This is a genomic window from Collinsella aerofaciens ATCC 25986 (assembly GCF_010509075.1).
GTDB classification, from domain to species: domain Bacteria; phylum Actinomycetota; class Coriobacteriia; order Coriobacteriales; family Coriobacteriaceae; genus Collinsella; species Collinsella aerofaciens.
The window spans coordinates 57,672-115,342 of sequence record NZ_CP048433.1 but is presented as its reverse complement, the minus strand read 5'-3'; the positions used below and the strand labels follow the sequence as shown (position 1 = coordinate 115,342).

Genomic DNA, 57,671 nt, shown 5'->3' with positions numbered 1-57,671 from the left:
CAATGGTCACTCACGCGAAACGTACCCAACGAAAGGAACCATGTGAAGGTCATCATCTATACCGACGGCTCGGCCCGATCAAATCCGGGACGTGGCGGCTACGGCGCCGTGCTCAAATACACCAACCCCGCCGGCAAGACCTTCACCTCTGAGCTTTCGCGCGGCTACGCCAAGACCACCAACAACCGCATGGAGCTCATGGCGGTCATCGTGGCACTCGAGGCGCTCAACCGCCCCTGCGACGTCGAAGTCCATTCCGATTCGCAGTACGTCGTCAACGCCTTCAACAAGCACTGGATTGACGGATGGAAAAAACGCGGCTGGAAGACCGCCAACAAGCAGCCTGTCAAGAACCGCGACCTGTGGGAGCGTCTGCTTGCCGCAAAGAGCAAGCATAAGGTGGAGTTCATCTGGGTTAAGGGTCACGCCGGCCATGAGCTCAACGAGCGCTGCGACGAGCTTGCCACCACGGCGGCCGACGGAGCCAACCTCGATATCGACGCCGGCTTTAACGAGAGCGACCTGTAATAGCGTTTTCGCGCAGCTTTATATCCCCACGCGCTACACTCATCCTGTAGACCAAACAACGCAAGGGGGACGTATGCTGCGTATAGCGACCATCGGCACATCCATGATCACCGACGACTTTATCCAGGTCGTCAATGCCAACGACCAAGCCGCGTTTGTGGGCACGCTTTCACGCGATGCCAATCGCGGTGCCGCCTTTACCGCCGAGCACGGCGGCGAGCGTAACTTCACCGCACTTGACGAGCTTGCGTCCGCTGCCGACGTCGACGCCGTCTATATCGGCAGCCCCAACGCACTTCACTACGAGCAGGCCCTTGCCTGCATCGCCGGTGGCAAGCACGTCATCGTCGAGAAGCCCTTCTGCGCCACCGAGGCGCAGGCGCTGGAAGTCTTCCGCGCTGCCGAGGCAGCAGGTGTCGTGGCCCTCGAGGCCATGCGCCCGCTCCATGACCCCGCTTTCCACGCCATCGAGGACGCCCTGGGCGAGATTGCGCCCATTCGTCGTGCCTCATTGCGCTTTGGCAAGTATTCCTCGCGCTACAACGAGATTCTCGCGGGACGCTCCACCAATATCTTCGACTGCAATATGGCATCGGGTTCCCTCATGGACATTGGCGTCTACACCGTCGAGCCCATGGTCGAGATTTTCGGCATGCCCTCCGGCCTTACGAGCATGGCTACTCTGCTCGACCCCACCACGCGACAGCTCACGCACGGCCCCATCGACGGCTGCGGTTCTATCCTCGCCAGCTACGGCGGTGGCCGCATCTCCGTCGAGCTCGCGCACTCCAAAATTACGAATGACCTGCTGCCCTCGCAGATCGAAGGCGAGCGTGGCACTATCCAGATCGACCATCTGTCCACGCCCCGCAACGTCCGCATCGACTATCGCGGCGATGTCGTACGCGGCTCGGCGACCGAGGCACCGCGCGAACAGGGCGACAACGGCCGCGTGCTCGACCTGCCCAAATCGAGCAACACCATGGAATACGAACTCACAGACTTTATCACCGCCATCGGCGGCATCGATAACGTTAAGGAAGAGATTTGGGAGACCCCGGCGGGACGCCATGAGCTCGGCCACTACCGCGATGTCACGCTCGTCTCGCTGCGCATCATGGATGCCGTGCGTCAGCAGGCCGGCATTACCTTCCCCGCCGATTCAGTCAAGCAGGCATAGCGATGGGCCTCTTCGATACGTTCTTCTCCAGCGTCACCGGCGGCAGTCGAGAGCCTCAAAAACCATCAAACATCGAGCTCGAGCTGCGCCGCAGGCTTACTGTGCTCGCAAGCGACGAGGCCACTCAAGACACTCCCCTGCGCTACTTCCTGCACTGGACGGGGCAAGTCCAAGGCGTTGGTTTTCGCTTTACCAACACCAACCTCGCACAGGCACGCGCACTCACCGGCTGGGTGCGTAACATGGAAGACGGCTCAGTCGAGATGGAGATACAGGGAGCTCCGGCAAATATCCTATCTCATCTCGAGGCGCTTCATGCCTCCTACGAGCGCATGGGAACGCGCTTTCGCCTCGTAGACGCCCAGGCCCGAGCCCCACTTACCAATGAAGACGGTTTCAGTCCTCGTTATTAGTATTGTGTGCTAAATACGGTATCATTTACCTACGACCGTTGATAGAAAAGAGGCGAGGCGCATGGCGGTGCAAAGAAGAAACACCAAGCAGCGGAAGCTGGTTCTTGACGCCGTGCGCCAAAGCTATAACCACCCCACCGCCGATGAGATCTACAACGCCGTGCGCGCGCAGGATGACAAAATCAGCCGCGGTACGGTCTACCGCAATCTCAATCTCTTGGCCGACGCCGGCGAGATCCTCTCCATCAAGACGCCGGGCGGCAGCCGCTTCGATCGCACGATCGAGCCGCATGCGCATATCATCTGCACCTCGTGCAGCCGCGTCATCGACGTACCGCTCCCCTTCGATGCCCAGCTCGACGCCAAGGCGTCCGAGCAAATCGGCTGGAACGTCACCTCGCACTACACCATCTTCGAGGGTCTCTGCCCCAACTGTAGGTAGATTTTGGGACATGCCTACTCAGCAAGTAGACGACGCAGCTCTTCTTCGACCGTGCGCACGTAGCGGACACGGTCATTGACACCGCGCATGCTGGGATTGCAGCTCTCCATCAGATAGGGATGGCCCACCACGTTGAGCATGTCGCGATCGTTTTCGTTATCGCCAAACGCCATCATTTCGTTAGGTGAGATCCCCAGTGCGCGACCATAATCGGCAAGCGCGGACCCTTTGCCCGAATCAAAGCCGATAAAGTCGGTCCATTCGGTTCCCGACGTCATCACATCGACCCGGTCGCTAAAGCGACGCGCAAAATACTCCAACGCCGCCGGCTGCTCTGTCTCGGGCGTTTGAAACGCAATCTTAATGACATCCTCGTCAATGTCCTCGGGACGGTCGACCACCGTCACATCGCAGTGGACCTCGTAACGCAAATGGTCGATGAATGCATCGTTACCGCTTATGGTGTAGAGGTGCCCCTCGCAGGAAAGGGTTACGTCGGCATGGGGGTAGGCGACCACGGCATTCGCGATATCCATAGCAAGGCTACGTTCCATGGAACGTTTGACAACGGCGCGCCCCTCGCTCATCACCAGGGCTCCGTTTTCGCATACATAGGCGAGCTCATCGGCCACCGGGGCAAACAGATAGCGCAAGCTCGCATATTGACGGCCGCTCGCCGGCATAAACACAATACCGCGACGATGCAGCTCATTAATGAGCTCAAAGGCCTCGGGACGCGGCTCGCGCTCCCCCGGATGCAGCAACGTGCCATCCAAATCGCAGGCGATCAGCTTGATTCCCTCAAGACCCATATGCTTCCCCCAAAGCCTCTCATCAACAGCAAGACGGACTTTGAATGGCAATCCCTCAAAGCCCGTCTTGCGCATACGCGCGCTTAGCCGCGCGTCTTTTTTACGATCGTAAAGTCTGAAGCCATGCTCACAACAACATCCGCCGCGCTCGATGCAAAGCGTCGACTGGCATCGAGCTCGCGTGCGACCACCGAGAGCCGAACGCCCCCAATGCCCCGGAGCATACGACCCAAAACCGGTTGCACCGGCGTATACATGCGCACGGTATGCTCGTCCGAGTCACCCCGGAAGAGCGGCGCATGCATGTTGCCGATCTCCCAGCACGCATGTGCGAGCACAATCGGATCCATGCGGTCGACTTCGACCAAATAGACCTCGGCGCTGCGCAGGCGTACGACAACCGCTACGGGCACCGTGCCCGTGCGGTCGACAGCGAGCACGTCACCGTCGGCAAGACGCTCGCCATCAGTGGCATCCAGCCGGGCATTCACCGTGCGCCCCAGCTCCGTCACGCCCACAAACAGGCGCGCATCAGCCTGGTCCCAATCGAGTAGCAGCTCGTCAACCTCAAAGACGCCACCCAGCTCCCGACGAAGCAGGAGTTCATAGGACGGGTCGTTGAGATTTCCCAAGCGCTCCGTAGCTACCAGGTCCACGGACATCAACTAGTCCTCGACCTCAACGAGCTCGATATCAAAGTTGAGATCCTTGCCGGCAAGCTCGTGGTTGGCATCGAGCGTCACGGCCTCGGACGTCACATCGATGACGACAGCGGGGACAGGCATGCCGCTCGGCGTGGACAGGAAGAGCTTCATGCCCTTCTCGATCTGCTCGATGTTGGGAACCTGCTCGGCCGGGAAGGTCAGGACCATCTCGGGGTTGTGCTCGCCGTAGGCATCGGCAGCAGGAATGTGCACGGACTTCTTCTCGCCCACCTGCATATCGATAACGGCGGCGTCGAAGCCCTTGATCATCTGACCGGCACCGCAGGTGAACTCCAGCGGCTCACCGCGATCGTAGGAGCTATCGAACTGCGTGCCGTCATCGAGCGTGCCACGATAATGGGTCTTGACCTTCTTGCCCTGGTTGGACATGGTAACCTCCGTGATAAGGGCGGCGCACAACGCGGGCCGCCGTGAACATATGGCGCTAACTATACCCTAGTCATACAATTCATTGACAGTTTGCAAAGAAACGCTGCAACCGGAGGAACCATGGCATATCCCGTATTTGACCTACACTGCGACACCGCCGACCGTATCGGCTGGGCCACACTCGATCTTGACCTGCGCTTTACCGCCGGCACCGACGGTTATTTCCCCGGCGACGAAACGCATCCGCAGGATTTCGACCTTATCGAGGGCAACGCCTGCGCCATCTCGCTCGCAAAGATCGGCAACACGCCGTGGGCGCAGTGCTTCGCTACGTTTGTCCCCGACGAGATTCCCACCGCCCACGCCGCGCGCTTCCAGGCGCAGATCATGGCGCATATGAGCGGCCAGGCAATGCTCAACCACGACCGCATGGTCAACGTGCGCAGCGCCGCTGATATTCGCCCTGCGCTCAAAGACGGCAAGGTCGCCTGCATCCACACCATCGAAAACGCCACGTTCTTTGCCGAGGACCCCGCGCTGATCGAGGTGCTCAAGAGCTTGGGCGTGCTTATGTCGTCACTCAGCTGGAACGCGCAGGGACCGCTCGCGAGCGGCCACGACACCCACGCCGGCCTCACCGCCGCCGGCATCGAGGCACTTACGCAGATGGAGCACGCCGGCATGATACTCGACGTCTCCCACCTCAACGATGAGTGCTTTGACGAGGTTGTCGCCCACGCCACGCGCCCCTTCGTCGCCAGCCACTCCAACTCCCGTGCGGTTTGCGGCGTCAAGCGCAACCTCACCGACGACCAGTTCCGCACCATTCGCGACATGGGCGGCATCGTCGGCCTCAACTACTGCAGCGAGTTCCTATCCAACGATGCGACCGACAAGACCACCGCAGACGTCACCTTCGACCAGCTAGCGGCACATATCGAGCACTGGCTCGACCTGGGCGGCGAAGATGTCATCGCACTCGGCGGCGACTGGGACGGCGCCAAGGTGCCCGCTTTCCTCTCCGATGCCAGCAAGATGCCCGAATTCCAGAACATGCTCTCCAAGCACTTTGGCAAGACCGTGATGCAGAAGCTCTGCAGCGATAACGCCCTTGCCTTCTTCGAGCGTTATTAATTTCACATCCCTTGAGCGGGCCGGCATACCGAACGGTCGAAATGCCGGCCCGTCCCCAATCTGAAGGACCGCTTTTGACGCAGCAGTTTACGATTTTCCTACCCCGACCGGATGGGATGCCCATCCCCGTCGTCGTTACCAAAAAGCGCGTCAAGAACTTCAACCTACGCGTCACATCGAGCGGTGAGGTCCACGCCAGCGCACCGCTCGGCGCCAGCCGCGAGCGTATCGAAGCGTTTGTGAAGCGCAACAGCGCCTGGATTATCAGCCGACTTGCCCAGCGCGAGCAACGTCAGACGACGGCACAGGAGCCGCTCAGCCCCTCGTCCATCATTGCGCTTTGGGGCAAGCCCATCACGGTACAGGACGCACTCGATCACAACTTTGTATCACCCGCACCGCGACCCCAGCAGGCCACCTTCGCAAGTTTTATGGGTGCCGACAAGTCGAACGAACGCCCACAGGCCAAGCGGCTCGCAATCCTCGACGGTCTAACGTCCGACGAGCTCCAAGCCCACATCGACCAGCTCTATACGTCCGAGGTCACATCGGCGCTGCGCGATATTTTGCACGCGTACGAAATCGCAATGGGCGTCTCCGTTTCCCGCGTTTCCATACGCAGCATGAAAACGCGTTGGGGCTCGTGCACGCCCAAATCCGGCGCCATTCGCATCGCACGAGAACTTGCCGGCTACCCCGTCGAATGCCTCGACATGGTTGTCGCCCACGAGCTCGTCCACTTGCTCGAGCCAAGCCACAATCAGCGGTTTCACGCCCTGCTCGACACGTACTGCCCCAACAATAGAGCTCTGTCGCAGCGACTCAAAAAACCGCCCGCCAACGAGCTTTAGCGTCAGCTAGCGCACGCGCTCGATCTCGACGCCACAGCTTGCCAGGGGAAGACCGACGGGCGCCCAAGGCTTATCGAGCTTAACACGCACGCCAAGCAGCAAGGGATAACGACGTAGCAGCATCTGGGCCACACCCTCGGCTGCAGCCTCGATGAGCTTAAACGTATGCTCGCGCAGATAGCCATCGACATCGTGGCACACCGAGCCGTAATCAATAGAGGCATCCAGGTTATCGTGCTCCCCCGCCGCGCGCAGGTCGGCATAGAGCACCAAGGACACGACAAACTTCTGCCCCAGGGCGTTTTCCTCGGGATACACGCCGTGGTTGGCAAAGACCTCGAGACCATCGATAGTAATGCGGTCGGCATGGCGCAGGTCGTCATAGCTCACATGGGGCACCGCCGTTGCGGCGGAAATCTCGCCCCTGCCACGACGGGCAAGCTCGGCACCCTCGGTCTTGGTTGCATTCTCGGGCAGCTTTTTGTTAGTCATCGCGATCGTCTCCTTCGTTCAGAACCCCGACCGCGCATACCGACTACACGCGAATCGACAGGTTCTTTTTATCATCGCTCCAGTTGCAGGCATTGCGCGCAGGGCATGCAAAGCAGGCGCGCGACGCTTTGTCGGCTGCATAGAGCAGACGCTCAAGCGGCTGGCTGTTCACGCGCAGCTTTCGATGGCCCAGAATGGCCGTCTTAATGGCTGCGGCATCTGCCGGCTCAAACGCCACGTCTTCGGGCATGCCGCCGAGAATCGCATCGGCGACGCGTTCGCTTGCAACATCATGGGATATACCCGATTCATACTGTTCATCTTTGCCGATATCGTGAAGAAGTGCCGTGGCATAGATGACCTCGCGGTCAAATTTGAGCTCTTCCTCGAGATTCTTGATCCACATAATACGGGCGACATCCAGCAGATGGTCGATACCGTGGCGGCAAAAGATGCGCCCCGATTCCAACTGCGCAATGTTTCCCAGATGCCGCCGGAACAGTCCGTTGGCACAGATGTAATCAATGCGAGGCATGGCACCAAAGGGAGTCAGGCCCGAAGCCATAAAGCCGCGACGCGACGTTCCTTCATCGGTCTTCGATGCAAAGTCGTTGACGACTCTCATGGTTAGCGGCCCAGCATCCTAAAGAATCGCTCCTCGAGCGACGGATCGGTCTCAAAGACACCGCGACGAGCAAGCGTTACGGTCTTGGTACCGGGCTTTTGCACGCCGCGCATGGTCATGCACATATGCTCGGCTTCCATCAGCACGATTGCCCCTTGGGGGGCAAGATATTCCATGAGGGCATCGGCAACCTGTGTACACAGCTGCTCCTGCAGCTGCAGACGACGGGCATAGACCTCAACCGTGCGAGCAAGCTTAGACAGACCCGCCACGCGGCCGTTAGGGATATAGCCGATCGCAGCCTTGCCATAAAACGGCAGCAGATGGTGCTCGCACAGCGAGTAAAACGTGATGTCGCGCTCGATAACTAAATCGTTCGAAGCGACGGCAAAAGTTTTGGACAGGTGCTCCTCAGCGCTCTGGTCCATGCCGCCGGCAATCTCGCCATACATACGGGCGACGCGTGCCGGCGTCTCCAGCAGGCCCTCACGAGTTGGGTCCTCGCCTATGCCCTCAAGCAACAGCTTTATGGCGGTCTCAACTTTTTCCTGATCGACCATCTAGGCCTCACTCTTCCGATTTTGCGTTCGCGCTATGGTACCACGCCCTCCGGCATCGGCCACAAGCTACATAGTATGGGTCGAATAGACCGGATCGTCCCGCCAAAGTTCCACAGCGTCGCAAAGCGAAACGCCCTCGCGCGCGGCACGAGTGCGCGTGGCGTTCATGTCGATCACCCGCTGATTACTCGAACCCCTAAAACGCAAGGAGATATCGTACAGGTCTTGAACGAACGGGCCGTCCACCAACATATCGAGGCAGGCAAGGATACGGTCCGTCACCTCGGTATGGTGACGACCGCCCGGCATAAGCTCCTCGAGCACGTCGCCGGTAAAGCACCAAATAGTCTTCCCCGACTCCACGGGATAAGTCGCACGAACACGCTCGACAAACTCAACGAGCCCTGCCTGGTTCTCGGGTTCCATGGGCTCCCCGCCCAGAATCGTCAGACCATCGATAAAGGGATGGTCGAGACTCTCGATAATCTTGTCCTCGACGGCACGGTCGAACGGTTCACCCGCGGCAAAGTCCCACGCGACGGAGTTAAAGCAATTCTTGCACCCACGACGGCACCCACTCACAAACAGAGAAGTACGAACACCTTCCCCATCAGCAATGTCGAAATACTTAATGTTCGCGTAGTTCATAGGTAACTCTCCTGGGAGGCCGGGACATATCGTCCCGTCCTCAAACATTCTCGGCCTTCGGCCTGCGAAACTGCGGGCGGGACGATATGTCCCGGCCTCATGCAAAAGGTAACTCAATGAACGAAGCGAACATCGAGTATAGGGTTCGAGGTCCAATAAATACTTTGTTGCAGCTCAACCGACTCCGCAAGCAAACCGTTGTTGCAAGTCAACTCATTTCCGCTAAGAACTTCGAGGGGTGAGCAGACCGCGTGCTGCATCTCAGCTACATCAACTTGGCTGAACCGAGAGGGCCGCTTGGGCTTTTGCTCGATATGAGTTCCGCACGCAAAGAAGGCCACTTAATGTGGCCTTCGTCTTGCGCAGGACTGTCCGAAATAGCGAGCAAATGCCCAAGCGGCCCTCTCGGCTCAGCCCCGGAGCGGTATTAGAGATGCAGCACGCGGTCGCGGATCTCCTCGGTTCGACCCTGGTTCCAGAATTGAGTACCGATGTAGCCGCACGTACGACGGGCGACATTCATCTTCTCCTGATCGCGGTTGCCGCAATTGGGGCACTCCCACACCAGCTTGCCGTCATCCTCGACAATCTTGATCTCGCCATCGTAGCCGCACACCTGGCAGTAATCGCTCTTGGTGTTGAGCTCGGCGTACATGATGTTGTCGTAGATGTACTGCATCACGCGAATGACAGCCTTAAGGTTGTCCTGCATGTTAGGAACCTCGACGTAGGAGATGGCACCGCCCGGCGAAAGCTGCTGGAACATGCCCTCAAACTTGAGCTTATCGAAAGCATCAATCTCCTCGGACACATGGACGTGGTAGCTGTTGGTAATGTAGCCCTTGTCCGTCACACCCGGAATAATGCCAAAACGACGCTGCAGGCACTTGGCGAACTTGTAGGTCGTCGACTCAAGCGGGGTGCCGTACAGCGAGAAGTCGATATCGCTTTCGGCCTTCCACTCGGCGCATTTGTCGTTCATGTGCTGCATGACGGCCATGGCAAACGGCGTGCCTTCCTTCTCGGTGTGGCTGTGGCCCGTCATGTACTTGACGCACTCATACAGACCGGCATACCCCAGGCTGATGGTGGAATAGCCGCCCACGAGCAGTTTGTCGATCGTCTCGCCCTTCTTAAGGCGCGCCAGGGCGCCGTACTGCCACAGAATCGGTGCGGCATCCGAAAGCGTGCCCATCAGGCGCTCATGACGGCACAGCAGGGCACGATGGCACAGCTCAAGGCGCTCGTCGAAGATCTTCCAGAACTTGTCCATGTCCTGATGCGAGCTCAGTGCGACATCGGGCAGGTTGATGGTCACAACACCCTGGTTAAAGCGGCCATAGTACTTAGGTTTGGTCGGGTCATAGTTCAGCGCGTTGGCAACATTGTTAAAGCCGTTGCCCGAACGGTCGGGCGTCAGGAAGCTGCGGCAACCCATGCAGGTGTAGCAATCGCCATTGCCGGCGGTCTCACCCTTAGACAGCTTGAGCTCACGCATCTTTTTCTCGGAGATGTAGTCGGGCACCATGCGCTTGGCGGTGCACTTCGCAGCCAGCTGAGTCAGGTAGAAGTACGGGGAATCCTCGTAAACGTTATCGTCCTCGAGCACATAGATAAGCTTGGGGAACGCCGGAGTGATCCACACGCCAGCCTCGTTCTTAACGCCCTCATAGCGCTGACGAAGCGTCTCCTCCACAATCATGGCAAGGTCGTGCTTCTCCTGGGGCGTACGGGCCTCATTGAGATACATAAAGACCGTCACGAACGGCGCCTGGCCATTCGTGGTCATAAGGGTCACGACCTGATACTGAATCGTCTGGACGCCGCGACGGATCTCGTCACGCAGACGATCCTCAACGACCTCACGGACCTTCTCGGCAGACGCAGAGACGCCAAGCTCCTCGAGCTCGCGGGCAACCTCGCCGCGAATCTTCTGACGGCTCACCTCGACAAACGGAGCCAGGTGGGTCAGCGAAATCGACTGACCGCCATACTGGGAAGAGGCGACCTGCGCGATGATCTGCGTCGCGATATTGCAAGCAGTCGAAAAGCTGTGCGGCTTCTCGATCAGCGTGCCCGAGATAACGGTGCCATTCTGGAGCATATCCTCCAGGTTCACCAGGTCACAGTTATGCATGTGCTGGGCGAAGTAGTCCGAATCGTGGAAGTGAATCAGGCCCTCGTTGTGGGCATCCACGATCTCCTGGGGCAGCAGCACGCGCTGCGTCAGGTCCTTGGAAATCTCGCCGGCCATGTAGTCGCGCTGAACGGAGTTGACAGTCGGGTTCTTGTTGGAGTTCTCCTGCTTGACCTCTTCGTTATTGCACTCAATCAGCGACAGAATCTTGTCATCGGTCGTGTTCTTTTGGCGCTTCAGGCTCTGAACATAGCGGTAGATGATGTAGTGACGAGCGACCTCGTAGCAGTCGAGACGCATAATCTCGTCCTCGACCAGATCCTGGATCTCCTCGACCGATACGGTGTGGCCGGCCTTCTCACATGCCTCGGCGACGTTTTGTGCCGCATAGATCACCTGGCGGTCGGTAAGGCGAGAGCCTTCCTCGACCTCCAAGTTTGCGGCGCGGATCGCATTGACGATCTTATCGATGTCAAAGGTAACCTCGGTGCCGCTGCGCTTGATGATCTTCATCCTCTTGCCTCTTTCGCATCGTAGCCTCATTGCGCTTCAGAGCCAAACGATGCCCGGCAGGGCTTACCCTGTCTTGCGGCGCCGTCGCGCAATCTGTGTTTTCGATAACCATAGGCCCTCATGCGGACAATCCTCGCAGCCAATCAAGGGGCTCAAAGATCCATCCAAATAATGGGGCGAATAAGGTTCTCGTTCTCTGTCCGCCATCTATCATACGACAAAGAGGCATCTATATCCTGTATTCTTTTTTTAGGTCAAACACAACATATAGTGTTTCAGCAGGTCAAAGCAATTGGTCAATTTGCAGACGCATTATAAATGAAGGCCTCTTGGCAGACTGCTAAAACGTTATCAACCCAACTACCTGCACAGCAGTTTTGAAACCCCCTCAACCGTGCCGCCGCCAAATAGCACCAAAACCAAGCTGCTCGCGCCAAAAGAATCCAAAAGATTGTCCTTGACCAACATGTTGCGGTCATGATGGGCCAGGACACATGCAATCTGCCGGCACCCCTACGGGATACAAAGACCATCGCGTACGGACCTTGGATCAATATTTGATGACTTATTTGGCGGCGCGCTTGGTGGCAAAAAACAAAACAGCCCAGAGGACATAGCCTCTGAGCTGCGAACATTTGGTGGGCGTTAGAAGATTTGAACTTCTGACCTCTTCCGTGTCAGGGAAGCGCTCTCCCCCTGAGCTAAACGCCCAAATGGAGCGGACAACGGGGCTCGAACCCGCGACCCCAACCTTGGCAAGGTTGTGCTCTACCAACTGAGCCATGTCCGCTTACGAGGATTAATCTTACGTGATGCCCGCATCCTATGCAAGAACTTTTTTTGAAAAGTTTTGCGACGCCCTCGCGAACCTCGCGAAGACATCAGCCACCACGGAAGGCGCAGGCAAACGCAAACTCGCCGCAAGAGGCCCTTACATCTCACCGAGCATGATCCAGGCAGAGCTGTCCTGCGCGAGTCTGCCGTCTGCAAGCGCTGATGAGGTGAGCAGGACCCTGCCCGCCGGCAGCTCCACGGGTGCTGCACCGAAGTTCGTCACGCACGCCCAGCCGTTATCGCGGCGATAGGCGATGACGCCGCCCTCAGCGCCCTCGGCACCATCCGCAAGACCGGTGCGCCCGTCAAGATCGAGCCACGCAAGATCGTTGGCGCACCCGCGCAGCTTGCGCCGCAGCCAGAGGGCGTCACGATAGAGCGCAAGCATCGATGTCGGGTCCGTTTCTTCCCTATCGGCAGCATAATCGAAAAACCATGCAGGCTGCGGCAGATGGGGCGCCGCATCAGCGTCCGCCGGCGAAAACCCAAACGATCCGCCCTGCGCGGGATCGTCCGCCGCTACCCACGGCAGGGGCACACGACAGCCGTCGCGCCCCTTCTCGCGCTTCGGTCCGCGCGTATTGGTTGCACTGGGATCTTCGAGTGCAGTCCACGGGATATCAGCCACCTCAAAAAGACCGAGCTCCTCACCCTGATACACGTATGCCGAGCCCGGAAGCGCCAGTTCAAGCAAAAGAGCCGCCCGCGCGCGGCGCTCGCCGAGTTCACGGTCCTCGTCATAAGACGACCCGTCGCGTAAGAGCCAGTCGAGCGCAATCTGGTGGTAGCGCGTCGCCTTGATTTGCGGCAGGGCATAGCGCGTCGCCACGCGCGGCACGTCGTGGTTGGAGAGTACCCAGGTCGAGGCGGAATCGGATTCGATAGCTGCCTTCAAGCCCTCCTCGATTGCAGCGTGCATGTCATCATAGGTCCAAGTGGCCTTGGCAAACTCAAAGTTGAATGTCTGGCCAAGCTCGCTGGGACGCGCATAGAGATACTGGCGCTCAGGCAGCACCCACGCCTCGGCAACGGCGCTGCGCGGCGGATTATAGCGGTCGAACACGCGGCGCCACTCGCGATAGATCTCGTGGACCTCGTTGCGGTCCCACAGCGGATGGGCGCCGTCGTCAACCATGTCATCGCCCTCGGCGAGATGCCACCGGTCGAGGTCATCGCGGTCGAGATCCTTGGCGAGACCGTGCGCCACATCGATGCGAAAGCCATCGACGCCTCGATCGCTCCAAAACGCCAGGACGTCGCAAAAGAACGCGTGAACCTCGGGGCATGACCAGTCAAAGTCCGGCTGCTCGGGCGTAAACATGTGCAGATACCATTGACCGTCCGCAACACGCGTCCAGGCGGGGCCGCCAAAGTTGGCATTCCAATTGGTGGGAGGCAGCTCGCCATGCTCGCCGCGACCATCGCGGAAGATATAACGGGCGCGCTCGGGCGATCCGGGGCCGGCGGCAAGAGCGGCTTTGAACCAGGGGTGCTGGTTGGATGAATGGTTGGGCACGATATCGACGATGACCTTGATGCCGCGCGCGTGAGCCGCAGCGATCATGTCATCGAAGTCGTCAAGCGAGCCGAGACGTGGGTCGACATCGCAGTAGTCCGCCACATCATAGCCGCCATCGACAAGAGGCGAAGGGTAAAACGGGCTCAGCCAGATGGCCTCGATGCCCAGCCGCTCAAGATAGTCCATCTGCTGGGTAATGCCCGCGATATCGCCCAGACCCGAACCGGTCGAATCCTTAAACGAACGCGGGTAGATCTGATAGATCGCGGCATCGGACATCCATGAGCGCGAAGAGGACTTTTCTGCAGCCATGGGGTGAGCCTCCCTTGCAACGAGGTTTTGCGAGATGCCCACGATGATACGCCCAAAGCTGTCATTCGAGGCAAACAACGCCACAGCCACACCCCAAAACGCTCGCTCCCTCTCGGGCTCGAGCCTCCTGGGACGAATCGATCGATTAGTGAAAAGAACGGAAGACTCACTCCCCCGGCCACAACAGCGAGCGGGCTCCGGGTGCCCCAGGTTGCCGCGAAAGAGGAGGGAAGCGTACTTTATGTACGCGACCGACGATTGAGGGGGCAAGATGGGGTGCCCGGGGCTCGCGCAGCGTCAACAAAAAACGCGGTTCGTTAGAACCGCGTAAGATAGTTGGAGCGGACAACGGGGCTCGAACCCGCGACCCCAACCTTGGCAAGGTTGTGCTCTACCAACTGAGCCATGTCCGCATATGTAAAACAAAACGGGCGCCGGAGCGCCCGGATGTTGCCTGGAGGCGAAGCCCGGATTCGAACCGGGGGTAAAGGCTTTGCAGGCCTCTGCCTTACCACTTGGCCACTTCGCCGAAAAAGGACCGCCTAAACGGTCCGGAAATGCAATGGAGCGGACAACGGGGCTCGAACCCGCGACCCCAACCTTGGCAAGGTTGTGCTCTACCAACTGAGCCATGTCCGCTTGCGGGTTATTAATTTACGCGAGTTATCCAAAAGACGCAAGTACTTTTTTCAAAAAAGTTGCCGGCCGCGTGTTCTTGGTGGCTAAACGCGCTAAAGCGATTGGCTAGGCACGCGATTCCAGTGCTCCGCTAAATAGCTTCACCATCTGCACGCGCGTGCCGGTGCCGTCTGTGCGACGAGCAACCTCCACGTTATCGACAAGCATACGCATAAGCTTGATACCACGGCCGCGTTCCTCAGATGCGACCGGTTCGCTCGCTCCATCGATAGAATAGCCGGCACCCCGATCAAGCACCTCAACCACGACGCGATCGCCATAGGCCTGAACCGTCAGGACGCACCCGATACCGCCCGCATGGTCATAGGCATTACCCAGCGCCTCCCCCGACGCCAACGCGACATCGTAGCGCTCGTCGCGGCGCAACGGAAGCGATTCAAGGAGTTCGGCGATGCGATGTCGATAGTATGGAAGATTCTCGATACCCTGTCGGACCTCGACGCTCTTGCTCCATCGTGGCAACTCTCCCACCGGAATAGCGGGAATCGACTCACGCGCCGGACCCGCAACATGAAGGATGTCGACAAGTCGGGCAATCTCCAAAAAGCGAATGACCTCATCGGAGGCGTTAACGAGCGAAAGCAGGCCCTCTCGCCTCATGAGCTCTCTGGCACGTGTAAGCAAAAACGCCAAACCCGTCGAGTCGATAAAGCCCACGGCCTGGCAATTGATGACAACGCGACGCACGCCCCGGTCGATCAGATTATCCAACCGTGGACGCAGCACGGACACCGAGGCGATGTCGACATCACCCGGTGGCGTCAAAACCGCTATGTCATTCCACTCATTCATACGACCATGGTTCCCCAAAAGAGCTCGCTCGATGCATACATATCTGCAGCTGCGCAGATTTTGCCCGTCAAGTATCGCGGTCTACGATCGACCCCGTAAAAACTCAAGGGAAACCAGCGCAATGTCATCGTCCAGCGCCGACTCGGTAAAGCGGTCAAGCTCTCCCAAGACCTTACCGCAGATTCCCGATACACCCTCACCCGAGACAGAGAGCAAAAGGTCACGAAGGCGCTGCTCGCCAAAGAAAGCACCCGAGCGATCACGTGCTTCGATTGCTCCGTCGGTATACATGAATAGCATGTCACCAGGAGCGAACGTAAACACGCCTGTCTCGTACACCATGCTCTCAAAGGCACCGATCACGCCCGATTGGCACCCAAGGAGCTCCACTTCTCCCCCTCGGGTTTCTCCGCCGCCAAGCGGCGTCGACGACGGTCTAATGACCATAGTGGGAGGATGTCCCGCAGAGCAGTAGGTAGCGCGACCCGCTTTAAGATCAATCTTGGCGATAAACGCCGTCACGAACGTCTCGACCCTCGAAAAGCCCATGAGCATGCTATTGAGCGAGCGGGCCATACGGGCGGGCCCAGCACCCTCCCAGGCATAGGCCGTCAGCGCCGTCTTGACGAGCGCTGACATCGACGCCGCCTCGATTCCTTTGCCGGATACATCGCCCAAAATCATAACGGCGCAATCGTCGGGAAGACGGACAAGAGTATAGAAGTCGCCGCCAACCAACGCCGAATTCGTTGCCGAAAGGTATACCGAATCGGTCGCGATACCCGGAACGTCACCAAGCGAATTTCTCATGCCAATCTGGAGGGTCTGAGCGATATGGCGCTCCTCGCGCTTTTGAGATTCGCCCTCGTAGATCAGTTCAAAGTCATGCGCCAAGTGCACCAAGTAGTCATATTCAAGGTCATCAATCGGCTCTTGACTACCGTCACGAAGCAGAAGCGCGCGCGTCGTCGGGCCTTTCGCAACAGAAGCAGGAACGATCGCGTCGTTGCTGTGTTTGCCATCACCCTCAGAGCGCGGGCGCCCCGCCTCGATGCCGGTGTCGACGTAGAGACCCTGGCAAGGCAGACCATGCGCCCTAAGCCAGCCTCCCATAGGCATCGATTCGTCAACGCGAGTTATACGGACGTGTTTAAGATCCTCGGCACTCGTGCCGCCCAAAACAGACGCCTCAAAGCCATCAGAGCCAACCCCCAAACGTGCCGCTGGCGCCGTCGTGGAAAAGAAAAGTTTCTCGGGATCGTCCGGCAAAGCAACGCGACTGCCGCCTTCAAAATCTATGACATAGGAGCCCAGACTGGCGTCATACTCAACAGGGCAAAAATGACAGTTGAGCATATTGCAAATCTCGGACGATATAGCCTGGGTAGCCGCGGCGGAATCGTCTAGAAAGGTAAACAACTCATCACGTAAGACATTGAGCGAGCGGCCAAGCTCGGCCGTGCGACGAGAGCGAAGGCTCGATGCCATGCCGACCAGCTGGATAGACAGGTAATCGCAAATGACCTCGAGTACATTAACGTCATAGGCGAGCGGTGCCTGAGGGCGCTTCCAACCAACTTCCAGCACGCCAAGGATCTGCGTACCGTAAAAAACGGGAAGACAGATCTCGCTGCGGTACGGAGGCATATCCTGCACGCGCAACAGGTGCTTAGAACGATTGTCCAGGTCCATGAACATACCGGAGGCAGCCCTATCACCCTCAAGGTCCTGTTGAATCGACAAGCGACAGGCACGCGACTCGCGAAGAACATACGTCGGAATGCCAGCGCCATACGGCAAAAACTCGGGCAGGTAGCTGTCGTGCAGCTCCTTGGAGACACCGCGAAGCTTAAAACCGCCGCTCTCAGAAAAATAGATAGCGGCACCCGAAGCATCGAGCGTTCCTACAAGCTGGTTCAAAACGATATCTAACAAACTGGGCAGCTCATCGGAGCCCACCGTGCTCATAATGACCGACAATGTACCCGAGAGACGCTTATTCGCCACTCTAAGCTCCGAAAGCGCACGCTTGAGCTGACGGTCGTGCGAATACTGTTCTTCGATGCTATGGAGTGCCACCAGAACGCGCGGCGCACGGCGGCCAAAGATTCGAGGCGGCGTAACCGAGCCGGCACAAACCAGGACGGGAATAAACGATCCGTCACTTAACTTGAGCATCAACTCGCTCTTTGTTCCATTGGTCTCAAAAGGAAGCCGATGCTCTGTCGCGCGTTCAAAAGCCGACGAGTACAAGAGGTCTTTAACGTCCCCGTTGATCACATCGGAACGCTCCTCGCACATCAAGTCGAGCAAGCGATTATTTACATGCAAAATGGTTCCGTCGAGCTCGCAGATAATGACAGCATCGCTCGTGATCTCGACCAATTGGGCAACGTCCGCCCACTCATTGCGCTCAAGCGTTTCCATCGTGAACCTCACCGTCTATCGGTAACAAAAAAGCCTCCGAAGAGGCTTCTCAAATGCGATGGTGTCGGAGGCGGGACTTGAACCCGCATGACCAAAAAGCGGTCACTAGCACCTCAAGCTAGCGCGTCTGCCAATTCCGCCACTCCGACATGCTATGTTGTTGATTCGCGGTTCGCTTTGTTGAACCCGCGCGTTCAACGAGGAAGATAATAACCTATGTTTCGAGAACTGCGCAAGCACTTTTTTGAAAAAAGTTTACGAATTTGTAAATGCGCAGGTAGATCCGTATGTCCGGTCCTGTATCGGTGTTGCCTCCCGGCGCATCCTCGGGCATGAGCGATATTTTGCTACGCATTTCGTGCTGCAAAATATCGCTCCCCCTGCGGAATGCGCCGGGAGGCAACACCGATACGGGACCTACGGCCACACACTCCATGCACCGTTCTCAAACATGTTCTGGGGCTGATGCAAATCAGAACCACCCTTAAAAAGGGTGGTTTGCTCTTAGGGTATAACCCACGGGCCCCGGGCTCGCGTCTAAAGGCGCGGGCCCGGACTTCGTCCAGGCCTAGTGCATCTTGACCCGCGGCGCGCCGGTCGAACCGGCGGGATCACCCCCTCTTGAAGGAGTCCTCGTACTCCTTCACGCTCAGCTTGTCCAGCGCGATGTCGTGGGACTCCTGCTCCCTGATGTACTTGGCGATCGTCGCCTCGTTCAGGCCGACGGTGGACACGTAGTAGCCCTCCGCCCAGAACTTCCTGTTGCCGAACTTGTACTTGAGGTTGGCGTGCCTGTCGAATATCATCAGCGAGCTCTTCCCCTTCAGGTAGCCCATGACGCTCGCGACGCTGTACTTCGGCGGGATCGCCAGCAGCACGTGCACGTGGTCTGGCATCAGGTGCCCCTCGATTATCTCGATCCCCTTGTACTCGCACAGCTTCCTGAGGATCTCCCCTATGTCGCTCCTGATTTGGTTGTAGATCACTTTGCGCCTATACTTCGGCGTGAACACGATGCGGTACTTGCACATCCACTTCGTGTGGGAAAGGCTGTAGGCCTTCTGGGCCATGGCGACCACCCCTTCGACTCGAATTCTTGACGGCCTGAACAATCGTCAATATCGGTCGGAGGGGTGGCTTTGTAAAGCCGTTTGTCTCCACCCGCGTAGCGGGTGGTTCAAAGCTGGCCGCTGCGCGGCCAGCAGACTAAAGTCTTGAATTTGGCGGCTCGGCTAAGCCGAGCCCTTATATACGGAGGCCGGAGCTAAAGCTCCGGCCTCACTAAATTTCATATTAGATAAAGTGAGCGATCAAGGAATCGAACCCCATTACAGTCTGAAGTGGGCCACCGATAAATTTCGATGGCGAGCATTCGGCGCATTGCCTACGATACGGGCAAGCCCCGAGGGGCCGCCGATCGGGCGCCTCCGGATGGCCGTCTGCCCCTGCCCCGTAGAGGGCCCGGGGGGTGTTGCCACCGGGGGCGCTCGCCGCTCCGGACGACTGATAGGAAACTGCCGGGCGCAAGCGCCACGGCCAGGTAATGTGGGTGTCGCAGGGAGGGGTTCCGATCGGCCTACCGATTGGAGGATAACACCGTGGCACCACCTAGAATGCCGGAAGCCGTCATCGGGCTCGATGTCGGGAAATTGTCCCATTGGGCATGCGTCGCGACCCGGGACGGCGAGATACTGCTGAGCGCCCCCGTCGCGAACAGGGAGGGCGATCTGGACTCGCTGTTCGGCCGCTTCCCCGACGCGCTCGTGGTCGTCGACCAGTCGCGCAACATAGGCGCCCTCGCGCTCGCCCGCGCCAAGGCGGCCGGGATGTCGGCGGCGTACCTGCCGGGACTCGCGGCACACGGGGCCGCCAGGCTCTTCGCCGGCGACGCCAAGACCGACGAGCGGGACGCAATGGTCATCGCGAAGACGGCGCTGGGCATCCCCGACGCACTCCTGCCGGTCGGGGATCCGGGCCCGACGGTCGCGGCGGCGAGGGCGCTGGCCGCCCAGAGAAACTTCCTGACCTGCGAAAACACCAGGAGCAAGAACCGGCTGCGCAGCATCCTGCTGGAATCGTGCCCCGCCTTCGAGGCGTTGGTCGACCTGTCCGACGGTCCCCAGCTGAGGCTCATGGCATCCCTCGGCGGGGCCTGGTCGGTGGCCGACGCCGGGCCCCGCAGGGCGGCGGCGCTCACGCGCGGGGCGGCGCGCGGCAAGATCGAGGCCCTCGTCCGCTCGACGGCCTCCTCGACAAGGCCGGACGCGGCGGCCATCGCCGCCGAGGACCGGGCGGTGAGGCTGCTCGCGCGCAGGATCTCCGAGAACTCGGCGGAGATCGATGTGATCACGGCGGAGATATCCGCCCTCCTCGAGGGCGACGATACCTACCGATGCCTCCTGACGGTGCCGGGGATCGGCCCCAAAACCGCTTCCGAGCTCGCGATCTCCATAGATATCGAAGACTTCCCAAGCCACGACAGGCTCGCGTCGTACTGCGGCCTGGCGCCGCGCAACCGCCAGTCGGGGACCTCGATCTCCTCGGTGACGGCATCGCGCCAAGGCAACAAGAGGCTGAAGAACCTGCTCATATTCTCGTGCAACTGCCTTACCCGGACAGAGGGAAGATGGGGCGATTACTACGCTAGGTGCCGAGAGCGGGGCATGCCGCACGGCAAGGCGCTCAAGGCGCTGGCACGAAAGAGGCTGAAGGTCATCTACGCGATCATGCGGGACAGGGTGCCCTACGCCGCCTAGTCGAAGCGCTCCGAACAGATTGGAGCCCATCGGCCGAAAGGCCTGGCGTTAGCATGTCGCGATTCAATCTCGAAAACAGCATTGCCCAGTTGACAAAACTATAGGAACACCCCCCTGCAGTGGCAACACAGGGCCCGTGCTGGATTTAGTTTTCAGAACATTCCGCACTGATATTTTCTGTATTGAAGACGTCGATGATGCACCCGTATACCATTGACGTCGACACCATCAGATGCGGACCGCGCGGTGACCCCACATTCCGCTGGCGCCCACAGGGCTGCCCTCGTTTCCTGACATGTCCCGCGCGGGCCGCGGCGAGCCGAGACCGCCGCATGACCTAATAGGAGCATGGAGCGATACCGCGGACCCGAACAACCGCATTCTATCGCGCCCCGTCAGTGTGCCGTCTGCCCGGTCCAGGCGAGCACGGAAAGAACGGAGCGAGACATGCAAAACGAATCGGCACCCGGCGCCCGCGGGCCGGTCTTCTGCGGGGTCGACACCCACGCCGACTCGCACTGGCTGTGCGTCCTGGACTGGAGGGGCCGCAAGGTCCTGTCCCGCCAGTTCCCCGCCGACGCGGCGGGCTACGAGGCGCTCGCCGGGGCGATCGCGGCGGCCGGGGAGCCGGCCTGCGTCGCGATGGAGGGGACGTCGTCCTACGGGGCGGGCCTCACCAGGCACCTCGCGTCGCTGGGGATGCCCGTGCGCGAGGCGCTCTCCCCGGCGAGGACGCAGAGGAGGCGCCCGGGGCAGGGGAAGTGCGACGAGGCGGACGCGGAGAGGGCCGCCCGCGCGGCGATATCCGGCTCAAGGCTCGGGACTGTTAGCGCTAATCTAAAATTAACCACTTTCGCAAACGCATCTCGCCGAATGCGCTAACGCGCTTTCGCCGACCCCGCTAACGTACTTTCACCAACTGCGCTAACGGAACTATGCTCCGATCGGGTATCCGACCCGGGAGGAGCGGGATATGGAGCGAAACGTAATGGGAGAGCTGAACGTCTACAGGGGGTCCGGCGCGAAGCCGAACTTCAGCGAGATCGCGAGGAGGCACGGCATGGACCGGCACACGGTCGCCAAGTACTGGCGGGAGGGCGAGGCCGCCGCCGACGGGAGGTCCGCGAGGGGCAGCGCCTTCGACCCGCTCGAGGAGGTGATCCGCGCGAAGGCCCAGCTGCCCGGGATGACCAAGATGGCCGTGTACGCGTTCCTGCGCGAGGGCCGCGGGGAGGGGCTGCCCGGGTACGGCGCCTTCACCGCATGGTGCCGGGGCCGCGACGTGCCCTTCGGGGGTGTGGGCGGCCGCGAGCCGCACCCGCGGTTCGAGACGCCCCCGGGCAGGCAGCTGCAGTTCGACTGGAAGGAGGGCATGAGGCTCGTCGACTCGGAGGGCGAGGTCTTCGAGTTCAGCGTGTTCACCGCGACGCTCGGCTATTCCCGGAAGCACCGCTTCATACCGGTCAGGAGCCGCACGCTCGACGACCTGCTGTCCTGCCTGCTCGCCACCTTCACCCGCCTCGGCGGCGTCCCGGAGGAGTGCATCACGGACAACATGTCGTGCCTGGTGACCGTCTCGGGCCGCAGGAGGACCAGGCAGGAGAGGGCGTGGCGGTTCGCGCGGGAGGCCGGCTTCGAGCTCAGGCTCTGCGCGCCGCGCTCGCCGCAGACCAAGGGCAAGGACGAGTCGGCCAACCGCTTCCTGAACCGCCTGCTCGCCTACGGCGGCGAGTTCACCGGGTGGAGCGGCCTCGCCGAGGCGGTGGCCCGGATCGAGGCCCAGGCAAACTCGGAGCCGAACCGCACCACCGGCCTGCCGCCTGACGCGCTGTTCATGCGGGAGAAGGAGAGCCTGCGACCCATCGGGAACCTCCGTCTCCTCGAGTCGATGGTGGGCGACGTGAGCGTCCAGACCGTCCCGCCGACCATGCTCGTCAGGGCCGCCGGCAGGGAGTGGTCCGTGCCCAGGCGCTGCATCGGCCGGCGCGTGAGCGTCATAGCGATGCCCGGCGGCCAGGTCGTGGTGAGGATGGCCGGCGAGGAGGTCGCCGTCCACGACGCCGCGTCCGGGCCGTCGAGGCCCATCAACTACGACCCCGACCACTATGGGCAGGCCCTCGAGGGGAAGCGCGGCCTGGCCGACGCGGACATCGCCGAGGCCGCGCGCGCCAACCTCGCGCTGCTCGACTCGCTCGGAGGGGCGTGATGGGCGCCGTCGCGGAGGGTAGCCCCTCGATCAGGGCGCAGGCGAACCTCTCCGCGCTCGGGCTGCACGAGATGGCGGCGTCCCTGCCCGACTACGTGAGGATGGTCGCCGCGGGCGAGCGGGGCTTCGCCTTGGATTGGCTACACTGATGTGGACAGTTCCGGGAGGGGCGCAGGAGACGGGAGGGCCGTATATGAGGGACCCCAGGCACCCGAGGCATTTCACCGACGAGTTCAAGAGGCAGATAGTCGACCTCTACAACGCCGGCAAGCCCAAGCGCGAGATCATGGACGAGTACGACCTCGGCAAGAGCACCGTGGAGAGGTGGATCAAGTCGATAAACGCGACCGGCTCGCCGCGCGCCGCGTGCAACCGCACGCCCGAGCAGAACCGGATCCTGGAGCTCGAGCGCGAGAACCGCAGGCTCCGGATGGAGGTCGACGTCTTAAAACAAGCGGCGCTGATATACGCTCGAAAGTGAGGGCCATAGCGGCCAACGAGGGCCGCTACCCCATATCAGCGCAGTGCAGGCTCCTCGGCGTCGCGAGGTCGACGTACTACTCCATGCGCTCGCGGGCCGACCGGCCCGCCGCGCCGGACCCCGCCGCGCCGGCCGTGGTCGCGGCCCACGCCGCCAGCAAGGGCCGGTACGGCTCGCGCAAGATAAAGGCGTCGCTCGAGAGGTCGGGCGTCACCGTCAGCCGGCGCCGGGTCTGCCGCATCATGAGGGAGAACGGCCTGGTCAGCGCATACGGCAGGAAGAGGTTCAAGGTGCACCCCGGGGCGGTCAACGAGGCCGACGTGCCCAACGTCGTCGCGCGCGGCTTCGGCGGCAGGGCGCCGCGCACCCATATATGCAGCGACCTGACCTACGTGCGCGTCGGGGCCTCGTGGAACTACGTCTGCCTGCTCGTCGACCTCTACAACAGGGAGATCGTCGGCCACTCCGCCGGGCCCAGGAAGGACGCCCGGCTGGTCAAGTCGGCGTTCGCGACGCTCTCCTTCCCCATCTCGGACATCGAGGTCTTCCACACGGACCGCGGCAGCGAGTTCGACAACGCCGAGATCGACCTGATGCTCGAGGCCTTCGGCATTGAGAGGTCGCTGTCGGCCAAGGGCTGCCCCTACGACAACGCCGTCGACGAGTCGACCAACAGGATACTGAAGGCCGAGCTCGTCCACCGCGAGACGTTCGGCACGACGCGCGAGCTCCGGGCCAAGCTCTCGGACTACGTGCACTGGTACAACAACTTCAGGATCCACTCGACGCTGGGCTACATGTCTCCGGTCGAGTTCAGGGAGGCGGGGCTGTCCCTCCCGGAATCGTCCAAATAGGTGTTGCCAATCCACCTCCGCCCTCGAGGAGATGACGCGCGTCGAGGTCGCCGCCCGGGAGGTCAGGATTACCAGCCAGCGCATACGGTCGTCGGGGTTCCCCTACGTCAAGGGGCTGGCGGACTTCGACTGGGACTTCCAGCCGTCGGTCCCGCGCGCCGAGATCGAGGAGCTCGCGACCCTGAGGTTCGTCGAGCGGGCCGAGAACGTCCTGTTCGTGGGGAGCCCCGGCGTGGGCAAGACGCACCTCGCCGTCGCGCTGGGCATCGAGGCGGTCAGGGCGGGGCGCGAGGTCAGGTTCGTGGACTGCGCCCGGCTCGTCGAGGACCTGGAGGACGCCTCGTCGCGCGGCATCCTCAAGAAGAGGCTCAAGTACTACGCCCACTCGAGGCTGCTGATCATCGACGAGCTCGGCTACCTCGACGTCGGTAGCGCGGGCGCGGACCTGCTGTTCCAGCTGATATCGACGCGCTACGAGCAGCGCTCGACGATCATCACCACCAACGTGGGGATCAGCGGCTGGGGCAGGGTGTTCGGGGACGACGTGGCGGCGAGCGCGATCGCGGACAGGGTGTGCCACCACTGCCACCTGGTCAAGATAACGGGCAGGTCCTACAGGCTGAAGGACCTGCCGAGGGACGGTCCCGTCAAGCCGTGACCGGAATCGGTGAAAATACGTTAGCGCAACCGGTGAAACCGCCTTTGCGCGAACGGCACGCCTGTTTAGCGAAACTGGTGAAAAATAGATTGACGCTAACAGGGACCCCCAAGAGCCAGGACGGGTGGGTCGACGGGGTGCGCTGCATGCTCGCGGCGCGCTCCGGGGCGGTGAAGGCGCGGACCTCGGCGATCAACACCGCGAGGTCGCTGCTCACCACCGCGCCGGAGGGGCTCAGGTCGAGGTTCCGCGGCATGGGAGGGCCGAGGCTGATGGAGGAGCTCCCCTCCGTGCGCGCCGAGGGCGCGCTGGGCGCCGCGCTCGGCGCGCTGGCGGACCTGTGGGCGGCGGCGCGCGACGCGGCGCTCGACATGGAGCGCGCGATCGAGGCGTCCCTGGAGGAGAACTGCCCCGCGCTGCTGGCGATGTACGGGTGCGGGCCCGTGAGCGCGGCCAAGCTCGCGGTCGCGGCCGGGGACAACCCGGGCAGGCTGCGCTCCGAGGCGTCGTTCGCGGCGATATGCGGCGCCTGCCCCATCCCCGCCTCGAGCGGCAAGACCGTGAGGCACAGGCTCAACAGGGGCGGCGACCGGCAGGCGAACAGCGCGCTGCACGAGATCGCGAGGCAGAGGGTCATGCGCGACCCCGAGACCGCCGAGTACGCCGAGAGGGCCAGGGGGCGGGGAAAGAGCGACAGGGAGGTCATGAGGTGCCTCAAGCGCTACGTGGATTGGCAACACCTATTTGGACGATTCCGGGAGGGACAGCCCCGCCTCCCTGAACTCGACCGGAGACATGTAGCCCAGCGTCGAGTGGATCCTGAAGTTGTTGTACCAGTGCACGTAGTCCGAGAGCTTGGCCCGGAGCTCGCGCGTCGTGCCGAACGTCTCGCGGTGGACGAGCTCGGCCTTCAGTATCCTGTTGGTCGACTCGTCGACGGCGTTGTCGTAGGGGCAGCCCTTGGCCGACAGCGACCTCTCAATGCCGAAGGCCTCGAGCATCAGGTCGATCTCGGCGTTGTCGAACTCGCTGCCGCGGTCCGTGTGGAAGACCTCGATGTCCGAGATGGGGAAGGAGAGCGTCGCGAACGCCGACTTGACCAGCCGGGCGTCCTTCCTGGGCCCGGCGGAGTGGCCGACGATCTCCCTGTTGTAGAGGTCGACGAGCAGGCAGACGTAGTTCCACGAGGCCCCGACGCGCACGTAGGTCAGGTCGCTGCATATATGGGTGCGCGGCGCCCTGCCGCCGAAGCCGCGCGCGACGACGTTGGGCACGTCGGCCTCGTTGACCGCCCCGGGGTGCACCTTGAACCTCTTCCTGCCGTATGCGCTGACCAGGCCGTTCTCCCTCATGATGCGGCAGACCCGGCGCCGGCTGACGGTGACGCCCGACCTCTCGAGCGACGCCTTTATCTTGCGCGAGCCGTACCGGCCCTTGCTGGCGGCGTGGGCCGCGACCACGGCCGGCGCGGCGGGGTCCGGCGCGGCGGGCCGGTCGGCCCGCGAGCGCATGGAGTAGTACGTCGACCTCGCGACGCCGAGGAGCCTGCACTGCGCTGATATGGGGTAGCGGCCCTCGTTGGCCGCTATGGCCCTCACTTTCGAGCGTATATCAGCGCCGCTTGTTTTAAGACGTCGACCTCCATCCGGAGCCTGCGGTTCTCGCGCTCGAGCTCCAGGATCCGGTTCTGCTCGGGCGTGCGGTTGCACGCGGCGCGCGGCGAGCCGGTCGCGTTTATCGACTTGATCCACCTCTCCACGGTGCTCTTGCCGAGGTCGTACTCGTCCATGATCTCGCGCTTGGGCTTGCCGGCGTTGTAGAGGTCGACTATCTGCCTCTTGAACTCGTCGGTGAAATGCCTCGGGTGCCTGGGGTCCCTCATATACGGCCCTCCCGTCTCCTGCGCCCCTCCCGGAACTGTCCACATCAGTGTAGCCAATCCAACGTGGCCAGGGAGGCGTACCGGGCGCTGATGCGCCCGCACGAGATCAGGAGGCCCGAGGACGCCTCGGAGCTCGTGGCGGCCAGGCGCGCGGCGAAGGTCAGCCAGGTGAGGGCGGCGTCCATACTGGGCACCAGCGAGAAGTACATCTCGATGCTGGAGAGGGGCCAAAGGGAGCTCAAGCCCATAAGGAGGGCCTACGAGGCATGGGTCGAGGCCGGACTTCCGCTCGATTGGGACAGGCAAGCCTTCGAGGCCGAGCGCAAAATGGATTCTAAAAAACACCTTGCCAAATAGGAGCGTCAGACCAGGAAACCCCCTTATCCGCAGCTCCGAAGGAGCAGGATAAGGGGGTTTCCATGGTCGAGGACGTTCTGAAAACTAAATCCAGCACGGGCCCGGACGAGAACAACCGACTAAAGGTCGATGTGCGATTCCTTGATCGGGAACGGCTCGGCGAAGTGGCAGGCGCAGCAGTGGCCCGGGGCAACTTCCTTAAACTCAGGAAGCTTCTCGGAACAGATGCCCTGCGCGATCGGGCAGCGCGTGTGGAAACGGCAACCGGTCGGCGGATCCAGCGGTGACGGCGGATCACCGGCAAGGATGATGCGCTTACGGGTCTTCTGGATATCCGGATCGGGAACCGGCACGGCAGACAGCAGCGACTGCGTGTACGGATGGTGAGGCTCGCTATAGAGCGTCTTCCAGTCCGAAACCTCGACCATCTTACCCAGATACATAACGGCAACGCGATCGGAGATGTGCTGTACGACGGACAGGTCGTGTGCGATAAACAGATACGCGGTACCGAACTTGTCCTGCAGTTCCTTGAGCAGGTTCAGAACCTGGGCCTGAATGGACACATCCAGAGCGGATACCGGCTCGTCACAGATAATCAGCTTGGGCTTCAGCGCAAAAGCGCGGGCAATACCGACACGCTGACGCTGGCCGCCCGAGAACTCATGCGGATAGCGGTTGATGTGCTCGGGGTTCAGTCCAACGACGTCGAGAAGCTCACGGACGCGCTCAATGCGCTCCTCCTTGGTGCCCACGCCGTGAATGGTCATGGGCTCGGAGACAATCTCACCGATGGTCATACGAGGGTTGAGCGAAGCATAAGGATCCTGGAAGATAAACTGCATCTCACGACGCATGTCCTTGATCTCATGCTTGCTCATCTCGGCAACATCTTTGCCCTGGAAGAACACCTTGCCGGCGGTCGGCTTGGTCAGACGCATGATAGTGCGGCCCGTGGTGGATTTACCGCAACCAGACTCGCCAACCAGACCAAAGGTCTCGCCAGGATAAATCTCAAAAGAGATGTCGTTTACAGCAGAGACGACGCGCTTGGAAAAACGCTTGGCGAACATGCCGGACTCTGCGGGAAACTCCTTGGAGAGGTGCTCGACCTTCAGCAGTGGAGTGCGCTCGTTATTGTCTGCCATTTACGCCTCGCCTCCCTTCTTGGAATCCTTGCGCGTACGGGACGTCTCAGGAGCGTTCTTGAGGAACTCGGGGTCACTGGAATAGTGGCACGCAGAATAGTGACCGGACTCGGTGACAACGCGCTCAGGGCGCTGCTTGCGGCACTTGTCCGTCGCGTAGGGGCAACGAGGAGAGAAGACGCAGCCCTCAGGCAGGTTCATGAGCGAAGGCGGGTTGCCGTGAATCGGCGTCAGCGGCTTCTTCTCTTCGATTGCCTGCTCCGGGATGGAGCGGATAAGACCCCAGGTGTAGGGGTGGCGGCTCTCGTAGAAGATTTCCTCAGCAGTACCGAACTCAACGGGGCGGCCGGCGTACATAACCATGATCTTATCGGCCATATCGGCGACAACACCCAGGTCATGGGTAATCATGATGATGGCGTTGCCGTTCTTCTCCTGCATCTCCTGCATGAGCTCGATAATCTGAGCCTGGATGGTAACGTCCAGGGCAGTCGTGGGCTCGTCGGCAATCAGAATATCGGGATCGCAGGCAAGGGCCATGGCAATCATGACTCGCTGACGCATACCGCCAGAGAACTGGTGCGGATACTCATTGACGCGCTTCTCGGGCTCGGGGATACCCACGAGGTCCAAAAGCTCGGTGGCACGCTTGAGCGCCTCCTGCTTGGAGTAGCCACGGTGCAGACGAAGACCCTCGCCCACCTGCCTGCCGATCTTATAGACCGGGTTCAAGGAGGTCATAGGATCCTGGAAGATCATCGCGATATCGTTGCCGCGAATGTGCTGCATCTCTTCCTCGGTCATTTCGAGGATGGAGCGGCCGCGATAGCGAACGTCACCGCCCTCGATCTTTCCCGGAGGCATCGAGATGAGGCCCATGATGGTCATGGCGGTCACGGACTTACCGGAGCCGGACTCACCGACGACGCCCAGGGTCTCGCCGCGATCGAGCGTGTAGGAGACACCGTCGACAGCGCGAACAACGCCATCCTCGGTGTGGAAATACATCTTAAGGTCATCGACCTCGAGCAGATGCTGGCCCTCAGGAACCGGCTGGTCCTTCAGGTCCACATAGTTCTTGTTCTTCTTCATCCTTATGCGTCCTTCATCTTGACGTCGAGGGCGTCGCGCAGACCGTCACCCAGCAGGGTGAAGGCGAGCACCGTCGAGAGAATTGCCAGACCGGGCATGATCATCATCCAGGGAGCGGTCAGAAGATACTGCTGACCGTCCTGAATCATGGAGCCCCACGAAGGCGTAGGCGGAATAACGCCCATGCCGAGGAAGGACAGAGCGGACTCGGTCAGAATGGCGCCACCAATGTTCATGGTCGCGTAGACCACGATGGAGGCGACGGAGTTCGGGAAGATGTGACGCACGACGATACGAGCATCAGATGCACCCATCGCGCGCGCTGCATCAACATAGTCGTTTTCCTTGACCGTCAAGATTGCAGAGCGGAAGACGCGCGCAATCGAAGGCCAGCCAAGAATGCCGATGGCGATAAAGACGTTCTGAAGACCACGGCCGATAACGGCGATCATGGCGACAACGAACAGCACGTACGGGAACGCCAGGAAGATGTCCGCACAGCGCATGATGATCGTATCCCAAATGCCGCCGTAGAAACCGGCCAGGGCGCCCATGACCAGACCGATCAATGTGGAGATGGCGGTGGCCATGATACCGACAGAAAGCGAAACGCGTGCACCGTAGATAACGCGGACGAGAATGTCGCGACCGAGGGCATCGGTGCCAAACGGGTGCTCGGCACACGGAGCCAGTAGCGATGTCTCGGCCATGGTGGTCGAATCGGAAGCCGTCGGCGAACCGAGCCAGGGCTTAGCCCACAGATCTGCGGTCAGGGCAACCACAACGACGATGATGATCCAGCAGACACCGATAACGGCGAGCTTGTTCTTACGAAGACGCTTAAAAGCGTCGCCCCACAGCGTGCGGGACTTGGCGGGAGCAGATGCGACCTTGGTGGCGGTAGCCTGCTCCTGAGACTGAGAATCAGTTTCCTGCATGAGACGTACCTCCCTTAGGCCTTATCCGACGGACCGCCAAGGCGGATGCGCGGGTCGAGGAATGCATAGCTAATGTCGACGAGCAGGTTGATCACCATGACGACGACAACGATGAGCGTAACGCCGCCCATAACGATGGGCCAGTCACGCATGCTAATGGCGCGATAGACCTCATAGCCGATACCGGGCCAGTTGAAGACCGTCTCGGTCAGGATGGCGCCCGAAAGCATGCCGCCAAAGTCGACACCAATATAGGTAACGACGGGGATGAGTGCATTCTTAAGCGCATGCTTGACGATGATCGCACGATTGGAGAGACCCTTGGCCTTTGCCGTACGGATGTAATCCTGGTTCATGACGTCAAGCAGCTGCGAGCGCATAATGCGCGCAGCATAAGCGGTCGAAACCGAAGCCAGCGTAATGGTCGGAAGCACATAGTGCATCCAATCCTGATACTGAGAGCTGGAACCGCCGGCACCCGAGATCGGCATGGAGATTGCACCGCCCGTGGCGTCCTTGAGGATGACGCCAAAGAACAGCTGCAGCAACATACCGAGCCAGAAGGCCGGGACCGCAACGAGGATCGACGTGGTGAGCGTTACCAAAATATCCCAGAAGGAATAACGCTTTACCGCCGAAATGATACCCGCACCGATACCCATAATTGCCTCGAGCACGATGGCGCACGCGGCAAGTTTGACCGTATACGGATACTTCTGGGCAAAGATTTCCGTAACCGGCAGCTTGCGCTGATACGAATTGCCCAGATCGCCATGAAGCAGGCCGTTCATGTAATACAAGTAACGGTCCACGAGCGACGTTTGAACGGGGTCGCCGTTCTCGTCAAGGATCGCGTTGCCGTCATCGTCCGTCTGGACCAGGTGATAGCGAACGCGAAGCTGAAGCTCCACCTCGGGGGACAGAGCCTTGTCTCCACCGATCAGCTTGATCGGATCTCCCGGCACGATATTCTGGAGGGCGAACAGAATCAGCGTAACGCCCAAAAACACCGGGATGAACTGAAGCACACGTTTAACGATGTACTTACCCATACCACTCCCCTATCTAGGGATTAACCTAAATGGGATGCCGATCGCCAGACCGGCATCCCAAAATTACCATCAGCCAGTTTACCCCAGGTTAGGGAGAACTGTATGTTTCCCATGAGGTCTACGTAAATACTTGACCCTCACGGAAGCTGCAAACTCTTAGGCGAGCTCAGCGGTACCCAGATCGGCGTGCTTCTGCGGATCGACATAGAGGTGCTTAATGCGATCGGAGCCGGCGATGGTGTGCGTGTAGAACATAATCGGGATGACCGGGCAGTCGGCAGCGACCATTGCGTCGGCCTCCTGCATCTTAGCGACGCGCTCCTCGTCGTCAACAATAGTACGAGCCTCGTCGACCTTGGCGTCGAACTCGGGGTTGTTGTAACCGGAGCGGTTGTCGCCACCGAGGGAGTCGGAGTGGAACAGCGGATACAGGAAGTTGTCCATGATCGGGTAGTCGGCAATCCAACCCAGACGACCGAACTGATAGTTAAAGTTCTGATACTGCTCGAGCAGGGCAGACCACTCAGGGGTATCGGAGACAGCGGTAACGCCAACCTTGGCGAGGTCACCGATGATGGACTCCATGATCTCCTTGTGACCGCCGTCCTGGTTGTAGGACAGGGTCACGCTAATGCCACGATCCCCGTTAGCGCCAGCGGGAGCAACCTTGTCGAGGTACTCGTTAGCCTTGTCGACATCGTAGGCGCAGAACTCCCATGCGCCCTCCTTGTAGCCATCGATGCCCGGAGGAACAATGCCGTCGGCAGGAGTACGGGTACCCTTGAAGATGGTCTTGCAGATGGCCTCACGGTTGATGGCCAGGGAGATACCCCTGCGCAGGTCGGCGTTGCTGAACGGCTCGGCCGTGGTGTTGCAGGTCAGATAGTACGTGGAAGGCTCGGCGCCGAGCAGCATGCGCTCGCCGTCACCCATGGTGTAGCCGTCCTTGGACACGCCGCGATCCTTCTTGGCGGCGTCGATCTGAGCGACGGGAACGTCGCAGACATCGAGGTTACCGGCCTGGAACTCCTTGTAGGCGGTCTCCATGTCCTTGATGACCTGGAAGTGGATGCCATCGATCTTGGCCTTGTCGCCATAGTAATCGTCGAACTTCTTGACGTTGATCTCCTGGCCATCCTCCCACTTGCCGTCCATCATGAACGGGCCGTTACCGACCGGGGCGAGGTAGAAGCTCTTGACATCGGACTCGGCGCACTCGGGAACCGGGGCCAGAGCCGGGTGAGAGGCGACGAAGGGGAAGTCGGCGTAAGCGGAAGCCAGCTTGACGACGAGGGTCTCATCGTCGGGGCAGGTAACACCGCTGAGCTCGGTAGCGTTACCGGCAAGCAGATCGTCATAGCCCTCGACCATGGAAAGGTGATAGGAGACCTCGGAAGGGCCGTACTCGGTAGCGACAGCCGACTTGGTGTTGACCAGACGCTCCCAACCGAGCTTGAAGGACTTGGAGGTAACGTCGTCACCGTTGTGGAACTTGGCCTTCTTGATCTTGAAGGTGAACTCGGTGGCGTCGTCGTTGGCCTCGAAGGACTCGCAAGCCAGCGGAACGATCTCGCCCTTCTCGGCGTCATAAGAGGTCAGAGCATCAAAGAGCTGGTACTCGACCTGAGTGCCCTGGTCCTCCTGGACATTGTAGGGGTCGATGCAGACCGGGTTGTTGATGTAGAAGTTCAGCTTCGAACCGGACTCAGAACCGGAAGCGTCGCCGCCCTTCTTGCCGCATGCGGCAAGAAAAGCCATGGAGCTCGCAGCAAGGGTACCGCCGACAAAGGCGCGACGACCCATAACGGGCTGGTGGAACATAGAATCAGCCATGCCATCCTCCTTATGAGATAGGACAAAGAAATGTTCAGTCGGACACATGTCGAGACAATCCGATCCGAACCATCAAAACGCCGCCCGTTGCTATGGCTGGTTATGCACAACGAACCAACGTTTCGCAATACAGTAGCGCATTTTATGCACGATTTGGGGCTAATTCCGGTCAACGGTCGAGAATTTCTTTAGTTAGGCGAAGTATGTGGGGATATTTTGGCTCTGTTACAAATATGTAAACAAAAAGGGTCCCGCACTTGCGGAACCCTTTTCAAGTATTTATGTGGCTCGTGCTTAGTAGCCGACGATACCCTGCGGGAAGAAGAACATGCACAGGACGACACACACGGCAAAAACGACGGCCATAATTACCGTCAGGCGATCGAGGTTCTGCTCCATGACGCCCGTGGCAGAGCTGGAGTTATACAGCGAGCTAGCGATCATATCCGAAACGCCGGTGCCCTTACCAGAGTGCATCAGGACGAGAATCGTCAGCGCCACGGCAGAGACAGCCCAAACGACAAACAGAAGAATCTGAAACGGACCCATAGATAAGCTCCTTAATAGAACAATTCAAACTCCAGTACTGTACCACAACCCCCAGCACTCCCCCATCAGCCATTTGGTGACGAGGTAGAAATAGCGCAAAAAAGAGGGTTGTCCGGTTGTGGACAACCCCCTTACTAGAAAACGGTATTTGTTTTCTATTAGGCCTCGGTGGCGAGTACGCGACCCGTCATCTCGGCGGAAGGCTCAATACCAGCCATGGTGAGCATAGTCGGAGCGATATCGGAGAGACGGCCGTCCTCGATACCGGTAAGCTGTGCCTTCTCATCAACGATGATGAACGGCACGCGGTTGGTGGTGTGAGCCGTGAACGGATGCTTGGAACCGTCGGAAGCGACGTCAAACATGTGATCGGCGTTGCCGTGGTCGGCGGTGATCAGCGCAAAGCCGCCCTTGGCGAGAATCGCCGGGACAACCTTGGACAGGGCATCGTCAACGGCCTCGACAGCCTTAACGGCAGCGTCGAACACGCCGGTATGGCCAACCATGTCGCAGTTTGCGAAGTTCACGATGTAGAAATCAGCGCGATCCTCGTTGATGGCGGCGACAAGCTTCTCAGTAACCTCGGGAGCGCTCATCTCAGGCTGCAGATCGTAGGTAGCGACCTTGGGGGAAGCGACGAGCACGCGCTCCTCGCCCTCCTTGGGCTCCTCGATGCCGCCGTTGAGGAAGAACGTCACGTGGGCGTACTTCTCGGTCTCGGCGGTGTGCAGCTGCTTCAGGCCATTGGCGGCGATAACGTCGGCCAGGACGTTCTCGGGGAACGTCTTGGGGAAAGCGACCTCGACGTCAAACGTCGGGTCGTACTCAGTCATCGTCACAAAGTGCGAAAGCTTGATCTGCTCGCGCTCAAAGCCGTCGAACTCCTTGTCCGTGAACACGCGAGTCATCTGACGGGCGCGGTCGGGACGGAAGTTGAAGAAGATGGCCGCGTCACCCTCGTGGATGCCCTCGTTGTGGGCAGCAAAGGGCTCGACGAACTCATCGCCGCGCGGATCCTTCTCGTAGTAGGCCTTGATACCGGCAACGGGGTCGGTATCGGCATCGGACGCATTGACCATGACATCGTAGGCGCGCTGGATGCGCTCCCAACGGTTGTCGCGGTCCATGGCCCAATAACGGCCCGAGACGGTGGCAACGCGAGCGTCGCAACCGGTCTCCTCGGAGATCTTGGCCAGGAAGGCGCAGAACTCACTCATGTAACCGGCACCGGACTGCGGGTCGACGTCGCGGCCGTCCATAAAGGCGTGGACGCGAACGGTCTTGACACCGTGCTCGGCAGCCATCTTGACCAGAGCCTCGACGTGGTTCATGTGAGAATGAACACCGCCAGGACTCATAAGGCCCATGAGATGGAGAGTCTTGCCGTCAGCCTTGACATCGTCCATAGCCTTGACGAAAACCTCGTTCTTGGCGATGGAACCGTCCTTGATGGCATTGTTGATGCGCGAAAGCTCCTGGAACACGATGCGGCCGGCACCGATGTTGAGGTGACCCACCTCGGAGTTTCCCATCTGACCGTCGGGAAGGCCCACATCCTCGCCCGAAGCACCGAGCGTGGTGTGAGGATACTTCTCGTACAGGCTATCAAGGAAGGGCGTCTTAGCAGCGGCGACGGCGTTCTCGCCATCGGCCGGAGCCAGGCCACAGCCGTCCATGATGATCAGGAGTGCAGGAAGATGACGTTGTGCCATATGTCCTACTCGCCTGCCTTGACGACCATAGAAGCGAAGTCGGCAGCCTTGAGCGAAGCGCCGCCCACGAGGGCGCCGTCGACGTCGGGCTTGGCGACGAGCTCGGCGATGTTGCCGGGCTTGGCAGAGCCACCATAGAGAACGCGGATGCCGTTAGCGAGCTCCTCGCCGAACATCTCCTTGAGGGTCTCACGGATAGCGCCGCAGACCTCCTGAGCGTCCTCGGCGGTAGCGGTCTTGCCGGTGCCGATAGCCCAGATGGGCTCGTAGGCGACGACGACCTGCTTGGGGCAAGTGATCTCGAGACCCTCGAGACCAGCCTTGACCTGGTTCACGACGTGCTCGACATAGGTGCCGGCCTCGCGGACCTCAAGAGACTCACCGCAGCAGAAGACGGGAACAAGACCGGCGGCAACGAGGGCCTTGGCCTTCTTGTTCTGATCCTCGTCGGTCTCGTGGAAGTAATCACGACGCTCGGAGTGACCGATGATGCAGTAGGTGCAGCCAGCGGACTTGAGCATGTCGCAAGAGGACTCACCGGTGAAGGCACCCTTGGCCTCCCAGTACACGTTCTGTGCACCGAGGGCGATGGGGGCAGCCTGAATGCGGTCATGAACCGTGGTGATGTCGATGGTCGGAGGGCAGACGAGCACCTCGACGCCAGCCGGAACCTCGGGCAGAGCCTGGGCCAGCTCGTCGGCGAGCTTGGCAGCCTCGGCGACGTCGTTGTTCATCTTCCAGTTACCAGCGATAAGAAGGGTGCGATTAGGCATCGAGAAGCGCCTCCACTCCGGGCAGGGCCTTACCCTCGACGAGCTCCATGGAAGCGCCACCGCCGGTGGAGATCCAGCTCATCTTGTCGGCCAGGTTAAACTTATTGACGGCTGCGACGGAATCGCCACCACCGATGATCGAGGTGCAATCAGCCTCGGCAACAGCCTCGGCGATAGCCTGGGTGCCATGAGCGAAGTTGTCGAACTCGAAGACGCCCATGGGGCCGTTCCAGAACACGGTCTTGGCGCCCTTGACGGCCTCGGCGTAGAGCTCCTCGGTCTTGGGGCCGATGTCCATACCCTCACGGTCGTCGGGGATAGCGTCGGAAGCGACAACCTCGGGGACAGCGTCCTCGCCAAAGTGATCGGCAACGCGGTTGTCGATGGGGAGCAGGATCTTGACACCCTTCTCCTCGGCCTTCTTGAGCATCTCGCCGGCGCGCTCGACCCAGTCCTCTTCCTTGAGGGACTGACCGACGGACAGGCCCTGAGCCAGGAAGAAGGTGTAGGCCATGCCGCCACCGATGATCAGGGTGTCAGCGGAGTCGATGAGGTGATCGAGAACGCCGATCTTGGAAGAAACCTTGGAACCGCCGACGATAGCGACGAAGGGGCGCTCGGGCTCGGCGAAGATGCCGGTCAGCGTGTCGACCTCCTTCTCGAGCAGGAAGCCAGCGACTGCAGGCAGGTAAGCGGCGGGGCCCACGACGGAACCCTGGGCGCGGTGAGCGGTGCCGAAGGCATCGAGAACGAAGACGTCACCATAGGAAGCGAGCTTCTTGGCGATCTCGGGATCGTTCTTCTTCTCACGCTTGTCGAAACGGACGTTCTCGAGAACGAGGACCTTGCCCGGCTCGACGGCGGCGACAGCCTCAGCAGCCTTCTCGCCGTAGGTGTCGGCGACAAAGGCAACGTCGAGACCAGAGAGCTCAGCGAGCTTCTTAGCGACAGGCTCAAGGGAGAGCTCAGGCTGGAAGCCAGTGCCCTCGGGACGGCCGAGGTGGCTCATGAGGATGACGCGAGCGTTGTGCTCAACGAGATAGTTGATGGTGGGCAGGGCAGCCTTGATACGGGTGGTGTCGCCAACGACGCCATCCTTGATAGGCACGTTGAAGTCAACGCGGACGAGAACGCGCTTGCCGTCGACATCGATGTCGCGGACGGTCTTCTTGGTAAAGGCCATGTTTGCTTCTACCTTTCGTACGTGTCTGCCTCCCATTACGGCAGACGATTTCCTATAAAAAGGGCGCGACCCTAGGGTGTAAGCCCTATAAGGCCGCGCCCTTCTTTAGACGCTCAACGAGCTATTCGCTAAAAGCTAAATTAAGCAACGAACTTCTCGAAGTACTTGATGGTGCGGACCATCTGAGAGGTGTAAGAGTTCTCGTTGTCGTACCAAGAGGTGACCTGAACGAGGGTCTGGCCGTTGCCGAGATCAGAGCACATGGTCTGAGTGGCGTCGAAGATGGAGCCGTGGGTCTCGCCGACGATGTCGCGGGAGACGATCTGGTCCTCGTTGTAGGCGAAGGTATCGGGGATGGTCTCGGCGTAGGCCTTCATGGCAGCGTTGACCTCGTCGACGGTGACCTTCTTGTCAACGACGGCGTAGAGGTTGGTCAGCGAGCCGGTCGGCGTCGGGACGCGCTGGGCGGCACCGATGAGCTTGCCGTTGAGCTCGGGGAGAACCAGGCCGATGGCCTTGGCAGCGCCCGTGGTGTTCGGGACGATGTTCTCGGAGCAGGCGCGGGAGCGACGGAAGTTGCCCTTGCGCTGCGGGCCGTCGAGCGGCATCTGGTCGCCGGTGAAGGCGTGGATGGTGGTCATGATGCCGGAGACGATGGGAGCGAAGTCGTTCAGGCCCTTGGCCATCGGGGCGAGGCAGTTGGTGGTGCAGGAAGCAGCGGAGATGATGTTGTCCTCAGCGGTCAGCGTCTCATGGTTGACGTTGTACACGATGGTGGGCAGATCGCTGCCGGCCGGAGCGGAGATGACGACCTTCTTGGCGCCAGCGTTGATGTGGGCCTGAGCCTTAGCCTTGCTGGTGTAGAAGCCGGTGCACTCGAGAACGACGTCGACGTCGAGGTCGCCCCAAGGCAGGTTGTTGGCGTCGGCCTCCTTGTAGATCTTGATCTCCTTGCCGTCAACGGTGATGGAATCCTCGCCAGCGACGACCTCGTGATCGCGAGCATAGTTGCCCTGCGTGGAGTCGTACTTCAGCAGGTAAGCGAGCATATCGGGAGAGGTGAGGTCGTTGATAGCGACGATCTCGGAGCCCTCATGACCGAACATCTGGCGGAAGGCCAGACGACCGATGCGACCGAAGCCGTTAATAGCAACCTTTACTGCCATTGTGTCTCCTTTCGTAAGGCCCCCGCAAGCTACAGCGCCTGCCGTTGAGGCCCACAAACTAACCACTCGCCTAATATACCTTTTTTTTGGCTTGAATTTCACGAGAATGCTCGAAATTGAAAATCAAATTTGCGTTAAAACGCTTTAACGTATAAAACAGCAGTTAAACCACCATAAAAGCTATTGCGTTAAACTACCCGCTTGCTTCAATGAGCTTTTCAAGGCGCAAAACACGGTGATACAAGGCCGACTTCGACAAAGGAGGGTCGGCCATTTCCCCCAAATCTCGCAGTGAGAGATCGGGGTAACGCTCGCGTAAGTCACAAAAAACTGCCAGAGCGTCCGGCAGCGTTTCGCGCAAACCGCGCCGATCAAGCTCATCGATGAGCGCAAGCTGATGTTGGGCGGCACCGGCACTTCTGGTCTGGTTGGCAAGCTCTGCGTTCACGCGACGATTCACGTCGTTCTTCACCAGCTTAACCGCGCGGGCCTCTTCAATCTCGGCAACGCTGCGCTTGGCGCCAATCAGCTGTAACAGACGTTTAATCTCCTCGGCACTCTTGATGTACACGGCATACGAGCCGCGACGCGCATTGACGCGGGCGTGAACTCCAATCTGCTCCAGAAGGTCGCAAAGTCCCTTTGCATACTCCTCGCCCTGAACCGCGATCTCCAAATGAAAATCGCCACGCGGGTCGGCAACAAAGCCTCCGGCAATCAGCGCACCGCGAATATAGGCGAGCCTGCAGCAAGGACGGGCGACGATGTGGCGCGGCACACCCGCGACGAGCCCTCCCCTACGGTCGAGAATGCCCAGCAGCACCAGAGCCTTATCCAAATCGGGCTGATCGGGCAAGGTGATGAGATAGTTTCGTACCTTGTGCAGGACCGACTTACGAACCGTGAATTCGGTCTTGAGCTTAAGGATACGATGCGTCAGCGCAATCATCGTGCGCGCCACAGCACCCGTCTCGGTCGCGACCGTCAAGCGGTACCGTCCCGAGCCCGCCAGCGAAAGCGTGCCGCTCACACGCGTTAGCGCAGCAAGCGTCGACAAATCGCAGTATTCGCATTCTGGTTCGCAGCGCGCAAGCTCGTCACGCACCTCAGCGGTAAACGACATGTAAACCTATGCCTTCGTGTTGGCACGCGACAGGTCACGGTGGGAGATGCTCACATGATACTGAGCACCCTCCAGGTAACGGGCCGTGGCCTCGGCAATGGCGACGCTACGGTGCTGTCCGCCTGTGCAGCCGATAGCAATGGAAAGCTGCGGCTTGCCCTCTGCGATATAACCCGGCATGACCGTATCGAGCAGCTGGGTCCAGGCCTTCCAGAACTCCTGGGTCTTGGGGTGGTCCAAGACAAAATCGGAGACCTTCTTATCGAGACCGGTCATGGTGCGCATCTCGGGATCGTAGAAAGGATTGGGCAAGAAGCGAACATCGATCATGATATCCGCCTCGATGGGCATGCCATGCTTAAAGCCAAACGAGAACACGTGGACATCCATAAGCTGCTGGTCGGACAGCTCGGAAAAAGCCATGCGCAGCTTGTTGCGCAAGGCAGAAGTGCGCAAGCGGCTCGTGTCGATAATCATATCGGCTCGATCGCGAACGCCCTGCAGCTGCAGACGTTCACGCTGAATAGCGTCGGCCGTGGTCTCCCCCGGCTTTGCAATGGGATGGCGACGACGGTTTTCGCTATACCGGCGAATCAGCACCTCGTCAGACGCCTCGAGAAACACAATGTCGCAGCTCATCTCGCGCTCTTCCAGTGCGGCAACAGCATCGAGCAGTTCATCGAACAAGCCCTGGCTACGCAGGTCGCAGGTAACGGCAAGGTGCCTGCCCACGCCCGTATTGATGCCAACGAGCTCAGCAAGCTGGGCAATCAGGCGTGGGGGCAGGTTGTCGATACAAAAATAGCCCATGTCCTCAAACACATGCATGGCTTGAGTTCGGCCCGAGCCGGACATTCCGGTGATGATAACGATATCGGGGATACGCTCCGAGCGCTCCGCCGCATCCATGGCATCTCCCTTTTGCATGTGTGCCTCCTAAAATAAGCGCGGGACCCGGCCAGCGGATCCCGCGCGATCAATTGCCTTTATTGAGTATACCGCCCCAAGCGGATACAAGGCCCGTCTTACGCCTCAAGCGCAGCCTTGAACCAACTTGTAATACTCGTGGGGTGCGTGATAGCGGTGCCGACGACAACGGCCCACGCGCCGGCGTCGATTGCAGCGCGAGCCTCCTCGGGCGTATGCACGCGACCCTCGCAAATGATGGGAAGGCCGGGAAATTCCTCGGTCGCCTGACGCAGGAGCGGCAGGTCGGGGCCATCGGCCATGGTGCAGTCGATGGCGGCGACACCGTGAGAGAGTGTGGTGGATACCAGGTCGAAGCCCATATCAACCGCACGGCGAATGTCCTCGATGGTGGCACAATCCGCCATCAGGAGCACACCCTCCTCGTGCAGCGGGCGGAAGGTGTCCTCGACCGACTTGCCATCGGGACGCGGACGATCGGTGGCGTCGATCGCCACGATATCGGCACCCGCAGCAACGCAGGCACGAGCGTGACGCAGCGTCGGCGTGATGTAAACGCCCTCGTGCCCGTCCTTCCACAGACCGATGACGGGAACCTCACAGCGACCCTTAATGGCGGCAATGTCGGCAAGGCCCTGGCAGCGAATGGCGGCGGCGCCGCCAAGCTCGCAAGCGCGAGACATTTGAGCCATGGTCTCGGGCGTACGAAGCGGCTCGCCCATATACGCCTGAACGCTCACGACGAGCTTGCCCTTCAGGGACTGGATCAAAGGATCAACGGTCATGTTCGACTCAACCTTTCTCAAAACAGCCTTCTGAGACACCGCACCTTGACGTTCAAACCGTCGCTCGCGTACCGAAGTACGCTTCGCTCCTCTTTCACGTCAATCTGCGGCACCTCAGAAGGCGCACTTGGTAGTTATGTTTACTTCAACGATGCAAGAAGGTGTTCGGCGGCACCGATGAGCGGCGCGTCGCCCTCCAGAGAGCCGATGAGAATCGGCGTGTCCTGAAGCGGGTCGAGCGCCTGGCTGGCATAGCCCTCGTGCACCGAGTCCTTCCACGTCTGTGAACGCCAATCGGGGCCTTGGTGAATCACGCCGCCCGAAAGCACGATGACCTCAGGGTCCAGGATGTTAGCGAGCGAGCCCAGGCTGGCGCCCAGCGCAAAGCCGGCGTCATGAATGACCTCGGTCGCCTTTGCGTCGCCTGCGCGGCACAGGTCGTTCACGTCACGGCCGACCGAAGGACGGCTGGGGTCGACGCGGCCAAAACGCTCATCGTACATGCGCCCGATTGATGTTCCGGAAGCAACCGACTCCAGATGGCCGGAACGCCCGCAGGCGCAGGGAATGCCGGCGGCAGCCGAGCACTCGATGTGGCCCATATGGCCGGCAGCACCATGGAAGCCCTGCATCACGCGGCCGTTCTCGACATATGCGCCGCCGATGCCCGTACCGATGCCCAAACACAAGACGGAGAACTTGCCCTTGCCGACGCCCCAGTGGGCCTCGCCCAGAGCATGAGCCTGCACGTCGCCTACAACGGCAACGGGAAGGCCGAGGTCCTCGCGCAGACGCGGCCCCAACTGAACACCGGACCAGCCGGGCATAATCTCATTGGCATACGCGATGGCGCCCGTCTTGGGGTCGACGACACCGGCAGCGCCGATGCCAACTCCGAGGACCTCGACATCGGGATTTGCCTCAAGAGCTGCCTTGATAGACGCCTCGATGCGCTGGAAGACTGCTTCGCCACCCTCCTGGGCCTCGGTGGGAACCTCAGCCTCAAAAACGGGATGGGGCACACCGCCGTCAGCCGGATACTCCATGATGGCAGTCGCGATCTTAGTTCCGCCGATATCGACAGAGCAGACGTACTTGTTCTCCATGTCGTTCTCCTTCGGAGACAAAAACAACTACAGGAAATGCGCCGTCAGGCTAGCCGTCACAGCGCGGTAAAGGTTTTCCAGGTGCCCGAGATCGCCGAGAAACCGTGCGGCCATTGACCTAATGGGTCGTGGCCGCACGGTTGAACGGCGAGGTCGGGTGCCTGGGAAAGCTTTAAAGGAGACCGTTGTCCTGGAGGACCTTGCGAATCGCCTCGACGTTCTCACCGGTCATGGCCTTCACCGGGCGCGGCATGGTCGGGCTGTCGAAGATGCCCATGAGGTTCATAGCGGTCTTGAAGGCGCCGACGCCACCGGCATAGCCCTGGACGCCCGAGGTGACATCCCAGATGTGCGAAATCTCATTGAGGCGATCCTGCTCGGCCTTGACGGTAGCCCAGTCACCAGCCTGAGCGGCCTTCCACTGACGAACGTAGCCCTCGGGCTCAACGTTGGCGAGACCCGGGACAGAGCCGTCGGCGCCACCGAGGTAAGCGCCGTCGACAACAACCTCGTGACCGGTGAGGATGCTCATCGGATGGCCGTTCTTTTCGTTCTCCTGAACGAGGTAGCGGAACGAGATGTCATCACCCGAGGAATCCTTGACGCCAGCAAGGACGCCCTCGGCGCCGAGCTTGGCAAGAAGCTTCCAGGGAAGCTTGGTGTGGACGCACACGGGGATGTCGTAGGCGAAGATGGGCAGGTCGAGTTCCTCGTGAAGGATGCGGAAGTGCTCCTCGACCTCGGTCATGCCCTGCAGGGCATAGAACGGGCAGGTGGCGACGAGCGCATCGGCGCCCAGCTCCTGAGCGACCTTGCCGTGCTCGATCATGCGCTCGGTCTCGGTGTCGATGATGCCGACCAGAACGGGAACGCGGTGGTCGACGATACGGACGGCCTCTGCGACAATCTGGCGACGGCGCTCGTCGGTGGAGAAGACGACCTCGCCCGAGGAGCCCAGGAAGAACAGGCCATCGACGCCGGCATCGATCATGCGGTTGATGCTGCGCTCAAAGGAGGCAACGTCGAGCTGGTGGTCTTCGGTATCGGGAACAACGACGGGAGGGATAACGCCGGTGAATTTCTGAGTTGCCACAAGAATCTCCTTAGTTGTCTGGCGGGCAGCCCTATGCCGCCCACTCTTGTTGGCGGTGTCCAGGCCGTCTAGGCCAAAGAACACGAATAGAACGTTTGGTTAAAGAAGTCGACGACTTCGTTTTCGAACGCATTGATGCGCTCGTGAGCGTATTTGGCATAGATGATATGCCTCCGGTCACACTCAAGACCGTTGAATACGGCAAACTGACCCTTGGGATCACTCACGGTATCCATGAGCGATGTGCCCATGAGCACCGAGCCACGAACCCGAGGCGACAGCGTCTCGAGACCGCTGGGAAGCGGATTGGCAAGCGCCGTGCAGGCAAGGCCCCGCTCGTCCAGAGCAGAAACCGCCAGCGCGACACCGCCGCCAAGGCCCTCGCCCCATGCAAAGATGCGGTCGGGATCCATGCCATCAAGGTTGCGCGCAACCTTCGCCAACGCGCAGCCCCAACGGACACGCTCGACAAAAGCAGGCGAGGTAATCCCCTGCTGCAGATCGTTGGATCCAATAGTCTCATCGTCCAGCGCGAGGACGGCATACCCCATGGCGACAAATCTCGTCATGTGATGCCAGCCGCGCACGGGTCGGTCGATGTCGTGAAACATCAGGCATAGTGGCACAAGCTCGGATGCCCGGTCACGACCAACAGGCTCAATCAAACGGCCGTGCACGACATACCCGCCGAACTCAAAGGAAACCTCGGAGTAGCGCGCGCACGGATTTGCGAAATCAATCGCCGTAACGGTCAGCCCGCAAACCTCAAGGTCCGAAGCGGCTGTCTCCAACTCGGAAACATCCGCAGAAGCATCGCCGCGCCAATCCCGGAAATCAGAGAGCCTTGACGAAACCGTCCCAGCAATTCCCGCAAGCTCGGGGACAATCAGCTCATCGATATTGCTCTCGCACTTAGACATGAGCCTCCCCTCCCTTGCAGAAAAACGGAATGATCAGATCGTCAAAATCCTGAATCTCCTCGTGACCGAAGCCTTCAAAGAACTCATGACGCTTTTCGCAGGTCAGGTTGTTGTAGACTGCAAACTGCGTCGCCGGAGGGCAGACGATATCGGCTGTGCCCGTGCCAAACAGCACGGGGCATTTGACCATGGGGGCAAAGTTCTTGGAATCGAAGTACGCCAGCTTGGCATAGGCTTCGTCGATACGAGTCGAGTCCTCGTCAAACCAGCGAGACCAATAGCGCAGGCCCTCGTAGGCGATGTCGTCGGCATCCAAATCCCAGACCAGGCGGAAATCCGACAGGAAGGGATAGAGGATGACGGCGCGATTGATAAGCTCGCTGTTAAGCGCACAGGTCGCTATACCCAAACCGCCGCCCTGCGACGCGCCGTTCACAAACACACGGGCAAGATCGATGCCCTCGAGCTCGCGAACAATACGGCACAGAATGCGAATATCTTGGTGCAAGCGGACATAGTAGAGGTTGGCCGGGTCACCGTCGATACCGGCGACGATATGGCCCGCGACCGTTGTGCCCTCAAATCCGCCAATGTCCTCGGACGGACCTCCTTGACCAGGACAATCGAGAGCAATGAGCGCCATGCCCATGCCCGCAAACGATGCCTGCTCAAACCAGCTGCGACTCGCACCTGGATATCCATGGAACTGAAGTACCAATGGCATGGGCTCGTCCGAGACAGGTTTAAGGTACTTGGCGTGCAGGCGAGCGCCACACATGCCGGTATACCAGAGATCGAAAAGCTGGCAGGTCACGGCATCGGTGACCGATGCCGCCTCGATCGCATAGTCAAGCCCGACGGCGTCAGCCTCGGCCATGCGATCCTTCCAAAAGAGATCGAAATCTGATGGACGGGGCATGGCGCCTCGATATTCACCAAATTGCTGTTGTAGCTCCTGAGCACTTGGCATGGCTCGTGAACCCAACCTTTCGAAATCGCAACGGAGGTGCGCCCGGCAAGGGAACCGGGCGCACGGGAGGGAAAGCGAGGCTACTCGCCGAGCTTGGGATGCAGCAGCGACGGCGCAGCGCCGAGCAGCATCTTGGTGTAGGGGTCCTGAGGGTGCTGGAAGACCTGCTTGGCCTCGCCCTGCTCGACGATCTTGCCGCCATTCATAACGATGATGTCGTCAGAGATATAGCGGACCGTCTGGATGTCATGGCTAATGAACACCATGGCCAGGCCGAGCTCCTTCTTAAGGTCGGTCAGCAGGTTCAGAATCTGCGCGCGGACCGAAACGTCCAGAGCCGAGGTGGGCTCGTCGGCGATGATGGCATCGGGGTTCAGCGACAGGGCACGGGCAATTGCCACGCGCTGGCGCTGGCCGCCCGAAAGCTGGCCGGGAAGAACCTCGGCGGCGGAGCTGGGCAGGCCGGTGAGCTCCAAGAGCTCCTTGACGCGCTTCTCCTGCTCGGCCTCGGTACCCAGGTTGTGGACGCGCATGGGGTCGAGCAGTTGCTCGCGAACGACCATGCGGGGATTGAGCGCCGTGGCCGGGTTCTGGAACACGACCGAGATGACGCGACCCATGTGGCGACGGTCCTCGGCGGTACGTTTGGTAACGTCCTTGCCCTTAAAGTAGACCTTGCCGCTCGTGGGGGCCTGCAGGCCGCACATGACGTTAGCCGTGGTGGACTTTCCGCAACCAGACTCGCCGACGATGCCGATGGTCTGCCCGGGCATGAGCTTAATCGTTACACCCTGGACGGCGTGAACCAGGTTGGGGTGCAGAATCGAGCCGGTACGGGTCCTAAAGGTGACGTGGACGTCATCAAGGAAGATGATCGGCTCGACGCCGTTGACTGCGGTCTCGCTCATCTACATCACCTCCGCGTGAGGGGTCAAACCATTTGCCTTGAGCACCTCGTCGGGGAGCTCGGAATAGAAGTGCTCGGTGCCGGGCACGCGCTTGAAGACCGGACGGGTGTCCAGGCCAATGCGCGGATGACTCGAGCGGGGTGCGAAGCGATCGCCCTTGGGGAAATCGCGCGGGCTCGGAACGGCGCCGGGCACCTGGTGCAGGCGGCCCGAACCGCTCTCGATGGACAGGACGGAACCCAGAAGACCGCGAGTGTACTCGTGGATCGGGTTGGTGAGCAGCTCCTTGGTGGGCGCCTGCTCGATAACCTGGCCGGCGTACATAACCGTGATGTTATGGGCGACCTCGGCGACCAGTGCCAGGTCGTGCGAAACGAAGATCATGGCAAAGCCGAGCTTGGCCTGAAGGTCGTTAAGCAGCTTGATGACCTGCTTCTGGACGGTAACGTCCAGAGCGGTCGTGGGCTCGTCGCAGATGACCAGCTTGGGGTCGCGGGTAAGGGCCATAGCGATCAGAACGCGCTGACGCTGACCACCGGAAAGCTCATGCGGATAGCTCTCGAGCGTACGCTTGGGGTCGAGGCCCACGAGCTCCAGGAGCTCCTCGGCGCTACGGGTGCCGCCGCGCTTGGTGAGCTGCTTCATCTGGGCGGAAATGAGCATGGAGGGGTTGAGCGAGGACAGGGCGTCCTGATAGACCATGGCGATATCGGTACCGCGCAGGCCGAACCACTCCTTCTTGCTCATCTTGAGCAGATCGCGGCCCTCCCAGAGAACCTCACCAGAAAGGTGCTCGTCATCGTCGGTCAGGCCCATGATGGCCAGCGTGGTGATGGACTTACCGCAGCCGGACTCGCCTACCAGGCCCATGGTCTGGCCGGGACGGACGTCAAAGTTGACGTGGTCGACGACGTTGATGTCACCGTGGTGCTCAAACTGAATGCAGAAGTCACGGACCGAGAGAATCGGCTCGACAGACTCGTCGGGCACATGGCGGTCGTTACGCTTGAGCTCGACATCGCGCAGGGCGCCAAGGCGAGCGGAGAGGGACTGAGCCTGCTCCTTGTAGGCACGAACGGGGTCGGAGACCAGCAGATCGGCCTCGCGACGCTTGGAGGAATCGGTCGGATCCAGGGCGGCGGAGGGAGCAGCGGCCATGGCGTCGGTAATACCCTCGGAGAGGATGTTGAGCGCCAGGCAGGTGATCATAATGGCCAGGCCCGGGAACAGTGCCTGCCACCAACGGCCAGCGAGCACGCCGCCGCGGGCGTCGGCGAGGATGTTGCCCCAGGTAGCGGTGGGCTCCTGGATGCCGGCGCCGATGAAGGTCAGCGAGGCCTCGAAGATGATGGCGTCTGCGACCAGGGTAACGGTGAAGACCATGATCGGAGCGATGCAGTTGCGCAGAACATGCTTGATCAGAATCCACGGAGCCTTGGCGCCGGACACGATGACCGCGCGGACATAGTCCTCACCGTACTCGGACACGATGTTGGCGCGCACGATACGGGCGATCTGCGGAGTGTACATAAAGCCGATGGCGAAAATGATCGACGGCACGGAATTGCCCAGGATGGAGACGAAAACGGCTGCGAGGGCGATACCCGGGATGGACATGATGATGTCCAGGATACGCATGATCGCCTCAGAGATAGACTTGCGCGAAACCGCTGCAAGGGCGCCCACGACCGAGCCGCAGACCAGAGCCATGGCAGTGGCGCCAAAGCCGATAATCAGCGAGTAACGACCACCGTAGAGCATACGCGACAGAATGTCGCGGCCCTTATCGTCGGTACCGAAGATAAATCCGTTGCCGGGAGCCTGGCGAGCCGTAAAGATCTCGACCGGGCTATAGGGGGCAAGAAGGGGCGCCAAAATCGCAGTCAGGGCGACCAGCACCAGCACGACGGCGGCAATCTTAGAAGACAGCGTCATCTTCTTCCAGCCACCGAGCTTGAGCCCCTTGGAGGCAGCCTTCTCGAGCTGCTCGGTTTGCTTCTCTCGAATCTTTACCATAATCTACACCGTCCTGATGCGCGGGTTGATGAGCAGGTAGAGCATGTCAACCACGATGTTGATGATGATGAAGGCAAGAGCAACGACGATAACGACGCCCTGAACCAGGTTCGCCTCGTTGCCCTGAACGCCCTGCAGAATCGCAGTGCCCATGCCGGGGAGGTTGAAGATAACCTCGATGACGACGGCGCCGCCCATGAGGTAGCCGATCTTAAGACCGAGGGTGGTGACCGGGGTGATCAGCGCATTGCGAAGAACGTTGATGCCGACGACGACCTTCTCGGGAACGCCGGCGCCACGAGCCATACGGACATAGTCCTTGTCGAGCTCCTCGACCATGGCGGTACGCACGATACGAGTCATCTGGCCCGTCAGCGGAAATGCCAAGGCGATAGCGGGCATGATCATACGCCCCAGATAGCCAACCGGATTCGTGGTGAAGTGAGGCAGAGCACCCGATGCCGGGAGCACCTTAAGGTAGGAAGAGAACAGCAGGATCAACAGAACGGCAAGCCAGAACGACGGGGTTGCCAAGCCGGCGATGGAAAAGACGCGGATCACTTGGTCCGGCCATTTGTCGCGATACAGTGCCGCGATGACGCCGAGCAAAAACGAAACGACCGCACCGATGGCAAGACCGATGAAGGTCAGCTGCATCGTGACGGGCAGGGCCGTGGAGATGCGCTTGGCAACGGAGTTGCGGGCAGCGCCGTAGGTACCCATGTCGCCATGAATCAAATCGCCCATATAGCGCACGTAGCGCACAGGCCAGGGGTCGTCCAGACCATACTTCTCATGGTACTCGGCAACCGCCTCGGGCGAGGCACCGTCACCCAACGCCGTGTAGGCGGGGTCGGTCTTGGAGAACGACATAAGGAAGAACACCAGGACGGTGACGCCCAATGCCATGATCGGCAGCGCCACAAGACGCCTTCCAATCAAACGTAGCAAGTTGTTCACGTTCTCTCCCCTTTCTTTTGTCGGTAGGACCAACTGGTATATGAGTACGGATACTCATTACAAGACCCGAGCGACATCGTTGCCGCCCGGGTCTTTGTTTCAACTATGAGGATACGGTCCCAACGGCCGACATCCTGCATACAGACTCAAGCGAGTCTTACGCCTTGACGGTCGCAACGCCCCTGAAGGACATGCTCGTCGTGCCGATGCCCTTGAAGCCGTCGAGAGCCTCGCCGTTGGGCGCGGTGGACGGATCGTCCCAGGAAGCGGAGACGGTCTTGACGTGGACAACGGGGTACAGAACGGCGTTGTCGGCGATGATGTCGAAGCACTCGTTCCACTTCTTCTGCTGCTCGTCGCCCTCGGCGGCAAGAGCCTCGTCCATGAGACCGTGAAGCTTCTGCCACTCAGCGGACTCCTTCCACGGGCAACGGGTCTGCATCCAGACGTTGTCGCCATACCACCAGTTGAGCAGCAGGTCGGGGTCAGCGCCGAAGCAGGAAGGATCGCCAGGGGCAAGGAGGATATCGTAGGCCTCGCCGCCGTCGATGGCAGCGTAGGTGGCCGGCGAGGTATCGGTCTGGATGGTCACCTCAAAGCCGAGAGCGTCGAGGTCGTTCTTGACCTGGGCGGCCATGCCCTTGATCTGCTCGTTGTCGGTGGTGCGCAGGGTGATGGCACCCGGGGTGATGCCGGACTCCTCGATGAGCTTCTTAGCCTTCTTGGCGTCGGTCTTGTACACCGTGGAAGCCTCATGATAATTGGTGAAGCTCTTGGGCAGGTAGCAGCTGGCAGCGGTGGCAAGGCCGGCGAAGGTGTTGCTGACCATCTTCTCGGTGTCGAGCGCATACATGACAGCCTGACGGACCTTGACGTTGTTCCAAGGCTCCTTGGCGACGTTGAACATGATGAAGCGGGTGCCGAAACCCTGAACGTTATCGATCTTGCAGCCGGCGCTCTCGAGCTGGTCGACGGCGTCAGCGGTAACGAGCTCCATAACGAGCGTGGAGCCCTCCTGCTGAGCGGTAACGCGAGCGGTGGGGTCGGTCAGGATGCTGTACTGGATCTTCTTATCCTCGGCAGCATACTCACCGTTGTACTCGGGGTTGGGAACCAGGGTGATCTCGGTATCGGAGATAGAGTCGTACATCCAGGGGCCGGAGCCGATCGGCTGCTTGGCGCGATCCTCCTCGGTCTGGGTGGCCGGGGTAACGCGGATGATGGCAAGACGATCCTTGAGCAGAGAGAAGTTGGGGACCTTGGTCTTGACCGTCACGGTGCTGGCGTCCTTAGCCTCGATGGACTCGAAGGGCTGGAAGAACGGAGCATAGGTAGCGGAAGCGGCGCAAGCGGTGTAGGATGCAACGACATCGTCAGCGGTGACCTCGGTGCCATCGGAGAACTTGGCGCCCTTGCGGATGGTAACCTCGAAAGTGGTGTCGTCCACAGACTTGGGGTCGTCGGTGGCGAGCTCGTTGAAGGTGCTGTAGTCGTGGTAATCGATGCCGTAGAGGCCCTCGACGACGTGCCAGTTAGCACCCAGGCCCACAGCGGAGCCGGTGCTGGCGGGGTCGAAGCTGGACGGAGCGTAAGCGGAACCAGCGGTGATCACGCCGCCGCCACGGTTGGCGGAATCGGTGGAACCGGAAGCGGAACCCTCGTCGCTAGAGCTGCCACCGCAGCCGGTGAGACCAAGCCCTGCGACAGCAGCGACGCTGCCGGTGAGGCCGAGGAACGAACGCCTGGACATACCCTTGTTGATGATGGCCATGTCTTCTCCTATCAATAGAGAATCTTACCCGGGAGCACCTAGACTTGCCCCCGCGCAACTTGCGGACGATATATACCTTACCTACCGACAAACCCAACTTGGGTGCCGCGCTCGGCGACCGATACATACATACGCTTGAACGGTATTTACTACCGTTCACCGAATTCATTGACAAACGATTCGACAGACAGTATGTATCGGCGAGGTGAGATATCAGTCTTCGTCAACCCGCAGGATAGCAGGGTTATTCACCATGGCTAGTCAAACGTTTTAGCGTTAATAAAACCCGAAATCAGCAGGTAATCGCCGCGAAATAAATGATTGAAAATCAGCCAATCATGTATATCAGTTGTTTAGAAGCGCGTTTAGTTTTCGGAACGGCTGGCCGATGCCTGGGCGCGCTCGGCATTCCATGCAACAAGTGCCTCGTGGACCGCTTTGGCGACATCGGCCGGAACGCCTCGAACTTCCGCAATCTCCTGCTCGCTTGCCGCGCGCAAACGCTTCATCGAGCCAAAATGGCGCATAATGGCACGTTTTCTGGTGGGTCCCACGCCCGGAACGTCGTCAAGCACCGAAACCGTCATAGCCTTATCGCGCAACTCGCGATGGAACGTAATCGCAAATCGGTGGGATTCATCGCGAACCTGCTTGATCAGATAAAGCGAAGCGGAGCCGGTCGGCAGCACGACGGGGGTCTCGTCCCACGGCACGAAAACTTCCTCATCGGCCTTTGCCAAGCCACAAACTGGTATATCGAGGCCAAGCGCCTCAAGTTGCTTAATTGCAGCGGTCAATTGCGGTTTGCCGCCATCGACAACGAGCAAATCGGGGCGCGAGCCAAAGCGCTCGTCCGCCATGCGCTCGGGAGCATAGCGACGCCCCAGAACCTCGGACATCGATACGAAGTCGTTCGCCTCGTCCAATTCGGCCTGAATTTTAAAGCGACGATACTGGCCCTTGTCGGCACGGCCATTGGTAAATACCACCATCGAAGCGACGGTAAAGGTGCCGTGCAACGTCGAGATATCGAAGCACTCGATGCGCAACGGCGGCGCAGGCAGCGCCAGCGCGCTTTCGAGCTCCAGGAGCGCTTGATTGGTGCGATCGTCAGCATACCCCGTGCGCATCATGTAGCGCATGAGGGCATGGCGCGCATTTTTGGAAGCCATATCGAGCAGGCGGTGCTTTTCGCCGCGCTGCGGCCTATGGAGATGGCAAGAGCGTTCGCGCTTGCCCGCAAGCCACTCCCCCAACGCCTCGGCATCCTCAAGCTCGACAGAGAGATTGATCTCGGCTGGAATATCAGCCGTCTCGTCGTAATAGCGCTTAAGAAAGCCCGATTGAAGCTCTTCCTCGTCGACATCCAGGCCTTTATCGAGGATGAACTCACAAGTTCGAACCGTTCGGCCCTCGCGAACGACAAAGACACAGGCGGCAGAGATAGTCTCTTCGCGATAGAAGCCGATGACGTCGATATCGACGCTCGATGGAAAAACGACCTGTTGGCGATCGTCCAGGCCCCTAATGACTTCCAGGCGACGCTTGACGCGCGCCGCACGCTCAAAATCGAGCGTCTCGGCTGCCTCCGTCATCTCGGACGTAAGCTCGTCAACGACATCCTTGCGATGGCCCGACAAGAAACGTTCGACACGTTTGACGTTCTTGGCATAGTCGGCAGGGGAAATCGCGCCGACGCATGCGCCCGGCCCGCGCCCGACATGGTAGTCAAAGCAGGGACGCCCGTTTTGCGCGCAAATCATATTGACGATGTCTTCTTCGCCCTTATGAGATTCGACGATGCGGCGGCAGCGGCGCCATTCCGCACAGGATGCCGAGCAAATAGGAATAACCTTGCGTAGCGTATCGATGGTCTCACGCGCCGCACGGCTATCGGTATAGGGGCCAAAATAGCGCGTTCCCGGTTTATGACGCTCTCGCGTGTATTTAATAGCCGGAAACAAGTCGCTCTTGGTAATGGCGATAAAGGGATAGCTTTTATCGTCTTTGAGATCGACGTTAAAGTACGGATGGTACTGGCCAATCAGATTGCGCTCGAGCACCAATGCCTCGTGCTCGGTCTCCACCACGATATAGTCGAAACTCGCCACCAGCTGCATCATGAGCGGGATCTTTTGACGCTCGTCCTGCAGTGTCACGTATTGACGCATACGGGCACGCAGGTTTTTTGCCTTGCCCACATAGATGACATCACCCTTGGCATCTTTCCAAAGGTAGCAGCCGGGTTGCGTGGGAACGCGCGAAACCTGCTCGGCAAGTGTTGGAATGTTGTCGTGACCTGCCACGCGCACCTACTTGCGACGAAGCAGCGCCGAGACCTCAGGCATCTTAAGGACGACGGCAAGGCCAAAGGTAACAGCAAGCGAGACGACACCCGCAACGCAAACGTAGCCAAGAGTAATCAGAATCGAGCCGCCAAGTGCCCCGACAAAGTGTTCAAGCACCCACATGACGCCGGCGCCTGCGGCAGCACCTAGGCCACCGAGCAAAAGGCCAAAGAAACCGCCATGCAGGATAGATTTGACCTGAAGGCCACGCAGGCGACGACGCAGCCACCACAGCGAACAGCCGACCAAGATCACGTAGTCGACAACATACGAAAGCGCGATTGCCGGCATACCGAAGCCCAGCACAACGCCAAACAGCAGAACCGAGCCGGCCTGGCCGATGGCGGAATACAGGCAATAGCGGCTATAGGGCTTCATGTCGAGCAAGGCAGAGAAGCTCTTCTGCATCAACACGACCACGCCGTAGAGCGGCAGCGAGAGCGCCAGATAGACAAGGTACTCGGACACCAGCGCCACGCCGGATTCATCGAACTTGCCAGCACAGTAGATCATGTTGAGCGGACGCGCGAAGACAATCAGGTACAGCGCGAACGGAATCAGGAAGAACAGCATCTGGGCGACGCCACGTGAAATGCCCGTGCGAACGCTGTCGTAATCCTTCTCCTGCGCGTCGTGAGAGAGCTCGGTATAGAGCGCCGTCGAAAGCGAGGCGGCAATCAGCGCGTAGGGTAGCGTGTACCACAGGCGCGCATAGGCGATGACGGAAGGACCCGTCTCGGGCTGGACCACCAGCGCGGCAGCGTTGGTGATAGAAGTCGAGACAAACATGCACACCGTGGCGAGCAGCGTCGGGATACCGAGCGCAATCGTCTGGCGCAGCGCGGGGTCCTTAAAGTCGATATGGATATGGGGATGCACGCCGTGCTTGCCAAGCGCGGGAATCTGACATGCCATCTGAACAAAGACACCGAGGGTCGTACCGGCCGCAATCAAGATGATGCCGGCACGTTCGCCAAACTGTGCGGACACGGGCGCAAAACCCATAAAGCTCGCAATGACGATCACATTGTTGAGGACCGGGGCAAACGTCGACCAGAAGTAGTCGCGGTGTGCGTTGAGAACGCCCGAGAACACCGAGCCCAAACCATAAAACAGAATCTGGATGGCAAAGAAACGGAACATGAACGCAGCGGTATCCATGCTGCCGCCGTCACCCGAAAGGAACGATTGCGTCCAGATAAAGCCCGGGGCGAACACGGTCCCCAGCAACGAAATGCCACCCAGCACCAAAAGCAGAATGCCGAGCAGGTTGCCCACGTACTCGTTCGAGGCCTCGCGACCCTGCTCACGCCTCACGCCCATGTACACGGGCAAAAACGCCGTCACGAGCATGCCGCCCATCACGAGTTCGTAGAGCATATTGGGCAGGTTGTTGGCGACCTGATAGGAGGACGAGAGCAGCGACATGCCGATAGCGGCCGCCATTGCCCACGTGCGGATAAAACCGGTGACGCGAGACACAATGGTCAGGATGGTCATAAGCCCGGCGGAACGACCAACCGTGGAGTAGTCCGACGAGCCCATGTCGTCAGTGTCATCTCGCGACGAAGAAGCTTCGGATGAGGGTGTCTGAGGCGCAGATTCTTTTGCAAAATGAGCTCCGCGCTTCAATTCTTCCTGCGGCATCGCTCAGTCCTCTCTCGTAATCGCGGCAACCGTCGCCCCGCAAAATGCAATTAAATCATCGGGTGCAAGCTCGAGCTGATAACCACGCTTGCCTCCCGAAATAAAAATGGTATCCCAAAGGACACATGTCTCATCAATGAGCGTCCGGTAGCGTTTTTTCATACCGACCGGGCTGCAGCCGCCGCGAACGTAGCCAGTCGCCGCAAGCAAATCCTTCACATGCATCATGGCCAAGGACTTCTCCCCCGCGGCACGCGCGGCGGACTTTAGATCGAGCTCGTCGGCAACAGGGATACAGCACACGACATAGTCGTTGGACGGTGTCACGCAGACCAAAGTCTTAAATCCTTGACCGGGCTCCTCGCCAAGCTGCTCCGAAATCGCGACACCCAGGCCCACCGACTCATCACCATCGTCTTCGTACGTATGTAGAACATAGGAAATGCCGGCGCTTTCCAGCTCGCGCATCGCATTGGTTTTTGGCGTCTTTACAGCCTTTGCCATGACATATCCTTTCCCTCGCATTCGGACGCAAGGATTAAGTATATGTCCAATTCGGCTGCATACGTCACTTCGGCACAGCAAGCGCCATCGAATCACAAGGAGTCGATGGCGCCCATAAACTGAATCGCCTATTTATTGAGCATCAAGTTGAGCCTGACGCTCCCGGTCACGCCTGAGCAACGGCGCCAAAAACTTGCCCGTATAACTCTGCGGACAGTCCGCAACCTGCTCCGGTGTGCCCGAAACCACGACGGTTCCGCCGCCGTTACCGCCCTCGGGACCCATATCGATCAGGCGGTCGGCAACCTTGATGACATCAAGGTTGTGTTCAATCACCAGCACCGTGTTGCCCGCATCGACCAAGCGCTGCAGCACATCGAGCAGCTGGCGGACGTCCTCAAAATGAAGGCCGGTCGTCGGCTCGTCCAAAATATAGAACGTCTTGCCCGTCTGGCGTCGATGAAGCTCCTTGGCGAGTTTCACACGCTGCGCCTCGCCGCCCGAAAGCGTCGTGGCGGGCTGGCCCAGGCTCACGTAGCCCAAGCCTACATCGTACAGCGTCTGGAGCTTGCGCTTAATCTGCGGGATATTCCCAAAGAAGGCCAGCGCCTCGGTGACGCTCATGTCGAGCACGTCCGAGATGGTCTTGCCACGGTAGGTGACCTCGAGTGTCTCGCGGTTGTAGCGTTTACCGCCGCAAACTTCGCAGGGAACGTAGATATCGGGAAGGAAGTGCATCTCGATCTTGATCTGCCCGTCGCCCTTGCACGCCTCACAGCGCCCGCCACTCACATTAAAGGAGAAACGACCCGGCGAGTAGCCGCGCGCCTTCGACTCCGGCGTACTCGCAAACAGCGCGCGAAGATCATCCCACAGGCCGATATAGGTAGCAGGGTTGGAACGCGGCGTGCGGCCAATCGGCGACTGGTCGATATCGATAACCTTATCGATACACTCGATGCCCTCGATTTTCTTATATGGACCCACAGGGCGCGTCGAACGGTGAATGGCATTCGTAAGGGCAGGCGCAATGGTATCGGTAACCAGGGAGCTCTTGCCCGATCCCGACACGCCGGTAACAACCGTAAGCGTACCAAACTCGATTTTGGCAGTAACGTTTTTGAGGTTGTTGGCTCGAGCGCCCGTAATTTTAAGGCAGCCGCGACCGGGCTTGCGCCGTTCATCAGGCACCCGGATCATTCGTTTGCCGGTCAGATAAGCGCCCGTCATCGACTCAGGACACGCCATGATATCGGCAGGCGTTCCCGCCGCGACTACGTGTCCGCCGTTGACGCCGGCGCCGGGCCCCATGTCGATCACGTAATCGGCGGCACGGATTGTATCCTCGTCGTGTTCGACGACGATAACGGTATTGCCGATATCGCGCAGGCGCTCGAGCGTCTTGATCAAGCGCTCGTTGTCACGCTGATGAAGACCGATCGAGGGCTCGTCCAGAATATAGAGCACGCCCATGAGACCCGCGCCGATCTGCGTTGCCAGGCGAATACGCTGCGCCTCGCCACCGGAAAGCGTCGCCGAGGCACGATCGAGCGTCAGATAGTCGAGTCCAACATCGACCAGAAAACGCAAGCGCTCCAGGATTTCCTTGACGATACGGCCGCCGATAAACTGTTGGCGCTCGGTGAGTTCCAGGCCCTCAAAAAACTCGAGCGATTCACGGCACGACAGGCAACAAACCTCGTAAATGGACTTGCCGCCCACGGTGACGGCGAGCATCTCAGGGCGCAAACGAGCGCCGTGGCAGCTCGAGCACGGCTCCTCGCGAATGTACTTCTCCAGGCGCGCCTTGGTGTTCTCGTTCGTCGTCTCGGTATAGCGTTCGTACAGGATGTTGCGAACGCCCGAAAACTTGGTATCCCACTGGCTGCGACGTCCGTCGAGCTTTTGGTAGTCGACCGAGATCTTCGTATCGCCCAGGCC

General features: G+C 60.0%; 50 protein-coding genes, 6 tRNA genes and 2 pseudogenes (2 of these 58 cut by a window edge). 14 read left to right on the top strand and 44 right to left on the bottom strand.

Going from position 1 to position 57,671, the window contains the following annotated elements:
* From rnhA to GXM19_RS00510, 4 genes are all read left to right on the top strand, one after another.
* On the top strand, nt 1–528 hold the 3' portion of the coding sequence (gene rnhA / locus GXM19_RS00525; protein ID WP_006234397.1) for a ribonuclease HI. The gene continues 9 nt to the left of window position 1, outside the view; only the last 528 of its 537 coding nucleotides appear in the window; its start codon lies beyond the left edge, outside the window; it ends in the stop codon at nt 526–528.
* A gap of 73 nt (nt 529–601) precedes the next feature.
* Nucleotides 602–1,708: a Gfo/Idh/MocA family protein gene (locus GXM19_RS00520; protein WP_006234398.1), complete on the top strand. Its 1,107-nt coding sequence runs from the start codon at nt 602–604 to the stop codon at nt 1,706–1,708.
* A gap of 2 nt (nt 1,709–1,710) precedes the next feature.
* Nucleotides 1,711–2,121 (top strand): acylphosphatase, encoded by a 411-nt coding sequence (locus GXM19_RS00515; RefSeq protein ID WP_006234399.1) that lies wholly within the window; start codon nt 1,711–1,713, stop codon nt 2,119–2,121.
* 61 nt (nt 2,122–2,182) lie between these two features.
* On the top strand, nt 2,183–2,563 hold the full coding sequence (locus GXM19_RS00510; RefSeq protein WP_006234400.1) for a Fur family transcriptional regulator: 381 nt from the start codon (nt 2,183–2,185) through the stop codon (nt 2,561–2,563).
* 14 nt (nt 2,564–2,577) lie between these two features.
* Here GXM19_RS00510 and GXM19_RS00505 read toward each other — a convergent pair whose 3' ends face one another.
* The 3 genes from GXM19_RS00505 to GXM19_RS00495 all read right to left on the bottom strand — a co-directional run bounded on the left by GXM19_RS00505 (nt 2,578) and on the right by GXM19_RS00495 (nt 4,469).
* Nucleotides 2,578–3,375, bottom strand: coding sequence for an HAD-IIB family hydrolase (locus GXM19_RS00505; protein WP_040358613.1), 798 nt, complete (start codon nt 3,373–3,375; stop codon nt 2,578–2,580).
* 83 nt (nt 3,376–3,458) lie between these two features.
* Nucleotides 3,459–4,037 carry an urease accessory protein UreE gene (locus GXM19_RS00500; RefSeq protein ID WP_006234402.1) on the bottom strand — a complete coding sequence of 193 codons (579 nt, stop codon included), beginning with the start codon at nt 4,035–4,037 and terminating at the stop codon, nt 3,459–3,461.
* Nucleotides 4,038–4,040: 3 nt separating this feature from the next.
* Entirely contained in the window at nt 4,041–4,469 is a 429-nt protein-coding gene (locus tag GXM19_RS00495; RefSeq protein WP_006234403.1) for an FKBP-type peptidyl-prolyl cis-trans isomerase, read from the bottom strand.
* Between the two features lie 120 nt (nt 4,470–4,589).
* Here GXM19_RS00495 and GXM19_RS00490 point away from each other — a divergent pair, with 120 nt between their 5' ends.
* Entirely contained in the window at nt 4,590–5,603 is a 1,014-nt protein-coding gene (locus GXM19_RS00490) for a dipeptidase (protein ID WP_006234404.1), read from the top strand.
* Nucleotides 5,604–5,677: 74 nt separating this feature from the next.
* Entirely contained in the window at nt 5,678–6,454 is a 777-nt protein-coding gene (locus GXM19_RS00485) for a M48 family metallopeptidase (protein ID WP_050766089.1), read from the top strand.
* A gap of 6 nt (nt 6,455–6,460) precedes the next feature.
* Here GXM19_RS00485 and folB read toward each other — a convergent pair whose 3' ends face one another.
* From folB to tnpA, 15 genes are all read right to left on the bottom strand, one after another.
* Complete coding sequence (gene folB, locus GXM19_RS00480) at nt 6,461–6,946, bottom strand: dihydroneopterin aldolase (protein ID WP_006234406.1); 486 nt, start codon at nt 6,944–6,946, stop codon at nt 6,461–6,463.
* Between the two features lie 43 nt (nt 6,947–6,989).
* Nucleotides 6,990–7,571 carry an HD domain-containing protein gene (locus GXM19_RS00475; RefSeq protein WP_006234407.1) on the bottom strand — a complete coding sequence of 194 codons (582 nt, stop codon included), beginning with the start codon at nt 7,569–7,571 and terminating at the stop codon, nt 6,990–6,992.
* 2 nt (nt 7,572–7,573) lie between these two features.
* Nucleotides 7,574–8,131 (bottom strand): GTP cyclohydrolase I FolE, encoded by a 558-nt coding sequence (folE, locus tag GXM19_RS00470; protein WP_006234408.1) that lies wholly within the window; start codon nt 8,129–8,131, stop codon nt 7,574–7,576.
* Nucleotides 8,132–8,197: 66 nt separating this feature from the next.
* Nucleotides 8,198–8,779 (bottom strand): anaerobic ribonucleoside-triphosphate reductase activating protein, encoded by a 582-nt coding sequence (nrdG, locus tag GXM19_RS00465; protein ID WP_040358414.1) that lies wholly within the window; start codon nt 8,777–8,779, stop codon nt 8,198–8,200.
* A 427-nt stretch (nt 8,780–9,206) separates the two neighbouring features.
* Complete coding sequence (nrdD, locus tag GXM19_RS00460; RefSeq protein WP_006234411.1) at nt 9,207–11,429, bottom strand: anaerobic ribonucleoside-triphosphate reductase; 2,223 nt, start codon at nt 11,427–11,429, stop codon at nt 9,207–9,209.
* 636 nt (nt 11,430–12,065) lie between these two features.
* Nucleotides 12,066–12,140, bottom strand: a tRNA-Val gene (locus GXM19_RS00455).
* A 3-nt stretch (nt 12,141–12,143) separates the two neighbouring features.
* Nucleotides 12,144–12,219: transfer RNA gene (locus GXM19_RS00450), tRNA-Gly, on the bottom strand.
* Nucleotides 12,220–12,360: 141 nt separating this feature from the next.
* Nucleotides 12,361–14,094, bottom strand: a complete 1,734-nt coding sequence (locus tag GXM19_RS00445) for a glycoside hydrolase family 13 protein (protein ID WP_040358623.1) — start codon at nt 14,092–14,094, stop codon at nt 12,361–12,363.
* Between the two features lie 337 nt (nt 14,095–14,431).
* Nucleotides 14,432–14,507 (bottom strand) — tRNA-Gly (locus GXM19_RS00440).
* A 42-nt stretch (nt 14,508–14,549) separates the two neighbouring features.
* Nucleotides 14,550–14,623, bottom strand: a tRNA-Cys gene (locus GXM19_RS00435).
* Between the two features lie 34 nt (nt 14,624–14,657).
* Nucleotides 14,658–14,733: transfer RNA gene (locus GXM19_RS00430), tRNA-Gly, on the bottom strand.
* Between the two features lie 105 nt (nt 14,734–14,838).
* Complete coding sequence (locus tag GXM19_RS00425; RefSeq protein ID WP_006234414.1) at nt 14,839–15,585, bottom strand: anti-sigma factor antagonist; 747 nt, start codon at nt 15,583–15,585, stop codon at nt 14,839–14,841.
* An 81-nt stretch (nt 15,586–15,666) separates the two neighbouring features.
* Entirely contained in the window at nt 15,667–18,012 is a 2,346-nt protein-coding gene (locus tag GXM19_RS00420; protein WP_006234415.1) for a SpoIIE family protein phosphatase, read from the bottom strand.
* A 59-nt stretch (nt 18,013–18,071) separates the two neighbouring features.
* Nucleotides 18,072–18,161, bottom strand: a tRNA-Leu gene (locus GXM19_RS00415).
* Between the two features lie 462 nt (nt 18,162–18,623).
* Nucleotides 18,624–19,082, bottom strand: a complete 459-nt coding sequence (tnpA, locus tag GXM19_RS00410; RefSeq protein ID WP_006234417.1) for an IS200/IS605 family transposase — start codon at nt 19,080–19,082, stop codon at nt 18,624–18,626.
* A gap of 528 nt (nt 19,083–19,610) precedes the next feature.
* On the opposite strand from tnpA, the gene GXM19_RS00405 reads away from it, so the two are divergent.
* The 7 genes and pseudogenes from GXM19_RS00405 to GXM19_RS11260 form a co-directional block, all read left to right on the top strand.
* Nucleotides 19,611–20,768, top strand: coding sequence for an IS110 family RNA-guided transposase (locus tag GXM19_RS00405; RefSeq protein ID WP_225093533.1), 1,158 nt, complete (start codon nt 19,611–19,613; stop codon nt 20,766–20,768).
* 348 nt (nt 20,769–21,116) lie between these two features.
* Complete coding sequence (locus GXM19_RS11265; protein ID WP_082222973.1) at nt 21,117–21,650, top strand: IS110 family transposase; 534 nt, start codon at nt 21,117–21,119, stop codon at nt 21,648–21,650.
* Between the two features lie 91 nt (nt 21,651–21,741).
* Nucleotides 21,742–22,974 (top strand): IS21 family transposase, encoded by a 1,233-nt coding sequence (istA, locus tag GXM19_RS00395; protein ID WP_006234496.1) that lies wholly within the window; start codon nt 21,742–21,744, stop codon nt 22,972–22,974.
* The gene (locus tag GXM19_RS00390; RefSeq protein WP_172544905.1) at nt 22,974–23,123 is read left to right on the top strand and encodes a hypothetical protein; all 150 of its coding nucleotides are present in this window, start codon (nt 22,974–22,976) and stop codon (nt 23,121–23,123) included. The genes istA and GXM19_RS00390 overlap by 1 nt, the downstream gene beginning before the upstream one ends.
* Before the next feature lie 44 nt (nt 23,124–23,167).
* Nucleotides 23,168–24,309 (top strand): IS3 family transposase gene (locus tag GXM19_RS00380; protein ID WP_370448105.1). Its coding sequence is split into 2 segments (ribosomal slippage): nt 23,168–23,426 and nt 23,426–24,309, totalling 1,143 coding nucleotides; the frame shifts between segments, so codons are not numbered across the junction.
* Between the two features lie 22 nt (nt 24,310–24,331).
* Nucleotides 24,332–24,967: pseudogene (gene istB / locus GXM19_RS00375) on the top strand (IS21-like element helper ATPase IstB); the annotation flags it as partial.
* Nucleotides 24,968–25,113: 146 nt separating this feature from the next.
* Nucleotides 25,114–25,572, top strand: a pseudogene (locus GXM19_RS11260) (transposase); the annotation flags it as partial.
* Nucleotides 25,573–25,707: 135 nt separating this feature from the next.
* Here the strand turns inward: GXM19_RS11260 and GXM19_RS00365 are convergent.
* A protein-coding gene (locus GXM19_RS00365; protein ID WP_370448105.1) for an IS3 family transposase occupies nt 25,708–26,849 on the bottom strand; the annotation gives its coding sequence in 2 pieces (ribosomal slippage) (nt 25,708–26,591 and nt 26,591–26,849; 1,143 coding nt in all).
* A gap of 63 nt (nt 26,850–26,912) precedes the next feature.
* Here GXM19_RS00365 and GXM19_RS00355 point away from each other — a divergent pair.
* Nucleotides 26,913–27,206, top strand: a complete 294-nt coding sequence (locus GXM19_RS00355) for a helix-turn-helix domain-containing protein (RefSeq protein ID WP_147293033.1) — start codon at nt 26,913–26,915, stop codon at nt 27,204–27,206.
* A 119-nt stretch (nt 27,207–27,325) separates the two neighbouring features.
* Here GXM19_RS00355 and GXM19_RS00350 read toward each other — a convergent pair whose 3' ends face one another.
* The 25 genes from GXM19_RS00350 to uvrA all read right to left on the bottom strand — a co-directional run.
* Complete coding sequence (locus GXM19_RS00350; RefSeq protein WP_006236139.1) at nt 27,326–28,354, bottom strand: ABC transporter ATP-binding protein; 1,029 nt, start codon at nt 28,352–28,354, stop codon at nt 27,326–27,328.
* Entirely contained in the window at nt 28,355–29,446 is a 1,092-nt protein-coding gene (locus GXM19_RS00345; RefSeq protein WP_006236140.1) for an ABC transporter ATP-binding protein, read from the bottom strand.
* Between the two features lie 2 nt (nt 29,447–29,448).
* Complete coding sequence (locus tag GXM19_RS00340) at nt 29,449–30,384, bottom strand: ABC transporter permease (RefSeq protein WP_006236141.1); 936 nt, start codon at nt 30,382–30,384, stop codon at nt 29,449–29,451.
* A 14-nt stretch (nt 30,385–30,398) separates the two neighbouring features.
* On the bottom strand, nt 30,399–31,436 hold the full coding sequence (locus GXM19_RS00335) for an ABC transporter permease (RefSeq protein ID WP_006236142.1): 1,038 nt from the start codon (nt 31,434–31,436) through the stop codon (nt 30,399–30,401).
* Between the two features lie 156 nt (nt 31,437–31,592).
* Complete coding sequence (locus GXM19_RS00330) at nt 31,593–33,269, bottom strand: peptide ABC transporter substrate-binding protein (RefSeq protein WP_040359996.1); 1,677 nt, start codon at nt 33,267–33,269, stop codon at nt 31,593–31,595.
* A gap of 294 nt (nt 33,270–33,563) precedes the next feature.
* Complete coding sequence (secG, locus tag GXM19_RS00325) at nt 33,564–33,818, bottom strand: preprotein translocase subunit SecG (protein ID WP_006236144.1); 255 nt, start codon at nt 33,816–33,818, stop codon at nt 33,564–33,566.
* Between the two features lie 158 nt (nt 33,819–33,976).
* On the bottom strand, nt 33,977–35,530 hold the full coding sequence (gpmI, locus tag GXM19_RS00320) for a 2,3-bisphosphoglycerate-independent phosphoglycerate mutase (RefSeq protein ID WP_006236146.1): 1,554 nt from the start codon (nt 35,528–35,530) through the stop codon (nt 33,977–33,979).
* 5 nt (nt 35,531–35,535) lie between these two features.
* Nucleotides 35,536–36,303 (bottom strand): triose-phosphate isomerase, encoded by a 768-nt coding sequence (tpiA, locus tag GXM19_RS00315; protein ID WP_006236147.1) that lies wholly within the window; start codon nt 36,301–36,303, stop codon nt 35,536–35,538.
* Nucleotides 36,296–37,486, bottom strand: a complete 1,191-nt coding sequence (locus GXM19_RS00310; protein ID WP_006236149.1) for a phosphoglycerate kinase — start codon at nt 37,484–37,486, stop codon at nt 36,296–36,298. The genes tpiA and GXM19_RS00310 overlap by 8 nt, the downstream gene beginning before the upstream one ends.
* 140 nt (nt 37,487–37,626) lie before the next feature.
* Nucleotides 37,627–38,652, bottom strand: coding sequence for a type I glyceraldehyde-3-phosphate dehydrogenase (gene gap, locus GXM19_RS00305; RefSeq protein ID WP_006236151.1), 1,026 nt, complete (start codon nt 38,650–38,652; stop codon nt 37,627–37,629).
* 193 nt (nt 38,653–38,845) lie between these two features.
* Nucleotides 38,846–39,775 carry a DNA-binding protein WhiA gene (whiA, locus tag GXM19_RS00300; protein WP_006236152.1) on the bottom strand — a complete coding sequence of 310 codons (930 nt, stop codon included), beginning with the start codon at nt 39,773–39,775 and terminating at the stop codon, nt 38,846–38,848.
* A 6-nt stretch (nt 39,776–39,781) separates the two neighbouring features.
* Nucleotides 39,782–40,702 carry an RNase adapter RapZ gene (gene rapZ, locus GXM19_RS00295; RefSeq protein WP_006236153.1) on the bottom strand — a complete coding sequence of 307 codons (921 nt, stop codon included), beginning with the start codon at nt 40,700–40,702 and terminating at the stop codon, nt 39,782–39,784.
* A gap of 98 nt (nt 40,703–40,800) precedes the next feature.
* The gene (locus tag GXM19_RS00290) at nt 40,801–41,487 is read right to left on the bottom strand and encodes an N-acetylmannosamine-6-phosphate 2-epimerase (protein WP_006236154.1); all 687 of its coding nucleotides are present in this window, start codon (nt 41,485–41,487) and stop codon (nt 40,801–40,803) included.
* A 140-nt stretch (nt 41,488–41,627) separates the two neighbouring features.
* Nucleotides 41,628–42,593 carry an ROK family protein gene (locus tag GXM19_RS00285; protein WP_006236155.1) on the bottom strand — a complete coding sequence of 322 codons (966 nt, stop codon included), beginning with the start codon at nt 42,591–42,593 and terminating at the stop codon, nt 41,628–41,630.
* Between the two features lie 172 nt (nt 42,594–42,765).
* The gene (locus GXM19_RS00280) at nt 42,766–43,686 is read right to left on the bottom strand and encodes a dihydrodipicolinate synthase family protein (RefSeq protein ID WP_040359998.1); all 921 of its coding nucleotides are present in this window, start codon (nt 43,684–43,686) and stop codon (nt 42,766–42,768) included.
* Nucleotides 43,687–43,754: 68 nt separating this feature from the next.
* A complete protein-coding gene (locus GXM19_RS00275; RefSeq protein WP_006236157.1) occupies nt 43,755–44,606 on the bottom strand; it encodes an acetylxylan esterase in 852 nt (283 codons plus the stop codon).
* Nucleotides 44,599–45,576, bottom strand: a complete 978-nt coding sequence (locus tag GXM19_RS00270; protein WP_006236158.1) for an acetylxylan esterase — start codon at nt 45,574–45,576, stop codon at nt 44,599–44,601. The genes GXM19_RS00275 and GXM19_RS00270 overlap by 8 nt, the downstream gene beginning before the upstream one ends.
* An 80-nt stretch (nt 45,577–45,656) precedes the next feature.
* Complete coding sequence (locus GXM19_RS00265; protein WP_006236159.1) at nt 45,657–46,484, bottom strand: ABC transporter ATP-binding protein; 828 nt, start codon at nt 46,482–46,484, stop codon at nt 45,657–45,659.
* Entirely contained in the window at nt 46,485–48,500 is a 2,016-nt protein-coding gene (locus GXM19_RS00260) for a dipeptide/oligopeptide/nickel ABC transporter permease/ATP-binding protein (protein ID WP_006236160.1), read from the bottom strand.
* 3 nt (nt 48,501–48,503) lie between these two features.
* Entirely contained in the window at nt 48,504–49,460 is a 957-nt protein-coding gene (locus tag GXM19_RS00255; RefSeq protein WP_035138896.1) for an ABC transporter permease, read from the bottom strand.
* 157 nt (nt 49,461–49,617) lie between these two features.
* Nucleotides 49,618–51,231 carry an ABC transporter substrate-binding protein gene (locus GXM19_RS00250; RefSeq protein WP_006236162.1) on the bottom strand — a complete coding sequence of 538 codons (1,614 nt, stop codon included), beginning with the start codon at nt 51,229–51,231 and terminating at the stop codon, nt 49,618–49,620.
* A gap of 365 nt (nt 51,232–51,596) precedes the next feature.
* Complete coding sequence (gene uvrC, locus GXM19_RS00245) at nt 51,597–53,537, bottom strand: excinuclease ABC subunit UvrC (RefSeq protein ID WP_305954489.1); 1,941 nt, start codon at nt 53,535–53,537, stop codon at nt 51,597–51,599.
* Between the two features lie 6 nt (nt 53,538–53,543).
* Nucleotides 53,544–55,124: a murein biosynthesis integral membrane protein MurJ gene (gene murJ / locus GXM19_RS00240; protein ID WP_006236165.1), complete on the bottom strand. Its 1,581-nt coding sequence runs from the start codon at nt 55,122–55,124 to the stop codon at nt 53,544–53,546.
* 105 nt (nt 55,125–55,229) lie between these two features.
* Entirely contained in the window at nt 55,230–55,730 is a 501-nt protein-coding gene (gene ybaK, locus GXM19_RS00235; protein ID WP_006236166.1) for a Cys-tRNA(Pro) deacylase, read from the bottom strand.
* Between the two features lie 132 nt (nt 55,731–55,862).
* On the bottom strand, nt 55,863–57,671 hold the 3' portion of the coding sequence (gene uvrA / locus GXM19_RS00230) for an excinuclease ABC subunit UvrA (protein ID WP_006236170.1). The gene runs 1,071 nt beyond the window's last position; the window shows 1,809 of its 2,880 coding nt (coding positions 1,072–2,880); its start codon lies beyond the right edge, outside the window; the stop codon is at nt 55,863–55,865.

Bases quoted from the DNA above. Each gene is read 5' to 3' on its own strand.
- GXM19_RS00520 (WP_006234398.1), top strand. From the start codon at position 602: ATGCTGCGTATAGCGACCATCGGCACATCCATGATCACCGACGACTTT.
- GXM19_RS00515 (WP_006234399.1), top strand. From the start codon at position 1,711: ATGGGCCTCTTCGATACGTTCTTCTCCAGCGTCACCGGCGGCAGTCGA.
- GXM19_RS00510 (WP_006234400.1), top strand. From the start codon at position 2,183: ATGGCGGTGCAAAGAAGAAACACCAAGCAGCGGAAGCTGGTTCTTGAC.
- GXM19_RS00505 (WP_040358613.1), bottom strand. From the start codon at position 3,375: ATGGGTCTTGAGGGAATCAAGCTGATCGCCTGCGATTTGGATGGCACG.
- GXM19_RS00500 (WP_006234402.1), bottom strand. From the start codon at position 4,037: ATGTCCGTGGACCTGGTAGCTACGGAGCGCTTGGGAAATCTCAACGAC.
- GXM19_RS00495 (WP_006234403.1), bottom strand. From the start codon at position 4,469: ATGTCCAACCAGGGCAAGAAGGTCAAGACCCATTATCGTGGCACGCTC.
- GXM19_RS00490 (WP_006234404.1), top strand. From the start codon at position 4,590: ATGGCATATCCCGTATTTGACCTACACTGCGACACCGCCGACCGTATC.
- folB (WP_006234406.1), bottom strand. From the start codon at position 6,946: ATGACTAACAAAAAGCTGCCCGAGAATGCAACCAAGACCGAGGGTGCC.
- GXM19_RS00475 (WP_006234407.1), bottom strand. From the start codon at position 7,571: ATGAGAGTCGTCAACGACTTTGCATCGAAGACCGATGAAGGAACGTCG.
- folE (WP_006234408.1), bottom strand. From the start codon at position 8,131: ATGGTCGATCAGGAAAAAGTTGAGACCGCCATAAAGCTGTTGCTTGAG.
- nrdG (WP_040358414.1), bottom strand. From the start codon at position 8,779: ATGAACTACGCGAACATTAAGTATTTCGACATTGCTGATGGGGAAGGT.
- nrdD (WP_006234411.1), bottom strand. From the start codon at position 11,429: ATGAAGATCATCAAGCGCAGCGGCACCGAGGTTACCTTTGACATCGAT.
- GXM19_RS00445 (WP_040358623.1), bottom strand. From the start codon at position 14,094: ATGGCTGCAGAAAAGTCCTCTTCGCGCTCATGGATGTCCGATGCCGCG.
- GXM19_RS00425 (WP_006234414.1), bottom strand. From the start codon at position 15,585: ATGAATGAGTGGAATGACATAGCGGTTTTGACGCCACCGGGTGATGTC.
- GXM19_RS00420 (WP_006234415.1), bottom strand. From the start codon at position 18,012: ATGGAAACGCTTGAGCGCAATGAGTGGGCGGACGTTGCCCAATTGGTC.
- tnpA (WP_006234417.1), bottom strand. From the start codon at position 19,082: ATGGCCCAGAAGGCCTACAGCCTTTCCCACACGAAGTGGATGTGCAAG.
- GXM19_RS11265 (WP_082222973.1), top strand. From the start codon at position 21,117: ATGGAGCGATACCGCGGACCCGAACAACCGCATTCTATCGCGCCCCGT.
- istA (WP_006234496.1), top strand. From the start codon at position 21,742: ATGGAGCGAAACGTAATGGGAGAGCTGAACGTCTACAGGGGGTCCGGC.
- GXM19_RS00390 (WP_172544905.1), top strand. From the start codon at position 22,974: ATGGGCGCCGTCGCGGAGGGTAGCCCCTCGATCAGGGCGCAGGCGAAC.
- GXM19_RS00350 (WP_006236139.1), bottom strand. From the start codon at position 28,354: ATGGCAGACAATAACGAGCGCACTCCACTGCTGAAGGTCGAGCACCTC.
- GXM19_RS00345 (WP_006236140.1), bottom strand. From the start codon at position 29,446: ATGAAGAAGAACAAGAACTATGTGGACCTGAAGGACCAGCCGGTTCCT.
- GXM19_RS00340 (WP_006236141.1), bottom strand. From the start codon at position 30,384: ATGCAGGAAACTGATTCTCAGTCTCAGGAGCAGGCTACCGCCACCAAG.
- GXM19_RS00335 (WP_006236142.1), bottom strand. From the start codon at position 31,436: ATGGGTAAGTACATCGTTAAACGTGTGCTTCAGTTCATCCCGGTGTTT.
- GXM19_RS00330 (WP_040359996.1), bottom strand. From the start codon at position 33,269: ATGGCTGATTCTATGTTCCACCAGCCCGTTATGGGTCGTCGCGCCTTT.
- secG (WP_006236144.1), bottom strand. From the start codon at position 33,818: ATGGGTCCGTTTCAGATTCTTCTGTTTGTCGTTTGGGCTGTCTCTGCC.
- gpmI (WP_006236146.1), bottom strand. From the start codon at position 35,530: ATGGCACAACGTCATCTTCCTGCACTCCTGATCATCATGGACGGCTGT.
- tpiA (WP_006236147.1), bottom strand. From the start codon at position 36,303: ATGCCTAATCGCACCCTTCTTATCGCTGGTAACTGGAAGATGAACAAC.
- GXM19_RS00310 (WP_006236149.1), bottom strand. From the start codon at position 37,486: ATGGCCTTTACCAAGAAGACCGTCCGCGACATCGATGTCGACGGCAAG.
- gap (WP_006236151.1), bottom strand. From the start codon at position 38,652: ATGGCAGTAAAGGTTGCTATTAACGGCTTCGGTCGCATCGGTCGTCTG.
- whiA (WP_006236152.1), bottom strand. From the start codon at position 39,775: ATGTCGTTTACCGCTGAGGTGCGTGACGAGCTTGCGCGCTGCGAACCA.
- rapZ (WP_006236153.1), bottom strand. From the start codon at position 40,702: ATGCAAAAGGGAGATGCCATGGATGCGGCGGAGCGCTCGGAGCGTATC.
- GXM19_RS00290 (WP_006236154.1), bottom strand. From the start codon at position 41,487: ATGACCGTTGATCCTTTGATCCAGTCCCTGAAGGGCAAGCTCGTCGTG.
- GXM19_RS00285 (WP_006236155.1), bottom strand. From the start codon at position 42,593: ATGGAGAACAAGTACGTCTGCTCTGTCGATATCGGCGGAACTAAGATC.
- GXM19_RS00275 (WP_006236157.1), bottom strand. From the start codon at position 44,606: ATGTCTAAGTGCGAGAGCAATATCGATGAGCTGATTGTCCCCGAGCTT.
- GXM19_RS00270 (WP_006236158.1), bottom strand. From the start codon at position 45,576: ATGCCAAGTGCTCAGGAGCTACAACAGCAATTTGGTGAATATCGAGGC.
- GXM19_RS00265 (WP_006236159.1), bottom strand. From the start codon at position 46,484: ATGAGCGAGACCGCAGTCAACGGCGTCGAGCCGATCATCTTCCTTGAT.
- GXM19_RS00260 (WP_006236160.1), bottom strand. From the start codon at position 48,500: ATGGTAAAGATTCGAGAGAAGCAAACCGAGCAGCTCGAGAAGGCTGCC.
- GXM19_RS00250 (WP_006236162.1), bottom strand. From the start codon at position 51,231: ATGGCCATCATCAACAAGGGTATGTCCAGGCGTTCGTTCCTCGGCCTC.
- murJ (WP_006236165.1), bottom strand. From the start codon at position 55,124: ATGGGCTCGTCGGACTACTCCACGGTTGGTCGTTCCGCCGGGCTTATG.
- ybaK (WP_006236166.1), bottom strand. From the start codon at position 55,730: ATGGCAAAGGCTGTAAAGACGCCAAAAACCAATGCGATGCGCGAGCTG.